Annotated in this window: 57 protein-coding genes (2 of these 57 cut by a window edge); 26 read left to right on the top strand and 31 right to left on the bottom strand. The window is 65.3% G+C overall.

Annotation, left to right across the window (positions count from 1 at the left end):
• The 8 genes from LB551_RS03045 to LB551_RS03010 form a co-directional block, all read right to left on the bottom strand.
• A protein-coding gene (locus tag LB551_RS03045; protein WP_224658156.1) for a GNAT family N-acetyltransferase crosses the window boundary here: on the bottom strand, positions 1 to 1,101 show its 5' portion. The gene continues 51 nt to the left of window position 1, outside the view; the window shows 1,101 of its 1,152 coding nt (coding positions 1–1,101); it begins with the start codon at positions 1,099 to 1,101; its stop codon lies off the left edge, out of view.
• Positions 1,098 to 2,090, bottom strand: coding sequence for a sterol desaturase family protein (locus tag LB551_RS03040; RefSeq protein WP_224658155.1), 993 nt, complete (start codon positions 2,088 to 2,090; stop codon positions 1,098 to 1,100). Before LB551_RS03040 ends, LB551_RS03045 begins: the two co-directional genes overlap by 4 nt.
• 326 nt (positions 2,091 to 2,416) lie before the next feature.
• Positions 2,417 to 3,181, bottom strand: a complete 765-nt coding sequence (locus LB551_RS03035; RefSeq protein WP_224658154.1) for a slipin family protein — start codon at positions 3,179 to 3,181, stop codon at positions 2,417 to 2,419.
• Positions 3,178 to 4,551 carry an NfeD family protein gene (locus LB551_RS03030; RefSeq protein ID WP_224658153.1) on the bottom strand — a complete coding sequence of 458 codons (1,374 nt, stop codon included), beginning with the start codon at positions 4,549 to 4,551 and terminating at the stop codon, positions 3,178 to 3,180. Before LB551_RS03030 ends, LB551_RS03035 begins: the two co-directional genes overlap by 4 nt.
• Before the next feature lie 178 nt (positions 4,552 to 4,729).
• Entirely contained in the window at positions 4,730 to 5,089 is a 360-nt protein-coding gene (locus LB551_RS03025; RefSeq protein ID WP_140552204.1) for an SPW repeat protein, read from the bottom strand.
• A gap of 206 nt (positions 5,090 to 5,295) precedes the next feature.
• Entirely contained in the window at positions 5,296 to 5,718 is a 423-nt protein-coding gene (locus tag LB551_RS03020; RefSeq protein ID WP_224658152.1) for a VOC family protein, read from the bottom strand.
• Between the two features lie 73 nt (positions 5,719 to 5,791).
• Positions 5,792 to 6,877, bottom strand: coding sequence for a D-alanine--D-alanine ligase family protein (locus tag LB551_RS03015; RefSeq protein ID WP_224658151.1), 1,086 nt, complete (start codon positions 6,875 to 6,877; stop codon positions 5,792 to 5,794).
• A gap of 35 nt (positions 6,878 to 6,912) precedes the next feature.
• Entirely contained in the window at positions 6,913 to 7,530 is a 618-nt protein-coding gene (locus tag LB551_RS03010; protein WP_224658150.1) for a C39 family peptidase, read from the bottom strand.
• A gap of 242 nt (positions 7,531 to 7,772) precedes the next feature.
• On the opposite strand from LB551_RS03010, the gene LB551_RS03005 reads away from it, so the two are divergent.
• A complete protein-coding gene (locus tag LB551_RS03005; protein ID WP_224658149.1) occupies positions 7,773 to 8,243 on the top strand; it encodes a nucleoside deaminase in 471 nt (156 codons plus the stop codon).
• Positions 8,244 to 8,376: 133 nt separating this feature from the next.
• Here the strand turns inward: LB551_RS03005 and LB551_RS03000 are convergent, their stop codons facing one another.
• From LB551_RS03000 to LB551_RS02985, 4 genes are all read right to left on the bottom strand, one after another.
• Complete coding sequence (locus tag LB551_RS03000) at positions 8,377 to 8,925, bottom strand: YbhB/YbcL family Raf kinase inhibitor-like protein (RefSeq protein ID WP_140642872.1); 549 nt, start codon at positions 8,923 to 8,925, stop codon at positions 8,377 to 8,379.
• Positions 8,926 to 9,083: 158 nt separating this feature from the next.
• Positions 9,084 to 9,464, bottom strand: a complete 381-nt coding sequence (locus LB551_RS02995) for an ester cyclase (RefSeq protein WP_224658148.1) — start codon at positions 9,462 to 9,464, stop codon at positions 9,084 to 9,086.
• Between the two features lie 110 nt (positions 9,465 to 9,574).
• The gene (locus LB551_RS02990) at positions 9,575 to 10,774 is read right to left on the bottom strand and encodes a PLP-dependent aminotransferase family protein (RefSeq protein ID WP_224658195.1); all 1,200 of its coding nucleotides are present in this window, start codon (positions 10,772 to 10,774) and stop codon (positions 9,575 to 9,577) included.
• Between the two features lie 148 nt (positions 10,775 to 10,922).
• Positions 10,923 to 11,375 carry a GNAT family N-acetyltransferase gene (locus LB551_RS02985; protein WP_224658147.1) on the bottom strand — a complete coding sequence of 151 codons (453 nt, stop codon included), beginning with the start codon at positions 11,373 to 11,375 and terminating at the stop codon, positions 10,923 to 10,925.
• 290 nt (positions 11,376 to 11,665) lie between these two features.
• Between LB551_RS02985 and LB551_RS02980 the strand changes: the two genes are divergently transcribed.
• The gene (locus tag LB551_RS02980) at positions 11,666 to 12,268 is read left to right on the top strand and encodes a DUF922 domain-containing Zn-dependent protease (protein WP_224658146.1); all 603 of its coding nucleotides are present in this window, start codon (positions 11,666 to 11,668) and stop codon (positions 12,266 to 12,268) included.
• Between the two features lie 15 nt (positions 12,269 to 12,283).
• On the opposite strand, the gene LB551_RS02975 is transcribed toward LB551_RS02980, so the two are convergent.
• From LB551_RS02975 to LB551_RS02965, 3 genes are all read right to left on the bottom strand, one after another.
• Entirely contained in the window at positions 12,284 to 13,342 is a 1,059-nt protein-coding gene (locus LB551_RS02975; protein WP_224658145.1) for a Gfo/Idh/MocA family protein, read from the bottom strand.
• 94 nt (positions 13,343 to 13,436) lie between these two features.
• Positions 13,437 to 14,141 (bottom strand): SDR family oxidoreductase, encoded by a 705-nt coding sequence (locus tag LB551_RS02970; protein WP_140516008.1) that lies wholly within the window; start codon positions 14,139 to 14,141, stop codon positions 13,437 to 13,439.
• Positions 14,142 to 14,264: 123 nt separating this feature from the next.
• A complete protein-coding gene (locus LB551_RS02965; protein ID WP_140516010.1) occupies positions 14,265 to 14,732 on the bottom strand; it encodes an Lrp/AsnC ligand binding domain-containing protein in 468 nt (155 codons plus the stop codon).
• 131 nt (positions 14,733 to 14,863) lie between these two features.
• Here LB551_RS02965 and LB551_RS02960 point away from each other — a divergent pair, with 131 nt between their 5' ends.
• Positions 14,864 to 15,859 (top strand): ornithine cyclodeaminase family protein, encoded by a 996-nt coding sequence (locus LB551_RS02960; RefSeq protein WP_224658144.1) that lies wholly within the window; start codon positions 14,864 to 14,866, stop codon positions 15,857 to 15,859.
• 56 nt (positions 15,860 to 15,915) lie between these two features.
• On the opposite strand, the gene LB551_RS02955 is transcribed toward LB551_RS02960, so the two are convergent.
• Positions 15,916 to 16,533 (bottom strand): helix-turn-helix domain-containing protein, encoded by a 618-nt coding sequence (locus tag LB551_RS02955; RefSeq protein WP_224658143.1) that lies wholly within the window; start codon positions 16,531 to 16,533, stop codon positions 15,916 to 15,918.
• Positions 16,534 to 16,665: 132 nt separating this feature from the next.
• On the opposite strand from LB551_RS02955, the gene LB551_RS02950 reads away from it, so the two are divergent.
• The 4 genes from LB551_RS02950 (at position 16,666) to LB551_RS02935 (ending at position 21,101) form a co-directional block, all read left to right on the top strand.
• Entirely contained in the window at positions 16,666 to 17,799 is a 1,134-nt protein-coding gene (locus tag LB551_RS02950; protein ID WP_224658142.1) for an NAD(P)/FAD-dependent oxidoreductase, read from the top strand.
• Between the two features lie 50 nt (positions 17,800 to 17,849).
• Complete coding sequence (locus LB551_RS02945) at positions 17,850 to 19,454, top strand: ABC transporter substrate-binding protein (RefSeq protein WP_224658141.1); 1,605 nt, start codon at positions 17,850 to 17,852, stop codon at positions 19,452 to 19,454.
• Positions 19,455 to 19,632: 178 nt separating this feature from the next.
• Complete coding sequence (locus LB551_RS02940) at positions 19,633 to 20,730, top strand: serine hydrolase domain-containing protein (RefSeq protein ID WP_224658140.1); 1,098 nt, start codon at positions 19,633 to 19,635, stop codon at positions 20,728 to 20,730.
• 173 nt (positions 20,731 to 20,903) lie between these two features.
• Positions 20,904 to 21,101 (top strand): hypothetical protein, encoded by a 198-nt coding sequence (locus LB551_RS02935; RefSeq protein ID WP_224658139.1) that lies wholly within the window; start codon positions 20,904 to 20,906, stop codon positions 21,099 to 21,101.
• Positions 21,102 to 21,222: 121 nt separating this feature from the next.
• Here the strand turns inward: LB551_RS02935 and LB551_RS02930 are convergent, their stop codons facing one another.
• Positions 21,223 to 23,319: an EAL domain-containing protein gene (locus LB551_RS02930; protein WP_224658138.1), complete on the bottom strand. Its 2,097-nt coding sequence runs from the start codon at positions 23,317 to 23,319 to the stop codon at positions 21,223 to 21,225.
• A gap of 208 nt (positions 23,320 to 23,527) precedes the next feature.
• On the opposite strand from LB551_RS02930, the gene LB551_RS02925 reads away from it, so the two are divergent.
• Positions 23,528 to 23,977 carry an ester cyclase gene (locus LB551_RS02925; RefSeq protein ID WP_224624378.1) on the top strand — a complete coding sequence of 150 codons (450 nt, stop codon included), beginning with the start codon at positions 23,528 to 23,530 and terminating at the stop codon, positions 23,975 to 23,977.
• A gap of 157 nt (positions 23,978 to 24,134) precedes the next feature.
• On the opposite strand, the gene LB551_RS02920 is transcribed toward LB551_RS02925, so the two are convergent.
• Entirely contained in the window at positions 24,135 to 24,461 is a 327-nt protein-coding gene (locus LB551_RS02920) for a DUF1330 domain-containing protein (protein WP_224658137.1), read from the bottom strand.
• A gap of 177 nt (positions 24,462 to 24,638) precedes the next feature.
• Here LB551_RS02920 and LB551_RS02915 point away from each other — a divergent pair, with 177 nt between their 5' ends.
• Complete coding sequence (locus LB551_RS02915) at positions 24,639 to 25,331, top strand: winged helix-turn-helix transcriptional regulator (protein ID WP_224658136.1); 693 nt, start codon at positions 24,639 to 24,641, stop codon at positions 25,329 to 25,331.
• Between the two features lie 14 nt (positions 25,332 to 25,345).
• Here the strand turns inward: LB551_RS02915 and LB551_RS02910 are convergent, their stop codons facing one another.
• A complete protein-coding gene (locus LB551_RS02910) occupies positions 25,346 to 25,744 on the bottom strand; it encodes a type II toxin-antitoxin system HigA family antitoxin (RefSeq protein WP_140642841.1) in 399 nt (132 codons plus the stop codon).
• Complete coding sequence (locus LB551_RS02905) at positions 25,744 to 26,040, bottom strand: type II toxin-antitoxin system HigB family toxin (RefSeq protein ID WP_224658194.1); 297 nt, start codon at positions 26,038 to 26,040, stop codon at positions 25,744 to 25,746. Before LB551_RS02905 ends, LB551_RS02910 begins: the two co-directional genes overlap by 1 nt.
• A gap of 123 nt (positions 26,041 to 26,163) precedes the next feature.
• On the opposite strand from LB551_RS02905, the gene ada reads away from it, so the two are divergent.
• The 4 genes from ada to LB551_RS02885 all read left to right on the top strand — a co-directional run bounded on the left by ada (position 26,164) and on the right by LB551_RS02885 (position 29,107).
• Entirely contained in the window at positions 26,164 to 27,243 is a 1,080-nt protein-coding gene (ada, locus tag LB551_RS02900; protein WP_224658193.1) for a bifunctional DNA-binding transcriptional regulator/O6-methylguanine-DNA methyltransferase Ada, read from the top strand.
• Positions 27,244 to 27,255: 12 nt separating this feature from the next.
• The gene (locus tag LB551_RS02895; RefSeq protein ID WP_224658135.1) at positions 27,256 to 27,486 is read left to right on the top strand and encodes a hypothetical protein; all 231 of its coding nucleotides are present in this window, start codon (positions 27,256 to 27,258) and stop codon (positions 27,484 to 27,486) included.
• 326 nt (positions 27,487 to 27,812) lie between these two features.
• The gene (locus LB551_RS02890; protein ID WP_224658134.1) at positions 27,813 to 28,367 is read left to right on the top strand and encodes a methylated-DNA--[protein]-cysteine S-methyltransferase; all 555 of its coding nucleotides are present in this window, start codon (positions 27,813 to 27,815) and stop codon (positions 28,365 to 28,367) included.
• Complete coding sequence (locus LB551_RS02885; RefSeq protein ID WP_140552228.1) at positions 28,364 to 29,107, top strand: 2OG-Fe(II) oxygenase; 744 nt, start codon at positions 28,364 to 28,366, stop codon at positions 29,105 to 29,107. The genes LB551_RS02890 and LB551_RS02885 overlap by 4 nt, the downstream gene beginning before the upstream one ends.
• An 8-nt stretch (positions 29,108 to 29,115) precedes the next feature.
• Here the strand turns inward: LB551_RS02885 and LB551_RS02880 are convergent, their stop codons facing one another.
• The gene (locus tag LB551_RS02880; protein ID WP_224658133.1) at positions 29,116 to 30,018 is read right to left on the bottom strand and encodes a LysR family transcriptional regulator; all 903 of its coding nucleotides are present in this window, start codon (positions 30,016 to 30,018) and stop codon (positions 29,116 to 29,118) included.
• A gap of 117 nt (positions 30,019 to 30,135) precedes the next feature.
• On the opposite strand from LB551_RS02880, the gene LB551_RS02875 reads away from it, so the two are divergent.
• A complete protein-coding gene (locus LB551_RS02875; protein ID WP_224658132.1) occupies positions 30,136 to 31,050 on the top strand; it encodes an alpha/beta fold hydrolase in 915 nt (304 codons plus the stop codon).
• Positions 31,051 to 31,159: 109 nt separating this feature from the next.
• On the top strand, positions 31,160 to 31,918 hold the full coding sequence (locus tag LB551_RS02870; protein ID WP_224658131.1) for an alpha/beta fold hydrolase: 759 nt from the start codon (positions 31,160 to 31,162) through the stop codon (positions 31,916 to 31,918).
• Positions 31,919 to 32,037: 119 nt separating this feature from the next.
• Here LB551_RS02870 and LB551_RS02865 read toward each other — a convergent pair whose 3' ends face one another.
• Positions 32,038 to 32,625, bottom strand: coding sequence for a dihydrofolate reductase family protein (locus tag LB551_RS02865; protein WP_224658130.1), 588 nt, complete (start codon positions 32,623 to 32,625; stop codon positions 32,038 to 32,040).
• 142 nt (positions 32,626 to 32,767) lie between these two features.
• Between LB551_RS02865 and LB551_RS02860 the strand changes: the two genes are divergently transcribed.
• Positions 32,768 to 33,184, top strand: coding sequence for a winged helix-turn-helix transcriptional regulator (locus tag LB551_RS02860; RefSeq protein ID WP_140552233.1), 417 nt, complete (start codon positions 32,768 to 32,770; stop codon positions 33,182 to 33,184).
• A 114-nt stretch (positions 33,185 to 33,298) separates the two neighbouring features.
• Here the strand turns inward: LB551_RS02860 and LB551_RS02855 are convergent, their stop codons facing one another.
• The gene (locus LB551_RS02855) at positions 33,299 to 33,535 is read right to left on the bottom strand and encodes a hypothetical protein (RefSeq protein WP_140552234.1); all 237 of its coding nucleotides are present in this window, start codon (positions 33,533 to 33,535) and stop codon (positions 33,299 to 33,301) included.
• Positions 33,536 to 33,677: 142 nt separating this feature from the next.
• On the opposite strand from LB551_RS02855, the gene dinB reads away from it, so the two are divergent.
• Positions 33,678 to 34,919, top strand: coding sequence for a DNA polymerase IV (gene dinB / locus LB551_RS02850; protein ID WP_224658129.1), 1,242 nt, complete (start codon positions 33,678 to 33,680; stop codon positions 34,917 to 34,919).
• A 59-nt stretch (positions 34,920 to 34,978) separates the two neighbouring features.
• Here dinB and LB551_RS02845 read toward each other — a convergent pair whose 3' ends face one another.
• Positions 34,979 to 35,512 (bottom strand): sterol desaturase family protein, encoded by a 534-nt coding sequence (locus LB551_RS02845; protein WP_224658128.1) that lies wholly within the window; start codon positions 35,510 to 35,512, stop codon positions 34,979 to 34,981.
• Positions 35,513 to 35,798: 286 nt separating this feature from the next.
• Positions 35,799 to 36,983: a Gfo/Idh/MocA family protein gene (locus LB551_RS02840; RefSeq protein WP_224658127.1), complete on the bottom strand. Its 1,185-nt coding sequence runs from the start codon at positions 36,981 to 36,983 to the stop codon at positions 35,799 to 35,801.
• A 328-nt stretch (positions 36,984 to 37,311) separates the two neighbouring features.
• On the opposite strand from LB551_RS02840, the gene LB551_RS02835 reads away from it, so the two are divergent.
• From LB551_RS02835 to LB551_RS02800, 8 genes are all read left to right on the top strand, one after another.
• Complete coding sequence (locus tag LB551_RS02835; RefSeq protein WP_224658126.1) at positions 37,312 to 38,199, top strand: MurR/RpiR family transcriptional regulator; 888 nt, start codon at positions 37,312 to 37,314, stop codon at positions 38,197 to 38,199.
• Positions 38,200 to 38,269: 70 nt separating this feature from the next.
• Complete coding sequence (locus LB551_RS02830) at positions 38,270 to 39,052, top strand: SDR family oxidoreductase (protein ID WP_224658125.1); 783 nt, start codon at positions 38,270 to 38,272, stop codon at positions 39,050 to 39,052.
• The gene (locus LB551_RS02825; protein ID WP_224658124.1) at positions 39,049 to 40,584 is read left to right on the top strand and encodes a mannitol dehydrogenase family protein; all 1,536 of its coding nucleotides are present in this window, start codon (positions 39,049 to 39,051) and stop codon (positions 40,582 to 40,584) included. Before LB551_RS02830 ends, LB551_RS02825 begins: the two co-directional genes overlap by 4 nt.
• Before the next feature lie 38 nt (positions 40,585 to 40,622).
• Positions 40,623 to 41,537, top strand: a complete 915-nt coding sequence (locus LB551_RS02820; RefSeq protein WP_224658123.1) for a sugar phosphate isomerase/epimerase family protein — start codon at positions 40,623 to 40,625, stop codon at positions 41,535 to 41,537.
• Positions 41,538 to 41,647: 110 nt separating this feature from the next.
• Entirely contained in the window at positions 41,648 to 42,697 is a 1,050-nt protein-coding gene (locus LB551_RS02815; protein ID WP_140552242.1) for an ABC transporter substrate-binding protein, read from the top strand.
• 225 nt (positions 42,698 to 42,922) lie between these two features.
• On the top strand, positions 42,923 to 44,473 hold the full coding sequence (locus LB551_RS02810; protein WP_224658122.1) for a sugar ABC transporter ATP-binding protein: 1,551 nt from the start codon (positions 42,923 to 42,925) through the stop codon (positions 44,471 to 44,473).
• Positions 44,470 to 45,441 (top strand): ABC transporter permease, encoded by a 972-nt coding sequence (locus LB551_RS02805; RefSeq protein WP_224658121.1) that lies wholly within the window; start codon positions 44,470 to 44,472, stop codon positions 45,439 to 45,441. The genes LB551_RS02810 and LB551_RS02805 overlap by 4 nt, the downstream gene beginning before the upstream one ends.
• 247 nt (positions 45,442 to 45,688) lie before the next feature.
• Entirely contained in the window at positions 45,689 to 46,669 is a 981-nt protein-coding gene (locus LB551_RS02800) for an ABC transporter permease (protein ID WP_224658120.1), read from the top strand.
• A gap of 48 nt (positions 46,670 to 46,717) precedes the next feature.
• Here the strand turns inward: LB551_RS02800 and LB551_RS02795 are convergent, their stop codons facing one another.
• Positions 46,718 to 47,158, bottom strand: a complete 441-nt coding sequence (locus tag LB551_RS02795; protein WP_224658119.1) for a hypothetical protein — start codon at positions 47,156 to 47,158, stop codon at positions 46,718 to 46,720.
• Between the two features lie 294 nt (positions 47,159 to 47,452).
• On the opposite strand from LB551_RS02795, the gene LB551_RS02790 reads away from it, so the two are divergent.
• A complete protein-coding gene (locus LB551_RS02790) occupies positions 47,453 to 49,438 on the top strand; it encodes an ABC transporter ATP-binding protein/permease (protein WP_224658118.1) in 1,986 nt (661 codons plus the stop codon).
• A gap of 18 nt (positions 49,439 to 49,456) precedes the next feature.
• Here LB551_RS02790 and LB551_RS02785 read toward each other — a convergent pair whose 3' ends face one another.
• The 5 genes from LB551_RS02785 to LB551_RS02765 form a co-directional block, all read right to left on the bottom strand.
• Positions 49,457 to 49,999, bottom strand: coding sequence for an invasion associated locus B family protein (locus LB551_RS02785; protein WP_411970925.1), 543 nt, complete (start codon positions 49,997 to 49,999; stop codon positions 49,457 to 49,459).
• A gap of 151 nt (positions 50,000 to 50,150) precedes the next feature.
• Positions 50,151 to 50,618, bottom strand: a complete 468-nt coding sequence (locus LB551_RS02780; protein WP_224624358.1) for a DUF4189 domain-containing protein — start codon at positions 50,616 to 50,618, stop codon at positions 50,151 to 50,153.
• A 49-nt stretch (positions 50,619 to 50,667) separates the two neighbouring features.
• Positions 50,668 to 51,354 carry a hypothetical protein gene (locus tag LB551_RS02775; RefSeq protein WP_224658117.1) on the bottom strand — a complete coding sequence of 229 codons (687 nt, stop codon included), beginning with the start codon at positions 51,352 to 51,354 and terminating at the stop codon, positions 50,668 to 50,670.
• Between the two features lie 13 nt (positions 51,355 to 51,367).
• Positions 51,368 to 51,955 (bottom strand): invasion associated locus B family protein, encoded by a 588-nt coding sequence (locus LB551_RS02770; protein WP_224658116.1) that lies wholly within the window; start codon positions 51,953 to 51,955, stop codon positions 51,368 to 51,370.
• Positions 51,956 to 51,962: 7 nt separating this feature from the next.
• A protein-coding gene (locus tag LB551_RS02765; RefSeq protein WP_224658115.1) for a YadA-like family protein crosses the window boundary here: on the bottom strand, positions 51,963 to 54,581 show its 3' portion. It continues 2,061 nt past the right edge of the window; the window shows 2,619 of its 4,680 coding nt (coding positions 2,062–4,680); the start codon falls outside the window, past its right edge; it ends in the stop codon at positions 51,963 to 51,965.

The following is a 54,581-nucleotide window of genomic DNA, read 5'->3' as shown; positions in this document are numbered from 1 at the left end:
CAGTTCCCTGCCGGCGTGCAGGGTCCGGTCCGCCAGGGCGGCGAGTGTCCCGCGCAAGGTCCTTGTTCCCAGCACCGAATCCAGCGTCACGGACTGGGTCGCGAAGCGCCGCTTGAAGTCCTCGCCGCCGCACAGGAAGTCGACCATCGTCAGCCCCCTGTCGATCGACCACTGGATGTAGTCCATCATCAGCACCATGCCGGGGGACGCCCGTTCGACATCCGGATCGTAGGTCGTGACGAAGGCCATCATCGTGTTGCGCTGGACGAAATTGATCGAGACCGCCACCACCATCCCGGCGCACTCCAGCACGAAGACGTGCAGGAGCCCTTCCCTGGCCAGCACGGCGACCAGCGCGGCCAGGGCCGGCGATCCCTCATCGAACAGGTTGGATTCGTGCCCGCGCGCGGCGAGCCATTTGCGCTTGAACTCGGCGAGCCTGTCGAGGACGGGCTGCATCGGCTCGTCCGGCGACATGAGGCGGAACCGCACTTCGCCGCCCTCCTCGAGGAATTTGCGGCCGCGGCGATAATTCTGGCGCATCTTCTTCGTTTGTTCCCCGAACCAGTCCGCGCCCGTTCGCCATGGCCCGGCGACCCTGAAGCTGGTTTCGCTGCGGCGGTTCGGACGAAGCGCCACCTTGGATGCCGAAGCGGGAGCGAGCAGCGTGCGCATCGCGGCGTCTGGCAGCAGGCGGTTCAGATAGACCAGGTCGAAGCCGCCCGCGGCCGATATTTCCTGCCATAGCGCCATGACCGCCGCCGGATCGCAATCCGGCGCGACCAGCACGTCGCCATAGTCGCTATGGTCCTTGGCTGCCCATTCCAGGACGTTGACGCCCTTGCGCCGCAGCGTCGCCAGCGGGATGACCGCGTCGAGCCGGTCACCGTTCCAGAGGAGGCCGATCCTGAGACCGCGCAGCTCCCGGTCCGGGGCCGTCTGCCACCACGCCGTGACCCAGGCGTGGCTTTGAAAGATCAGCCCCTCCGCCCGGCGCCACAGCTCCGTCCAGGCCGGCCCGACCGACGCAAGGCGCTCCTCGGAGGTGACGATCTCCAGCGCGCCCGCCTTCGAGCCCGCGATCGTGGCGTGAGCGTTCATGGCTGCGGGCTCCGACTCGCCTCGGACGAAGCGCGGCGGCGGAACCGCCGCGCGATGTGCCCCCACATCTTCTTGAGCGGCAGCACGTAAAGCCCGGACAGGGATTGATAGTCGCGCGCACCGCGCTCCATCAATCCGAACCTGAAATCCTCATCGGGCTTCGGCACGCACAATGTTCCGAACAGCCGGTCCCAGAACGAGAACAGCAGGCCGAAATTCTTGTCGTAATGCCTGGGATCGACGCTGTGGTGCAATTGGTGCCAATGCGGGCACAGCACGATGTTGTTGAGCGGCCCGAACGAAATCTTGAAGTGGGTATGCCTGACGAAATCCATCATCAGGATATTGCGCATGACGTAGACGTTGACGCCGAAGATCGTCACTTCGACGAGGTTGAGCGACAAAAGGGTCCAGATGCCGAAGCAGATCCCGGGTATGACGCCGTCCCAGGCGCGGTTCATGAGCTCGTCGAGGGGATGAACCCTGTCCTTGGTGATCCCGACCATCACCTCCGCCGAGTGATGCACCTTGTGCAGCTCCCACAGGAACGGGAAGCGGTGCTGGGCCACATGGTAGAGGTAATAGGATATGTCGTAGGCGATCAGCATCGTCACCGTGAAGATGACGATCGTCACCGCTCCCGGCGGTCCCGGCAACAGCGGCGGCTCGATTTGGAGGAGTGCCGCCAGTGTCCGATTCGTCGCGTAGCCGACGCCGACGACGAAGGTCACACCCGCGGGCAGCATAAGGAAGGGCATAATCGCCTTGCGGGTGATCCAGAAAAGCAGGTCCGCCCGCGCGGAGGGATGCGTGACGATCTCGTTGGGGAAGACGAAATCGAAGAATTCCCTGAAGCTCTTGCGCTCCGCCGTCCGCCAATAGGCGATCAGGGCGCTGCCCAGCGCGGTCAGCAGCAAAAGGCCGGCCGCAAGCAGGCTGGAGCCGGACAACTTGTCCAGGATCCTTTCGATGATGCCGGCAATCGACATGGGCCCACTCATTTATGCAACCGAAGCTTGACTTGTAGGAAGCGAGTTACCTGACTGGCCGGGCAAGCCGGCACGCCGTCAGGCTCTCGATCATTTCGCCTTCACCCTAGTCGAGAATTCATAGCGAAAGCTTAAGCTGATTAAAAACAATGAATCCGCTAAAAAGCCCGCTATATATTGCCGAATTCTGAATAAAACTCCTAAAATTGACAGCAAACGACCGGCAGCGCCCCTGGCGTGGAGATCGCAACTTCGGGGAATCGCGGGTGATCGTGCCGGTCCCGAGCTCGCGGGCCCGCGGCCAGGCTGCCAAGCCCCTCCCAGGCTTATTTCCCGGCGCCCGGCTGCCTGTTGAAGATCGTGAGCAGGTCCATCGGCAGCGGAAACACCACCGTCGACGAGCGCTCGCCGGCGATGTCGTGCAGCGCCTCGAAATAGCGCAGTTGCATGGCCTGCGGCTCCTGCGCCAGCATCTTGCCGGCCTCGACCAGCTTTGCCGCCGCCTGCTGCTCGCCATCGGCATTGATCACCTTCGCGCGCCGCAGCCTTTCAGCCTCGGCCTGCTTGGCGATGGCGCGGACCATATTCTCGTTGAGGTCGACATGCTTGATCTCGACATTGGACACCTTGATGCCCCATGCGTCGGTTCGCTGGTCCAGGATCTCCTGGATGTCGCTGTTCAACTTGTCGCGCTCGGCCAGCATCTCGTCGAGTTCGTGCTTGCCGAGAACCGAACGCAACGTTGTCTGCGCCAGCTGGTTTGTCGCGGCCATGAAGTCCTCGACCTGGATGACGGCCCGCTCGGCGTCGACGATGCGGAAATACAGCACCGCGTTCACCTTCACCGAGACGTTGTCGCGCGAGATCACGTCCTGCGGCGGCACGTCCTGGACCACCACGCGCAGGTCGACCCGCACCATCTGCTGGACGAAGGGGACGAGGAGGATGAGGCCGGGGCCCTTCACCCCGGTGAAGCGGCCGAGCGTGAAGACCACGCCGCGCTCATATTCCCGCAGGATGCGAACGGCGGAGGACAGGAAGATCAGCACGATGAGGGCGAGCACCAGATAGGCGACGTAACCGATGATCATTGCCTTGCTCCATTGTTCCTGCGCCGGACCGTCAGCACGAGATCCCGGACATCGGCCACCTCGACGCTGTCGCCGGGGGCGAGCGGTTCATCGGCCTTCGCCCGCCAGCGCTCACCCTGCGCGAGCACATGGCCCTCGCTGCCCGACCAGTCGAGAATCCTGGCCGGTTGTCCGTGCATGGCCTGCGCGCCGACACGCGGCAGGCTCCTGCGCGCCCTCCACAGATAGCTGCCGGCCAGCAGCGCCAGGCCAAGCGTCAGCGCCGCGGCGGCGCCGATGAGCGCCCACGACATCTCGAAGCCGGGACCCTCGACCTTGAGCAGCATGGCGGCCCCGAGCAGGAAGGCGGCCACGCCACCAAGCCCGAGCACCACGGTCGGGTTGAAGGCCTCGATGACGAGGAAGGCGATGCCGAGCAGCATCAGGGCGAGGCCGGCATAGCTGATCGGCAGCAAATTGAGGGCATAGAGCCCCAGCAGCAGGCAGATGGTGCCGATCACGCCGGGCGCCACCGCGCCTGGGCTGGTGAACTCGAAGACGAGGCCGTAGACGCCGGCCAGCATCAGGACGACGGCGATATTGGGGTCGGTGATGACGGCGAGGAGCTGGATCAGCCAGCCGGGATCGAGCGTCTCGACCGCCAGGCCCCTGGTCGCCAGCACCTGTTGCTTGCCGGCCACCTCGACCGTGCGGCCGTCGGCAAGCTGGAGCAGTTCGGCCGGGTCGCGGGCGACGAGGTCGACTACATGTGCCTGAAGTGCCGCGTTGGCGGAAAGGCTGGCCGCCTCGCGCACGGCCTTTTCGCCCCAGTCCGCATTGCGGCCGCGCAGTTCGGCGAGCGAACGGATCAAGGCGACCGCGTCGTTCGTCACCTTGGTCATCATCGCGTCGCCGGCCGGAGGCCCGGTGGCATTCTTCTGGTCGCCCTTCTCCTTCTCATCGCCACCGGGAAGGGACGGCAGCCCGCCAAGCTCGACCGGCGTGGCGGCGCCCAGATTGGTGCCGGGCGCCATCGCCGCGACATGGGTGGCATAAAGGATATAGGTTCCGGCGCTTGCCGCATGCGCGCCGGCGGGCGCGACATAGCCGATGACGGGGACCGGCGAGGCAAGGATATCGGCGATCATCTCGCGCATCGAGGTGACCAGCCCGCCCGGTGTATCGATCTCGAGGATGACGGCTTCGGCGTGCCGCTCGGCGGCTTTCGCCAGCGCTTCGTTGAGCTGCCTGGCGCTCGCCGGGCCGATGGCGCCGTCGATCACGATGCGCAACGCAACCTTCTCCCTCGCCTCCGCAGTCACGGAAGACTGACTGGCGGCCGCGGCGACCATGAAGGCCGCTGCCAGAACCACCATCCGCGCGAGGGTCACGCTCAAAACTCCCTAGACTATGCAGGATATGGCGTTCGATTGGTCGAAATCCATGGCCTGGCCTCAGGATTGCAAGCCAGCGGTCCGGCTCTTCGCAGCCGGACGGCAAACGCAATGGGGCCGACGTTCAAAGCCGGAGGGGCCTCGCTTGCGCGCCGGCCCCATCCTTGGTCAGCGGTCACGCATGTGCGTGCGGGTGACGGACGTCCCAGACGGCCCAACCCGATACGGCAACCACCAGCACGCCGAGAATGACATGGGTGGCCATCGCATGCGTGTTCGCCATGAAGCCGAGCAGCCAGGGCGACACGATCAGCCAGAGCCCGAGAACGACACCTACCCATTCCTCCCACTCGGCGAAAGCGGCAAGCGCCGCCACGGCCACCGCGCCCAGCACGACGCCGATAATCCAGGCGTTCCATGCGGGAGCGGTTTCAGCAGCGAAGCCGATTATCCAGGGTGAGATGAACAGGCAGACGGCAAGGACCAGATTGAGCCAGTCCTGGCCTTTCTTTCCTTCCATGAGTGTATTTGCCATGACAACCTCCATAGATGAAGCTTGGCCAAAGCGTTGTATTCGCGTGCAACGCACGCTTGATGGTTGATGTAACTATGCCTCACATGGCCTTCAAGGCCCGCCCCGCGGCGGGCCGCCTTGGCGTGGATCGAGCTCCCTCCGCCCGATCAGGATCAAGCCGGGACCGGCCGCATCAAGCAAAACCGCCCGCCTCTTGCCGGCGCATTCTAGAACGTGATCTTCACCGAGGCGGCACTGCGGTTGGCCGCCCCGTGATGAACCGCTTCGATGTTGTTGCCGTCGGGGTCGAGAAGGAAAGCGGCGTAGTAGCCGGGGTGGTACGGGCGTTCGCCCGGCCCGCCATTGTCCCTGCCGCCGCCTTCCAGCCCGGCCTTATAGAACGCATCGACCATGGCGCGGTCCTTCGCCTGGAATGCCAGATGATGGCGACCGGTCAACTCTCCCCGAGCCGCGCGACTGTCGGCGGTGGAAATGAAAAGCTCGTCGGCCCAGAAATAATCGGCAGCGCTGCCGCCGATCGGAATGTCGAGCACCCGAAACACTGCTTCGTAGAAGCGGCGGCTGGCGGCGATGTCCCTGACCACCAGCTGGATATGATCGATCAGCCGGCCGCGATGCAGTTCTTCCATGCAAGCTCTCCTCTCGCCAAGGGCTCGAATCTAACTAGCTTCGCGTGATCCGCCGTCAATGCCGCGCCGAACGTCAGGAGTTTCGCGCGGCATGCCGCGCCAGTGCGTGCTCGATCAGCACGTCGATGACCCGGCTGTAGCCGACGCCGATCGCCGCCAGCGCCTTGGCATACATCGAGATGTCGGTGAAGCCGGGCAGCGTGTTGACCTCGTTGACCAGCAGCGAGCCGTCAGCGCGCAGGAAGAAGTCGACGCGCGCCATCGCCTCGCAGCCGAGCGCCTGGAAAGCTTGGCGCGCCATCTCCCTTGCCTGGTCGGCGACCGCGGCCGGGACATCGGCGGGCACGTTCACCACGGCGCCGTCGGCATCGAGATATTTGGCCTCATAGGTGTAGAAGCCGTGCTTGCCGGCCGGGATGATCTCGCCGGGCAGCGATACGGTCAGCGTTCCGTCGGCCCCCTCCAGCACCGAGCATTCGATCTCGCGGCCGTCGACGAACTCTTCGATCAGGACCTTGCCGTCATAGCGGAAAGCCGTCTCGACGGCCCGTTCGAAGCCGTCCCGGTCGTTCACCTTGCTGACGCCGAAGGACGAGCCCTGGCGCGCCGGCTTGGCGAAGAAAGGCAGGCCGAGCGCGCCGGCAATCTCCTGGAACGGCCCGACATCGTTTCGATGCACGGTGACGGAACGAGCAACAGGCAGCCCGGCCTCGCGCAGCAGCCGCTTGGCGACATCCTTGTCCATGGCGGCGGCCGAGGCGAGAATGCCGCAGCCGACATAGGCGACGTCGGCGACCTCGGCATAGCCTTGCACCGAGCCGTCCTCGCCGAAGGGGCCGTGCAGCACGGGAAAGACGACGTCGACCGGCGCCAGGTCGCACTCTGCTCCGCCGCCCGGTGCGGCCACCAGCCGGCCTCCGCCGCCAGGCAGCAGCGCGACCTCCACCCCGTCCTCCGACGCCGGCGCCCCTGCCCCGTCGCCACCGGCTTCGGATGAAGATTGCAGCAGCCATCGACCGTCCCTGGAAATGGCGATCGGCACGACCTCGTAACGCGCCCGGTCGATGGCCTTCAGCACGTTGGCGGCCGAAAGGCGCGACACGTCGTGCTCGGCCGAACGCCCGCCATAGAGGACGGCGACCCTAATCTTGTTGTTCATCGAGAAGCCTTGTCGTTCATCGAAGTTCCCCGGGATCAAATGGCGACGGCAATGCCGCGATTGGCAAAGAAGCAGTCGAAATCGGCCGGGACCAAAACTGCGTTTGCCTGTGTGGCGCGGGTATGGCCGGACGGGTTGTGAAAGCGAAAACCTTCATCCGATGCCGACATGACCAGCACCAGATGGCCGCCCTTGGATGGCGGCTCGCGCTCGGGCCAGCGGATCGAGCTGCTGACCGAAGCGATGAAGAAGCGCGACTGCCTGAGGATCGCCGCAATGTCCGATGTCGCGACATTGGTCATCACCTGCGCTTCCAGGCCGAATTCCGCCTTCACGAAGCTGACGAAGGGGGCATAGATCAGGCCCTTGATCGATCCCCCGGTGACGACATAGCCGCCATATCCGGTGCAGCGCCTGGCCAGTTCGATCGTCGGCACGATCTGGCCGCGCATTGCCAGGATCATCTTGAGGCATGCCATGCCGCATATGTTGGCGGCCCAGAGCGCGTATTCGTCGAGCGTGCGCGCGCCCGATCCCTGCCACAGCGGATCGCGCCGCAAAGCGGCGTCGGCGCCATCGGCGAGTACGGCCGAAGTCATGTCGGGTGTTTCCCACTGGCTGAAAAACGGCACGGTCTCCGGCAGTGGCTTCATCGATTCCCTCGAACAGGCTTTCAATCTCGTATACAGGATACGAGAGCGAAGAACAGCAATTCAAACGCACTCGCCCGATCAGGCGATGGTCCGCTCCTTTTCGCCCGCCGCGCGAACCTTGCCTACGCCTCCCGATTAGAGCACTCTCAACCAGATTAAGCCGGTTGTCGCCTTGACGAGTGCCGATAGCGGGGCGTGTCCGCCCGCAATCTCCCCTAGCCCATCGTGTTTAGGACCATGCAATGACCCGCGACCAGATGCTCGCTCACCTCCGCGCCGCCGACGCTGTCGCTCGCGAGGCGGCCGCGCACGGCCATCATCCGTTCGGCTGCGTGCTGGTCGGGCCGGACGATCGCGTGCTGATGCGCCAGGGAAATCTCGACACGGTGCACCATGCCGAGACCGAGCTCGCCCGGCGCGCAGCGGCTGCCTACGAGCCGGATTTCCTCTGGTCCTGCACGCTGGTCTCGACCGGCGAACCCTGTGCGATGTGCGCCGGAACGCTCTACTGGGCCAATATCGGCCGCCTGGTCTACGGCTTCGAGGAGACGAAGCTCCTGGCACTCACCGGCGATCACGCCGAGAATCCGACGATGAGCCTGCCCTCGCGCACAGTCCTCGCCTCGGGCCAGAAGAAGATCGAGGTCTTTGGCCCCTTCCCCGAGATCGAGGACGAGCTGATCGCGCCGCACCGTAATTTCTGGACGCGCTGACTCGCCGGTCGAAGTCGCGCGCGAAGCGCCAGATGGCCACCGGAACGGAATTCAAACGATCTCTTGGAACGTGTTTGCCAACAGCGTCGTCGATACGCTGGTGGGTCACGGCGATTGCCTGAACCGGTCTTGCCTACCGCCCATAGGTGTACGTCACGCTGGCCTCGCCGAGCGCCTGGCTCTTCGCGGCCACTGCCACCATTTCCGGAGAGGGATTTTCCGGCGCGCGCAGCTTCGGCGCGCCGAGCGCATAGAGCGTGAAGACATAGTGATGCGTTCCGCTGCCGGGCGGCGGGCATGGACCGAAATAGCCTGCGCGGCCGATGCCGCCTTTGCCGAGCACAGTACCCTTGGGCAAGCCTTTGCCGCGCTTCGAGCCCGCCCCTTCGGCCAAGCCCTTCGCGCTTGCCGGGATGTTCCAGGCCAGCCAGTGCCAGAAACCCTTGCCGCCGCCGGCGTCGGGGTCGAACATGGTGAGCGCGTAGCTCTTGGTGCCGACCGGCGGGTCCTTCCATCTCAAGGCGATCGATACGCTTTGCCCGCTGCAGCCGCCGGCCTTGTCGCCGAGATATTTTTCGGCCCACTTGCCGTTGGAAACCGACGGGCTTGAAATCTCGAAAGCCGCCGCCTGGTTGGCGAGGCCGAACAGCACCAGCACGGCGAAACCGAGGCGCAAGCTCATGGCTTCCTCCACTTCCAGCCAAGATGCCGACGAGTTTAGCCGAAAAGCGGCCCGAAATTGGGCAATGGTGCGAACTGTTGGTGGATTCGCTGGAATGCGCTGCCGGGCACGAAGGGGAGGGAGGCTTCCTTTACCGAGCGCGCCAGGAGATTCGTGTTTCAAAGCTGGGCTTCGATGGCGGCCTTGTCGATGATGGACCACACGAGCCGGATCTTCGCGCCGCGAAATTCATAGAAGACGTTCTCGGCGAAGGACACTTTCCTGCCGCCTACGGCAAGCCCGAGGAAATTTCCCCTGGGCGTGCAATCGAACATCAGCCGGCTCGCGAGATGAGGCGGATCGCAGACCAGCAGCCGGATATCGAAACGAAGATCCGGAATGTCGTCGAAATCCTTCTCCAGCATCGCGCGGTAGCCGGAGAGACCGATCCGCCTGCCATTGTGGGACACGTCGTCGTCGACGAACTGCCCGAGGTTCGGCCAGTCCTGCCGGTTGAGGCAGGCAATGTAGTCGCGGTAGATACCGGAAAGGTCGGTCATGGCGCATGAACCCGCGTTCGTGGACACAAGGCCATTTTGCACCCGCGACACGTCAGGACAATCCGGGTTTGATCGCCGCTAGGGCGATGCACCGTCGTCTGGCCGGCGCCTTAAGCCTTGAGCAGCGCCGCCAGCCGGGGAATCCCCTCGCTCACCGCGCGCCGGTCGGCGAGCGTGAAGGACAGCCGCAGCGTGTTGCGCCCGGTGCCATCGGCGAAGAAGGCGCTGCCGGGCACGAAGGCGACACGCGCTTCCTTCACCGAGCGCGCCAGGAGCGCGGTGGCGTCAGTGCCTTCGGGCAGCGTCACCCAGACGAACATGCCGCCTTCCGGGCGGCTCCAGGTCACGCCTTCCGGCATGTTGGCCTCCAGTGCGCCAAGCAGGCCGTCGCGGCGCTCGCGATAGGCTCCGATCAGTTTTTCGACCTGGGCCTCGAACACCGCTTCGGCCGCCCGGTGCATCACGATCTGGTTGATCGACGGGCTGTGCAGGTCGGAAGCCTGCTTTATCAACACCAGCTTTTCCACGACATGACGCGGCGCGCAGACCCAGCCGACGCGCATGCCCGGCGACAGTATCTTCGAGAACGAGCCGCAATAGAGCGTGCGCGCCTTGTCGATGCCGCCGGAGCGCGCGCAGTCGAGCGCCAGGATCGGCGGCACGCCTTCGCCATCATAGCGCAGCGCCCGGTAGGCGGCGTCCTCGACGATTGCGATGTCGAGCTCGCCGGCAAGATCGAGCACCGCCTCGCGCTGCTGCCTGTCCAGCGTATTTCCGGTCGGGTTGGCGAAATCCGGCACCAGATAGGCGAACTTGACCCGGCCGCCATTCGCCGCTGCCGCCGCGCGATAGGCATCCGGCGTCATGTTGCCGCCTTCCGGCCGCAGCCGGTCGTAGCGCGGTTCATAGGCGTTGAAGGCCTGCAGCGCGCCGAGATAGGTCGGCCACGTCACCAGTGCGGTGTCGCCGGGCGACAGCAGAAGCTTGCCGACATAATCGAGCGCCTGCTGCGAGCCCGAAGTGATGAAGATGTTGGCTTCCTCGCAGGCGACGCCGAGCTTGCCCATCTGCCCGGCAATCCACCGCCGCAGCGGCAGATAGCCCTCGCTCACCTGGTACTGAAGCGCGGCCCCCGCCTCGCCGCCGCAGAGCACGTCGGCATAGGCATCGCGGATCGCCTCGGCCGGAAACAGCGCCGGATCGGGAATGCCGCCGGCGAAGGAGATGATGTCCGGCTGGTCGAGCAGCTTCAGGAGCTCGCGGATTTCCGAGGCCTTCATGCGCGACGAGCGCGACGCCAACAGGTTCATAAGGGTCAAGCACGCCTCCCCGGACGCATCGAATATAGGTCAACTTAGCTGACCTATATCTGGTCTCGCCGCAAATTGAATAGGGCCTGCAGGCCTTCCCGCATGCGCCAGCCGCCCGCCTTAGCGGAAAGCGACGGCCCCGCCTGCGCTACAAGGTCTTCTTGTAGCCGAGATGGGTGCCGTTGAAGCCGAGGCTTTCATAGAAGCGGTGCGCGTCCGCTCTGGTCCTGTCGGTGGTGAGTTGGACAAGGCCGCAACCGCGCGCCCGGCATTGATCGATCGCCCATTCGATCATCAGCCTGCCTATGCCTTCGGAACGGCGTTGCCCAGCGACCCGCACCGCCTCGATCTGACCGCGCCAGGCGCCCTTGCGCGACAGCCCGGCAAGGAAGCTGACCTGCAAGGTGCCGACCACGTCGGCGCCATCGACCGCCACCGCCAGCAACTGGTTGGGATCGGCGTCGATGGCGTTGAAGGCATCGACATAGCCCTGCGCCAGCGGCAGCGAGGCATCCTCTCTGGCCGCGCCAAGCGGATCGTCCGCCAGCATGGCGACGAGGGCAGGCAGGTCGGAGGCCAGGGCCTTGCGGAAGGTGATCATGAGCACGACTTACGGCGACACGCCGGCGCCGGCAAGGCCGTTGGTTTGGAAGCCTCACCCTCTCTTCGTCATCCAAGGGCGAAGCAGGAGCGCAGCTCCGTCGCGCAGACCCTGGGATGACGAACCGAGGGAACTTCTTCAACCCCATCCCCATCCTGGCCTTGCGGCACTGCGCCAGAACCCGGCGATTGGCCCTCCAAAGGTATTTGCAGCACCCGCCGGCAGCCTATAGGAAAAGCCACAAGATGGCATTGGCGTCGGCGCCGGTCCTGGTTTCGCGGAGAGCGGTGTTGAGAGCGTGTGTTCGTCTGTGCCTGTCGCTGGTCGCGGTGCTCGCCTTGCCGCTTGCCGCCCATGCCCAATGGAAGCCGGTCGAGACGATCGAGCCCTACGCTATCTCGGGCCGGACCGGACAGGAGCTCTACCGGTCGATCGGCGAGAACGGACCGCTGATCCGCGGCGCCAAAACGCGCACCATCGCCTACACCAATTTCAAGCTGACCTGGACCAGGGACTACCGGAACAAAGGCGGCGATTGCGTGCTGGCATCGGCCAGGCCGAAGCTGATCATCACCTATGCCTTGCCGAAGCCGTCAGGCTCCCTGCCGCCGGCCGTGCAGAAGAGCTGGGACAGCTTCATCGCCGGCGTCACCGCCCATGAGAAGGTGCATGGCGCCGATATCATTGCCATGGTGCGCAAGATCGAGGCGGCGACCGTCGGCCTCAGCGTTGCCGACGATCCCAAATGCGCCAAGATCCGGACCGAGATGACCAGGCGCCTCTCCGAACTGTCGCAGGCGCAGCGACAGGCAAGCCGCGATTTCGACCGCGTCGAATTCGGCAATGGCGGCAATTTGCAAAAACTGGTTTTTGACCTCGTGACCGGTCCCTGAGGGAAGGCGCGACCCTCACCGCGTCTGCGCGCTCGCCGCGAGCTCCGCCCGCTTCTCGTCCGATACCACGGCCAGATCCAGCACCTTCTGCAGTTCGGCGGCGTGGCGGAAGGATGGTTCGGCCTGCACGCCGGTCCGCACCGCGTCGGCGAAACGCTGGTAGTTGGTGGCCACCGTGCCGGCGTCGAGCTCTTCCCATATCCCGTCATCGACATTTTCGCCGAGGCAGGCCTTGAGCGACGAGCCGTCGAGATTGTGCACCACTTCGAGACCGCCTCTGTCGCCATAGATGCGCAGGCGCAATTCGTTGAGATGGCCGGTCGCCCAGCGGCTGGCATGCACCACGCCGAAGGCGCCGTTGGAGAAATCCACCGTCATGGCGAAGCTGTCATTGGCGTCGAGCCCATAGTCGCCGATGCGGTTGCCGGGCGCCTTGTCGAAGGAACGCAGCCGGCAGAACACATGCTCGATGCCGAGGGCCGCGCCATAGCTGGCGAAATCGAGGATGTGGATGCCGACATCGCCAAGCACGCCGTTGGAGCCGTGGCCGCGCGACAGGCGCCACAGCCATTTCGGGTCGCTGCGCCAGTCGCCCCAGAATTTTGACACCAGCCAACTCTGCAGATAGGACGCCTCGACATGCCGTACCGTGCCGATCTCGCCGGCCTGCACCATCCGGCGGGCTTTCTGCAGCGCCGCGACATTGCGGTAGGTGAGGTTCACCATGTTGACGATGCCGGCCTTCTCGGCGGCCTCGGCCATCTCGATCGCCTTGCCGAAATTCTCGGCCAGCGGCTTCTCGCACAACACCGGCTTCCCGGCGGCGATCAGCTTCATGGTGGTCGGGTGGTGGATGCGGTCCGGCGTGACATTGGCCACGGCGTCGAAAGCGCCCCATTGCAACGCCTCCTCCAGCGCGGTGAAGCGGTTTGGGATGTTTAAACCGTCGGCGAATTCGTCGACGCGCGCCGGATCGAGGTCGACGGCCCCGACAATGTCGACGCCATCCATGGCGCTGAATTGCCGTGCATGTTCCTGCGCCATCCAGCCGGTGCCAAGTATTAGAAGCCGCATTTTTCCTCCTTGGTGCGAGATGTCGTCGCGCCAGGCGGGATGCCGGATCCCCTCCGCGGCGCGTGTCGGACAGGCCTCCCCTCCGGCCCGCGCCTCAAATAGCGCGAATGATCCCGCCGTCGACGCGGATGTTCTGGCCGGTGATGTAGCCGGCGCCGTCCGAAGCCAGGAAAGCGATGGTCGCGGCGATCTCCTCCGACGTGCCGTAGCGCTGCATCGGCACCGAGTCGCGGCGTTCTTCCGTCGCCGGCAGGCTGTCGATCCAGCCGGGCAGCACGTTGTTCATGCGCACATTGTCCGCTGCATAAGTGTTGGCGAAGATCTTGGTGTAGGCGGCGAGGCCGGCGCGGAACACCGCTGAAGTCGGGAACATCGGGCTCGGCTCCACCACCCAGGCGGTCGAGATGTTGATGATGGCGCCGGCCTTCTGTTTGACCATCTGCGGCGCCACGATGCGCACCGGCCGGATGACGTTGAGCAGGTAGACGTCCATGCCGGCGTGCCACTGTTCGTCCGTGATCTCCAGGATCGGCGCGCGCGGCCCGTGGCCGCCGCTGTTGACCAGAACGTCGATGCGGCCATAGCGCTCCAGCGTCAGGTCCGCGAGGCGCCGCAGATCCTCGTTCGACTGGTTGGAGCCGGTGACGCCGATGCCGCCCAGTTCCTTGGCGAGCGCCTCGCCCTTGCCGGACGAAGACAGGATGGCGACCTTGAACCCGTCCGCCGCCAGCCGCTTCGCCGCCGCAGCCCCCATGCCGCTGCCGCCGGCCACGATGACAGCCACTTTTTCTGAACTCATTGGGTTTTCCTCTCAAGGGTTGGCGGGAGTTGCGGTTCAGCGGTCATATAGCCGGTCTCGTCGGCCGCTTCGAACCAGAAAGGCTGAACCGACCTGCAGAAAATGCGAACATGTCACTCGACTTCAAGGAGCGACGGGCAACAAAGCATCCGGCTTCACATTGGCGATCGAGGCGTAGGTGTGCGTTTCCCGAACGCCGGGCAGCGGCAGGATGACACGCTGCAGAAAATCCTGGAACATCGCCATGTCGGCGATCCGCGCCTTGACCAGATAGTCGAAGCCACCAACCACCATGTGGCACTCGATGATCTCGGGCGCCCGCAACACCGCTTCGGCGAAGCGGTCGAAGACATGCGGCGCCGTGTGGTCGAGCCGCACCTCGATGAAGACGAGCTGTGCCTGCCCGATCCTGGCCGGATCGAGAACGGCTCGCACCGCGCGGATGAACCCTTCGGCGAACAGCCGCTTGACGCGCTGCGCCGCTCCCGTCGGCGACAGGCCGACGCGGCGGGCCAGATCGAGCGTCGTGCGGCGGCCATCCTCCTGCAACAAGCGCAGCAGCGAGCGGTCGATGCGGTCGAGGTCGTCCATGTCAGATTCACACTTTTGAAGGAGAACAAACGTGATAATCACGCCGAAATAGCCAAAACAGCATATTTCATCACGCCCATGGATCGCAATACCGTTGCGGTGCACTCCCGCCACCAACGAAAGCGTATCCCATGACGACAGCCCTATCGATCTCCCGCAGCGCCCAGGCCAAGGGCGACACGCCGGTGCTCATCCTGAGCGAGGCCGAGGTGAAGACATGCCTCGATCTTCGCCAGCTTCTCGACGCGCTGGCCGGCGGCTTCAAGGCGCTGTCCGGCGGCAAAGTCGTCAATCCGGCCCGGCCGCAGCTCGACATTCCGCAGGCCGGCTATTCGCTGGCGATGCCCGCCTGGATGGCGGGCATGCATCTGACGGTGAAGATCGTCAACGTGTTCGAGGGCAATATCGCCGGCGGCATCCCAAGTCACCTCGCCACCATCCATCTGTTCGACCCTGCCACGGGCATGCCGGTCTGTGTCATGGACGGCACCTACATCACCGCCGTGCGCACTTCCGGCTCGGCCGTGCTTTCGGTGCGCGAACTCGCCCGCCCCGACGCAAGGATCGCGACAGTGGTCGGCGCCGGCGTGCAGGCCGGCCAGCACCTCAATCTCCTGCCGCTGGTGCGTGACTTCGCCGAGATCCGCGTGGCCTCGAAGGAATTCGCCGATGCGCAAGCGCTTGCCGCCCGGCATGTCGGCGTCGTCGCCGTCAGCGATCTCGAGGCCGCGATACGCTCCTCGGATGTCGTGTGCCTGGCCACACACTCCTACGAGCCGGTGATCTCGGCCGATTGGGTGCGGCCCGGCACCCATGTCTCGTCGGTCGGCGTCGCCCCGCCCGGCGGCGAGTTGCCCGTCGAACTCCTCGGAAAGGCCAGCCTCTTTGTCGAGACAAGCGAGGCCTTTGCCCCAAGCCCGGTCGGCTCCTGCGAACTCAATGGGCTGGATCCGCAAACCGGAACCGAACTCGGCGAGATGCTGCTCGGGCTCAGGCCAGGGCGGGTCGATGCCGGGCAGATCACCGTCTACAAGGCAATGGGCGTCGCCATGGAAGACATGGTGGCGGCCGACCTCGCCTATCGCGAAGCGGTGCGGCGGGGATTGGGGCGAACCGTTTTGCTATAGCGGTCCGCGGCCAAGGAGGGAGAAGGTCGTGCAGCTTCGCCCGGAGCCTGTCGCCGCTATCCCTCCACCGTCTCCAGCACGCTCAGCAGCGTGCCTTCCATGTCGGGCTCGTCGCCGGAGCAGACGCACAGCATCTCGGCGTCGCCCTCGCCCACCGAGAGATAGGCGTGGCCCATGGTGGAATCGATGTAGACGCTCTCGCCCTCCTTCAGCCGCACCGGCGCGTACTGGTCGGTGTGCAACTCGATCTCGCCCTTGAGCACGATCAGGAATTCCTCGCCGGCATGTTTCGTCAACGGGCCGAACTCCTCGGGGGTGCGGGCGCGCGCATAGGCCTGGATCGGCACCATACGCTTGCGCACAAGGTCGGTGGCCAGATAGCGGTAGTCGTAGTTGCGGGTCAGCTGGCGCAGTGTGTTGGACGGTGACGTCACCGAGCGGCGGGTGCGCGCCGCCGGCTGCTTGCGGTCGCCGCTGAGCAGCTCCGTCACATGGATGCCGAGCCCTTCGCAGATCTGCAGCAGCTTGTCGTAACTTAGCGACATCTGGTCGTTCTCGACCTTGGACAGCGTCGACACCGCGACCCCGGTGAGCCTGCTCACCTCCTGCAAGGTCCAGCCATGCGTCTTCCTCAAGCCGCGCAGGCAATCACCCAGGTTCGGTTGCTCCGACATATCAGCTCCATGCCGCGGGATCGCGCCGCTCCATCCCTAGGTAATTGAACTCCCTGTCACCATCAACAACACCAACAATTTTCTTATACGCTAAATATTGACTGGATAAGAAATTATTTTTACGACTGATCGATGCAGTCCAATTCCCTCCCAAAAATCGTCGTCATCGGCGGCGGCATTGCCGGCCTCTCGCTTGCCGCCGAGGTGGCGGACTGGGCTGATGTCACCCTGATCGAGCGCGAGAGCCAGCCCGGCTATCATGCCAGCGGCCGCTCGGCTGCCCTGTTCACCGAGACTTATGGCAACCGCGTGGTGCGAGCGCTGACGCTGGCGAGCCGCCGGGCCATCTTCGACGGCGGCTTCGTCGCGCATCGACGTGGCGCGCTGCATGTCGGCCGCGCCGATGACGGCGCGGCCGTGGACCGGCTGGCCGGCGAATTGCAGGCCATGGTGCCGAGCGTACGCCGCCTCTCCGCCGCTGAGCTGCATGCGCTGGTTCCCGTCATCGATCCGCAAACCACATGCGGCGGTGTCCATGAACCGGGCGCGGTGGATGTCGATACCGGCAAGATGCTTGCGGCCTGCGCTTCGGCACTGAAGGCCAGGGGCGGCATCATGCGCACGGGCGAAGAGGTGCGCGAGATCGCGCGCGCCGGCAACGGCCTGCGCGTCGCCACCAGCGCCGGCGCCTATCCCGCCGACATCGTCGTCAACGCCGCCGGCGCCTGGGTCGACGTCGTGGCCGGCATGGCGGGGCTCACCGGTCTCGGCATCCAGCCCAAGCGGCGCACCGCCTTCCTGTTCGATCCGCCCGCAGGCGTCGACATTGCCGGCTGGCCGCTGGTGGTCGATCTGCACGAACAATTCTACTTCAAGCCAGACGCCGGCAGGCTGATCGGCTCGCTCGCCGACGAGACAGACTCCGAACCATGCGACGCGTATCCGGAAGACATCGATGTCGCCATTGCCGTCGACCGCATCGAGCAGGCGACGTCGATGCGCATAGGCCGCCCGTCGACACCCTGGGCCGGCCTGCGCACCTTTGCGCCCGACCGCACGCCGGTCGCCGGCTTCGACCCGCGCCTGCCCGGCTTCTTCTGGCTCGGCGGCCAGGGCGGCTACGGGTTCCAGGTGTCGCTGACATTGGCGCGGCTCGGCTCGGCGCTGATGCGCGGCCAATCCTTGCCCGACGATGTCGCCGCACTTGGCGTCACCGCCGCGGCGCTGGCGCCCGACCGCTTCCTGGCCCCGGCGGCGACGCCATGAAGTTCATGCCCTTCCCTCAACCAGAAAAAGTGTCATCAGGAGCGTTTGCGATGAAATCCACCGTTCTGCGCACAGTGCTTGGCTCGACCCTTCTGGCCTCGTCCGTTCTTCTCGGCGGGCAGGCTCATGCCAAGACGCTCGTCTATTGCTCGGAGGCCAATCCCGAGACCTTCAACCCGGCGATCGGCATCGCCGACTCCACCATGGATGCCGCCGCCAAGACGATCTTCAACCGGCTGGTCGAGTTCAAGCCGGGCACCACCGAAGTCGGACCGGCGCTGGCCGAAAGCTGGGATGTCTCGCCGGACGGCAAGACCTACACATTCCACCTACGCCGCGGCGTGAAATTCCAGTCGAGCGAGCATTTCACGCCGACGCGCGATTTCAACGCGGACGACGTCCTTTACACGTTCAACCGCCAGCGCGACGCCAACAATCCCTACCACAAGCTCGGCGGCGGCTCTTACGAGTACTTCAACGCGCTGGGCATGGGCACGTTGATCGACAAGATTGACAAGGTCGACGACCACACCGTGCGCTTCACGCTGACGGCCCCCAACGTCACCTTCCTGGCCGGGCTGGCGCTCGACTACCTCTCGATCCTGTCGCTGGAGCAGACCGAAAAGATGGTGGCCGCCGGCACGCCGGAGCTGATCGACAGCCAGCCGGTCGGCACCGGCCCGTTCGTGCTCGAGGCCTATGTGCCCGACAGCCAGGTGCGCTACGCCGCCAACAAGGATTACTGGCGCGGCGCGCCGAAAATCGACACGCTGGTCTTCGCCGTCACGCCCGAGCCGACCACCCGAGTCGAGCGCCTCAAGGCCAATGAATGCCAGGTGGCGGCCCCGCCCCCGCCCAGTGCCGTCGCCGAACTGCGCGCCGATCCAGACATTACGGTCCTCGACCTCAAGGGCCAGAATATCGGCATCCTCGGCTTCAACGTCGAACATCAGCCGCTGGGCGATGTCCGCGTGCGCACCGCGCTCGCCAAGGCCGTCGACCGGAAGGCAATCGTCGATGCCGTCTATGCCGGCGCCGGCACCGTTGCCGGCAGCGTCGTGCCGCCGGCGCAGCTCGGCGCCGTCACCGATGCCGGCATCGACTATGATCCCGATGGCGCGAAGAAACTGTTGAAGGAAGCAGGCCACGAAAGCGGCCTCAAGATCAGCCTGTGGGCGATGCCGGTGTCGCGCCCCTACAACCCCAACGCCAAGCGCATGGCCGAGATGATCCAGGCCGACTGGGCGAAGGTCGGCGTGCAGTCCGAGATCGTCAGCTTCGAATGGGGCGAATATCTCAAGCGCACCGCCGCAGGCGAGCAGGACGCCTTCCTGCTCGGCGGCAGCAGCGACAATGGCGATCCCGACAACATGCTGAGCTATCTCTTGTCCTGCGACGGCGTGAAGGGCGGCTCCAACCGCTCACGCTGGTGCGACAAGGATTTCGAGAAGCTGCTGGATGAAGGCCGCGTCGCCGCCGACCCGAAAGAGCGCGCCGCGATCTACGGGAAGGCGCAGGCAATTCTGAAGGCCGAGGTGCCGGTGGCGCCGATCGCCCATTCGATGGTCGCGATCCCGATCCGCAAGAGCGTGCTCAACTACGTGCTCGACCCCTTCGGCCGGCAGAATTTCGCGGCCGTGGATATGGCGGAGTGAGGCAGCGCTCTCCCTTCTCCCCTTGTGGGAGAAGGTGTCGCCAAAGGCGACGGATGAGGGGTGTTCCAGGGAACGCCGACGTCTCACTCCGCTGGAACACCCCTCATCCGTCTCGGCGCTAGCGCGCCGATCCACCTTCTCCCACAAGGGGAGAAGGTAAAAAGAAAGCGAGACCATCATGCCAAAAGACCTCAACGCCCTCCTCAACAGCTACCTCGCCGACGGCGCGGTGGGTGCCTCGCTGGCCTATTCGACAGGCGGCGCGCCAATCGCCCTCACCGCTGGCCTCGCCGATCGCGCGCATGGCACATCAGTCACATCAGATCAGCTGTTCAAGATCGGCAGCTGCACCAAGACCTTCGTCGCCGCCGCCCTGGTCAAGCTCGCCGAGACGGGCAAGCTCGACCTCGGCGCGCCGATCTCCTCCTGGTTCCCGGATCTGCCGGGTGCGGGGAATATTTCGGTGCGCCAGCTGATCAACCATCGCAGCGGCCTGCCGGAATTCGAATATTACATTCCGATGGATCCGGGCCGGCAATGGACGCCGCAGCAACTGGTCGACATCGCCTTCGCCTCCGACAAGCAGAAGGCATCGGGCGGACCCGCTGTCTACAACAACACCGGCTATGTGCTGGCCGGCATGGTGATCGAGGCCGTCACCGGCCAGTCGCTCGGCGCCTATGTCCGAAGCGCGGTCCTGCAGCCGCTCGCCCTGAAAAACACCTGGTCGCCCGCGACTGAAGCCTTTCCGGAAGAATCCATGGTGCGCGGCTATTATCACCGGCCGCCGCCGGCGCCGGGCGCGCCGACAGACATCGCTTCCGGCGGCGAGATGTGGCGCATGGACGGCGTGCTGCCCTACTCCGACGAATTGCAGGATTCTTCCGATTCCTTCCCGTTCGGCGCCGCCTATGGCTGCGGCGACATGGTGTCGGCGCCATCCGACATGGTGGGCTTCATGCGCGGCCTGTTCTCCGGCAAGCTCTTGTCGCCGCCCTTCTTCGCCGAGATGTTCGAACACCGCGTGCCTGCGAGCTTCCCGGGCACGCGCATGCGCGAGACCGGCGCCGGCATGTTCCAGAGCGCCTATGCCGACCGCGCCTTCTACGGCCACCAGGGCAGCATTCCGGGCTATGTCGCGGTCATGCTGCATGACCCGGAGACCGGCCTCACCATCGCCATGACCAGCAATGTCGGCTCCGGCAACCGTCTGTCCTTCCAGGCCAGCGGCCTGCATCCGGTGGTGGATCAGGCGATCCGGATCATTCTGGGGTGAAGGTCTAGGCCGTTCTGCCCGAGCCCTCCCATGCCGCTCTATAGGTGCGCGGCATCACTCCTGACGGCATCGCCGGAATCCCCGGGCATTTGAATAAAATCCGCCTGTGGATATTTACCCTGCGTTCCGCCAGACCGGCCAAGATATATTAGGGCGAGGTAATGGAGGGATCATTGACCAGCGATTTTTCAGCCGCCCGGGTGCATCTCGAGCGCGCCTACCACTATTTGCGCGGCGATGACGAGACAAGCCGCTCGGCATGCGAAGCCCTCGACCTGCTGATCGAAGCGGTCGCGGAGGCGCAGCACAGGCGATCGGAGGCAGAGGTGTTGGAGTTTCCGCGACCGGCGCGGTTCGCCGACCGCCAGTGATCGTTCCGCCGCGCCCGGCCGACCGCCCGGAGCCGTTCCAGGGCCGTGCTTAACAGCCCTTCGGGATTGCCTAATGGAGTGTTGGAGTGGCTCGGCTATTCTGGCGGGCGGCTTGCCCGCTTCAGGCGCGCCGCCTGTCGGGCGTTCCGGCCGTCGCGCGCGAAACGATCGCCTCCAGCGGCTCGGGACGATGCAGAAAGAAGCCCTGACCGTAGGCGACGCCCATATCCCTAAGCATGGCCAGCGTATCGTGCCGTTCGATCTTCTCGCCCACGACGGCGAAGTCGAGGCTCCTGGCAATGCTGGTCATCGCCAGCACGATCTCGCGGTCGAAGCGGCTGTCGGTGATATGTTCGATGAATGAGCCGTCGATCTTGATCGCATCGACGGGAAAGCGCCTGAGATACTCGAACGAGCTCATGCCGGCGCCGAAATCGTCGAGGCTGACCCGGCAGCGCCGCTCGCGCGCCTTGCGCACGAAGTCCTCGGCGGCGTCGAAATTGGTGACGGCCGCGGTTTCGGTGATCTCGAAGCCGATGCCGGAATGCGGCGCACCGGTTTCCTCGATGGTCTTGTCGACGAAATCCCACAGCCCCGGATCGCTCAATGTCTGAGCCGACAGGTTGAAGCCGAGCGTCAGCGCCCCGGCACGCAGCGCCGGCCCGTGCCGCACCAGCGCCGTGCGGATGATCCAGCGGTCGAGTTTCGAGGCGATGCCGAAACGCTCGGCCACCGGGATGAATTCGCCCGGCGGCACCAGCCGCCCGTTGCGCGCGGCGAGCCTTGCCAGCACTTCGACGTGCCGGCACTCTTGCCACGGCTTTCCCAGGAGATGGATTTCCTGGCCGAACAGTTTCAGCCGCCCGTCGTCCATGGCATCGACGGTGTCGGCTGCGATGCGCGCCGCATTGAGGCCGGCCGCCCCCGATCGCGCCGCCGCCGAAAACACCGCGAAGCGGTTGCGCCCCGCCGCCTTGGCCGCGTAGCAGGCGTCGTCGGCGCAAGCCAGCGCATCGGCCACGGTGGTCGTGGCGTCATCGATGAAGGCGATGCCGATCGAGGCCGCCAGTCGGCGCGATGACGCGGCCGGACCGAGATCGGCCTCGCGCACCGCCCCAAGCACGGCGCCGGCGATCCGCTCGGCCTGCATCGCGTCGCAATGCGGCACCAGCAGCGCGAACTCGTCACCGCCCAGGCGCGCCGCATGCGCCGACGACGGCAGGCAGCCGCGTATGCCCCCCGCGACGCTCTTCAGCGCCAGATCGCCGGCGGCATGCCCGGCGAAGTCATTGAGCGCCTTGAAGTAATCGAGATCGACATAGAACACCGCCAGCGGCGCCCCCGTCGCAATATGCTCGCCAAGCAGCCTGTCGAAGGCGGCGCGGTTCCACAGGCCGGTCAGCGCGTCGTGGCGGGCGGCATAGGCCAGTTCCTGTTCGCGCAGCTTGTCCTCGGTGATGTCGCGCACCGTGCCGAGGATCTGGCCGGCGGCACCGGCGGCGGCCACGAAACGCACCAGCGATTCGACATGACGGATATCGCCGTCGCGCCTGATGATGCGATATTGCGCGGCAATGACGCCGTCGGTTTCCAGCGGCGCCCTGTGGGCGCGTTCGGCCGCTTGCTTGTCGTCGGGATGCAGGTAACTGTGCCATAGGTCGGCGGTCACTTCGTCGGTAACGGCTACAAGGCCGAAAATTTCCCTGGTGCGGAAATCCCAATAGCTTTTGTTGCTGGCGATGTCGTAGTGCCAGATGCCGGTGCCGCTGGCCGCGAGCGCCAGGCGGAAGCGGATGTTGACCTGTTCCAGCGCGGCCTCTGCCGCCTTCTGTTTCGAAATATCGGTCTGCACGCCCATCAGCCGGATCGGTTGGCCGTCGCCGTCGCGTTCGACGATGCCGCCGCGGTCGAGCACCCAGACCCAGTGGCCTTGCTTGTGCCGGAGCCTGAGCTCGGTCTCGATGGTATCGGTCAGGCCGGCGATGTGACGATCGCCGCTGGCCAGCGCCTGCTCGCGATCGTCGGGATGGGTAAGCCGCAGCCAGAGGTCGCTGCTGTTGGCGAGCTCGTCCTCGTCATAGCCCAGCATCCGCGCCCAGGTGGCGGAATAGAAACACTCGCCTGTCCGAAGGTCCCAATCCCAGACGCCAAGTTGGGCGCGCTCCAGGGCCTTCTCCCAGAACGTTCCACTACGGCTTTTCTTGTCCTGACCCGCCATCTTCCGTTTCGTCCAACCCCGCCGGGGGCAATCTGCGGCAAAACCAGAGAAGAAAGCGTTACCGCGCCGGTGGCGCCGCCCGCTTGCGGTCCCGACTTTCGATTGGCGGGCAAGAAGCGGAGTTTGCCCGCCCGCCGATCCCCCTAGTGGTTGCGCGGGGTCGCCGCCCGCCCTGGTGATCTCGTGCGAACAAGAAGAGGACTTTCCAATGACCAAACAGGAAGACAACAAGGCCGTCGTCGTCAGATGGTTCACCGATTTCTGGGGTGAAACCTGCGATCTTTCGGTTGTCGACGCCATCGCCGCGCCCGACATGCTGCTCAAATACTCGCTGCATGAACCGCGCCGCGGCCGCGACGACATCAAGGCCTTCATGACCGATTTCCGCGCCGCCTTCCCGGACCTCAACTTCTGGGCCACCGCCGACCTCATCGCCGAGGGCGACTATGTCGTCGGCCAGTGGGAAGGCGGCGGCACGCATACCGGTCCGGCCTTCAGCGATTTCCTAGTCGGTTCGCTGCCCGCCGCCACCGGCCGTACCATGCGCTTCACCGGCACCACGGTGCTGAAGGTGATCGACGGCAGGATCGTCGAGGAGATCGGGCTCGACGACGGCGTCGCGGCGTTGACCCAGCTCGGCCTGATCAAGGCGGCATAGGGCAGCCACGCGGAACGATCGTTCGGCCAGGCGGCCCCTCGCCGCCTGGCCTCGGTGACTATTGGCTGGGCGCCACCGCGTGTTTGCACGAGACTTTCGGGTTCATGTCGGCGAAGGTGCCGGTCGGGTTGCCCTTCCAGGCCCATGGAGGGAAGGCTCATCCCTTCGGCAGGTACGGGATCGTCCCCGCCAAGTCGGTGTTGTCGATCATCTGGAACCGGCTGTCGCTGCCATCCTGACGGGCCGAGACGAAGGGCGCGTAGGCCGGATCGTTGGCGAAAGCGCGCGCCGCCGCTTCCGACGGGAATGCCATCAGCGCGATCAGCGTGGTGTCGAGCGGCTTGCCTTCAAGGGTCTTCACATTGCCGCTGCGCGACAGATACCTGCCGCCATGCTTGTGGACCAGGTCGTGCACCGATGCGGCGTAGGCCGGTATCCACTGCGGGTTCTTCACCTTGATGTCCGCGATGACATATGTGGTCATGGTCGTCTCCCTGTTACGGCGCACAGGGCAGATCCCCGCGGCCGGTCAAAGGGCTCGCATGGCAGGGCCGGCGCCGGCCAGTCCGCGATCTGTACCGGGCCGGTACAGTTTCCGTACTGGCCGCTTCTTTCATGAAGGCCTAATGTTCGGCCCGGGTTCGAGGGAGAACGTCGGATTATGGCCCAGCACGGATACAAGCAGTTCTGCCCGCTATCGATGGCCGCCGAGGTGCTGTGCACCCGCTGGACGATGGTGCTGATGCGCGAATTGGTGGCGGGTTCGACCCGCTTCAACGACCTGCGCCGCGGCGTCCCCAAAATGTCGCCCAGCCTTCTGTCGCAACGGCTGAAGGAGCTTGAGCTCGCCGGGATCGTCGAGCGCAAGGAAGTGCCGGGCGAGAAGGGCATCTCCGAATACCGGCTGACGGAGGCCGGCCGAGATTTGCGCCCCGTCGTGGAGGCGATGGGTTTTTGGGGACAAAAATGGGTCGAGTCCCGGCTGTCCCTCAAGAACCTCGATCCGTCGCTGCTGATGTGGGACATGCGGCGCAACCTGAACCCCTCGCCGCTACCCGAGGGGCGCACCGTGATACAGTTCCTGTACCAAGACCTGCCGGCGTCCAAACGCTCATGGTGGCTGATCGTCGAAAAGCATGGCGAGGTCGATCTGTGCTGGTACGATCCGGGCTTAGACGTCGACCTCTATGTCTCGACCGACCTGCACACGATGACGGCGATCTGGATGGGATTGATCACGGTCGAGAAGGCAGGTGCAAAGGTCGCCTTGACCGGAGATCAGCACATCGCAAGGAAGATGCAAACATGGCTAGGGCTGAGCCCGTTCGCGGTCGAGCCCAAGCGGGCGGCGTAGGAGTCTGGAGCCCGTTAGGCGCGCTTTCGACCCCCATCATTTGCAAGATGATAGGGTTTCACGAGGATTTCGGCGGGAATGTTCCATTCCTTGTTCAGTTTGAAGACCATGTCCAGGGTCAAGGCCCGCTTCCTGTTCAGCACCTCCGTTGCCCGCGGCGATGATCCGATCACCTCGGCCAGAGCCTTTCGCGACAAGTTGAACAACTCCATGTGGGACTGAATTGCTTCAACGGGATCGGGTGCTTCAATGGGATAGTGCTTGTCTTCATAGGCCTCGATCAGGGTCGCGAGAACATCAAATCGGTCGCCATCGGGAGAGCCGATTTCCGGCTCGTTCTCGAAATATTGGGTGATTTCGGCAATCGCCCAATCGTAATCGGCTTCGGTCTTAAGGGGTCGAATGTTTTCCATCACACCTTCTCCGGATCAATCTTGTCATATTCTTTGTGTGTCCCGACGAATTTGATCAGAACCCGGTGAAACTTGTAGGCGACATGGACAACCAGGCGGTACTTGTTGCCTCCGATGTCGAAAATGACGCGATTGTCGCCGACGAAATCGACCGTCGCTCCAAACGTATCCTTGATGTCGGCCGGGGCCTTCCAATCAGCATTGCTCACCGCCACATACCAAGCCGTCAAAGGAGTTTCGGCTTGATTGTGTTTGGCCCAAAACTCCTTCAGCGCCTTCCTGGCGATGATCTGCATGGCCAAATATAGCAATTTCCCAAAATGGGAACAAGGGGAATTTCCCAAATTGGGAAATCAAGGGACCTGTCAGTTGGCAGGAAACGGGTGGCGACGCGGGTCGTCTGCGGCTTCAATGCCGGCATGTTCATCACCCTTGCCAAGAATCTCAAACCCGCGCCGCTGCCGGTGGCCGACGATCCGCGCTGGGCGCTGATCGTGGCGCGCGACAAATCGGCCGATGGCAGCTTCTGGTATTCGGTGGCGACGACCGGCGTCTATTGCCGGCCCTCCTGCCCGTCGCGGCGCGCCAATCCGAAGAACGTGCAGCTGCACGACACGCTGGACGACGCCAGGGCGACCGGCTTCCGCGCCTGCCGGCGCTGCAATCCCGACGGACCTTCGCTCGAGGCCGGCAACGCAGCGATGGTGGCCGAGGCTTGCCGCCGGATCGAACGGAGCGAGGAAGAACCGTCGCTCGGTGAACTGGCCGCCGCCGCCGGCCGCAGCGCGGGCTATTTCCACCGCACCTTCAAGGCCGTGACCGGCCTGACGCCGAAGGATTACGCGGCCGCCCGGCGCGCCGAAAGGGTGCGCCGGGGCCTGGAAGACGGCGCCAGCGTGACAGCGGCGATCTACGATGCCGGCTTCAATTCGAGCGGGCGCTTCTATGAGAAGTCGACCGGCATGCTCGGCATGACGCCGACGCGCTATCGCGCCGGCGGCGCCAGCGAGGAGATCCGCTTCGCCGTCGGCCAATGCTCGCTCGGCGCCATCCTTGTCGCGTCGAGCAGGAAGGGCGTCGCCGCGATCCTGCTCGGCGACGAACCGGACGCGCTGGTGCGCGACCTGCAGGACCGTTTCCCCAAGGCGTGCCTGATCGGTGCCGACCGCGACTATGAGGCGCTCGTCGCCCGCGTCGTCGGCTTCGTCGAGGCTCCAAGGGTCGGTCTCGACCTGCCGCTCGACCTGCGCGGCACCGCGTTCCGGCAGCGGGTCTGGCAGGCCCTGCGCGACATCCCGGCCGGCCACACCGTCTCCTATGCCGAGATCGCAGCGCGCATCGGCGCGCCGAAGGCGACCCGCGCCGTTGCCGGCGCCTGCGCCGCCAACGCGCTCGCGGTCGCCATTCCCTGCCACCGCGTGATCCGCAAGGACGGCGCCCTGTCCGGCTACGCCTGGGGCGCCGAGCGCAAGCGCGCGCTGCTCGGCCGCGAGGCCTGAGGAGGACCGGCAATGGGCGCGATGGCAAGGTCTTCCATCACCGATGCGGACATTCGGGTCCCCCATCGCGGCGCCGTCAGACGCGCCAAAGATGCGCGGTCGCTGGTGATGGCTGCGATCGGCGAGCTTGTCGAGAGCGGCAAGGCCGAGTGGAGCCGTGGCGCCACCGGCGAGATCGAACTGCGGCTGTTATCAGGCGAGGTGTTCCTGCTGGGCGAGATGTCCGTCACGCGTGTCGCTTAAGCGTGCTGGGCTGAGTGCGAGTATCAAGATCAGCGCTCTACGGCGCCCCCCTCTGCCCTGCCGGGCATCTCCCCCATTTGGGGGGAGATTGGCAGCTTCGGCGCCTTGCTCATTCCTGCCACGTTGGAGGTTTGGCGAAGGCAGTGATGATAGCCAATCTCCCCCCAAGTGGGGGAGATGTCGGGCAGAACAGAGGGGGGCGCCGTGGAGCGCTTACCTTCCGCAGCTCGGGCCCAAATCCCAAGATTCGAATTTGAAAGCAAGCACCGGAGTGAGTGACGCAAGGCAGGGGTCTAGGGTTCAGGCACACAGAAGGAATGAAAACAATGAACCTCATGCAAACCCATATGCCGGCGACCGCCTCCAACGCTGCCGCCCTCGGCACCATCGCCTATGCCATCGGCCAATCCGCGATCGGCAACATCCTGGCGGCACGCAGCCATATTGGCGTCTGCGCCATCCTGGTCGGCTCCGACGCCGAGGCGCTGGCGCAGGACCTCGCCAGCCGCTTCCCCGGCAGGATGCTGGTCGAGGACGAGACCGCCTTGCAACACGATCTCGCGGCGATAGCACGCTTCATCGAAACGCCCGCCGCCGGTCTCGAGCTGCCGCTCGACATCAGCCACGGCACACCGTTCCAGCAGCGGGTCTGGGAGATGCTGCGCGCGATTCCGTGCGGTGCCACGATCACTTATACCGCCCTAGCCCAACGCCTCGGCCAGCTGAACGGCGCCCGCGCCGTGGCGACCGCCTGCGCCGCCAACGCGATCGCGCTCGGCATTCCCTGCCACCGCGTCGTCCGCGCCGATGGCACGCCCTCCGGCTACCGCTGGGGCACTGAGCGCAAGCGCGCCCTGCTCGACAGGGAGACCGCGATATGAACGCCCATGCCAAGGTTGCGGCATCGGTGGTGAAGGCCGCCGAGGAACGCGTTGCCGCTTACGACTGGCCAGCCCTAGCCGCCGAACTCGACGGCTTCGGCTGTGCGGTGATGGAAAAGCTGCTCACGCCGCAGGAGTGCCGGCAGATCGCCGGGCTCTATTCGGACGAACAGCATTTCCGCAGTCACGTCCACATGGCCAGGCACGGCTTCGGCAAGGGCGAATACCGTTATTTCCGCTACCCCTTGCCGGACCTGATCGGCGGCTTGCGCACCGCGCTCTATCCCAGGCTCACCGAGGTCGCCAACCGGTGGAACGAGCGCATGGGCCTGGCCGCGCGTTATCCCGGCGCCCACGCCGCCTTTCTCGAACAGTGCCACGCAGCCGGCCAGGTCAGGCCGACGCCGCTTCTGCTGCAATACGTGCCCGGCGACTTCAACTGCCTGCACCAGGACCTCTATGGCGACCTCGCCTTTCCGCTGCAGGTGGCGATTCTGCTTTCAGAACCCGGCGAGGATTTCACCGGCGGCGAGTTCGCCCTGACCGAACAGCGACCGCGCATGCAGAGCCGGGTGGAAGTGGTGCCCTTGCGCCAGGGCGATGCCGTCGCCTTCGCCGTCCACAACCGGCCGGTGCAGGGCACCAAGGGCAATTACCGCGTCAATCTGCGCCACGGCGTCAGCCGCCTGCGCTCGGGCATGCGGCACACGGTGGGCATTATTTTTCATGATGCGAAGTGAGCGGTGGCTCACGCGTCCCAATAGGGCGGGTCGCCAAAGACATCGCGCAGCCATGCGGTAAGCGCGCGCAATTTGGCAGACCCGCGCCGGTCCTCGGGACAGGCGAGGTAGATCGTGGCTCCTTCAGGCTCGGCACCGACATCGACGGCAGCCAGTCGCTTGTCGGCGAGCTCCGTCTGGATGAAGTATGCCGGGAGCAATGCCAAGCCGAGGCCGGCAAGGGCAGCATCGCGCATCAAAATCCCATTGTTGACCCGCAGTCCGGTTTCCGGTCGGACCGTCACCAGCCGCCGCTTGATTTTGAACCGCCAGTCGGCAGCGCCCCGGATAGAGTAGATGATGCCTTTGTGGCGTTTCAGGTCCTCGATGCTCCTCGGCCACCCGAACCGCTCGAGATAGTCGGGCGAGGCCACCAGGAAGCGGCGGCTGGAGGCCAGCTTCCTGACGATGACGGGCCCATCCTCGACCACGGGCCCGTGACGCAAGACGGCATCGTAGCCGTCGGCCACCAAGCTGACGAAACGATCGTCGAGGTCGAGCGTCAGCTCGATCCGTGGATGTCTGGCGAGGAAATCGAACAGTGCCGCGCCGAGGTGGAGGATGCCGAAACTCGTCGGCGCGGCGATTCTAAGCTGTCCGGTGAGATCACCTCTGCGCTCCGCGATTTCCGCACTGGCGTCGGCTACCTCTCGCATGATGCGCTTGGCGCGTTCGTAGAAACTCCGTCCTGTCTCGGTGATGGACAATTTGCGGGTTGTGCGGTCGAGCAGCTTCGTACCCAGGCTGCGTTCGAGTTCCGAAAGCCGCTCGCTGATGACAGATTTCGACAGCGACATGCGCCGGGCCGCTTCGCTGATCGAACCGGATTCCGCGACGGCGACGAAAGCGGCGGCGGATTCTAGCTTCAGCATTGTTCGGCTTTCCCGAATTCACCATTAGGCGACCGCCGCCTAACGAAATCAAACAGATAGTGCCATAACTGCATTGGCTGCGATACGCGCGGCAGAGCGAAATCTCGGGAGAATACCATGTTCCGTCCTTTGATCATCATCCTCGGCCTGCTTGCGATGAGCTTTCCAGCCATGGCGCGGGTAATGCCGTTTCCTGCCGCCTTCAAGGCGCGCACCATCGAGACCAACGGCACCAGCCTGAATGTCCGCGTCGGCGGCACAGGCCCGGCAGTGCTGCTGCTGCACGGCTTCGGCGACACCGGCGACATGTGGGCGCCGGTCGCGGCAAGATTGATGAAGGACCATACGGTGATCGTGCCGGACCTGCGCGGCATGGGACTGTCCGCACATCCAGACACCGGCTACGCCAAGAAGAACCAGGCGGTCGATATCGCCGGCGTGATGGATGCGCTGAAAATCGACCAGGTCGATCTGGTGACGCACGACATCGGCAACATGGTCGGCTACGCGTTGGCCGCGCAATATCCGAAGCGTGTCACCAGATGGGTTGTCATCGACGCGCCCCTGCCGGGAATCGGCGACTGGGACAAGATCAAGCAAACCCCGCTCTTGTGGCACTTCAACTTCCGTGGCCCCGACATGGAGCGGCTGGTGAAGGGCCGCGAGCGCATCTATCTCGATCGCTTCTACAACGAGCTTTCCGCCGATCCCCGAAAGATCGACGAGGCGACGCGCGCCCACTACGCCAAGCTTTATGCCAGGCCGCATGCCATGCATGACGCTTTCGAACAGTTCAAGGCATTCGATCAGGACGCCGCCGACAACCAGGCGATGCTTTCCGCCGGCGGCAAACTGCCCATGCCGGTTCTGGCCGTCGGCGCCGAAAAATCGGCGGGCACCACGCAGGCAGATATTCTGCGGTTCGTCGCCGCCGATGTGACCGGAGCCATCGTGCCCGCCTCGGGCCATTGGATCATGGAAGAAAACCCGGATGCCACGGTCAAGCTCATCGCCGACTTCCTCGCCAGGTAGCAGCCGCTTCCGGAGATTACCCGGGGCTTTGCCGTAATCGATCTTGTGAAACGAAGCCGTACGGCTTGCTCCTCGCAAGGGCGCTGTCGGCGCAAATGGGAGACTTTCTATGTCGGTATCGGATTTCCTGGTTCTGGGAGCCACGGCTGTAATGGCTGCGGCGGTACCTGCATTGACCGCCAATGCCCCGAAGAAAACGGCCGTGCTGGTCCATGGCGCCTTCGCCGACGGCTCGAGCTGGAGCAAGGTCATTCCATTGCTGGAAGCCAAGGGGCTCAATGTGGTGGCGGTGCAAAACCCGTTGAGCTCGCTTGCCGCCGACGTCGACGCGACCAGACGTGTTATCGATGCCCAGTCGGGACCGGTCATCCTGGTTGGCCATTCCTGGGGCGGTGTCGTCATCAGCCAGGCGGGCGTGAACGACAAGGTCAAGGCGCTGGTCTACGTCGCCGCCTTCGCGCCGCCGAAGGGCGTCTCCATCAACGATCTTGGCAAGGGCCAGCCGGCGCCATGGGCCGGTTCGCTGCAAGCCGACAGCGCCGGTTATCTCCGGCTAAGCCCCGAGGGCGTCGCCCTACACTTCGCGCAAGACCTGCCGCCGGGCGAAATCAGCGTGATCACCGCCACCCAGGGACCGGCCTTCTCGGGGATCTTCGATGAAAGGCTTGAGGCCGCCGCCTACGAAACCAAGCCGAGCTGGTACATAGTCGCCAAGAACGACGGCATGATCCCACCGGCAGCCGAGGCCGCCATGGCCAAGGCGATCGGCGCCGAGGTGACCGAGCTATCGACCAGCCACGTCCCGATGCTCTCCAGGCCGCGAGAAGTCGCCGATGTCATCCTGGCGGCGGCGGACGCGTTGAAATAGCCAAGAACCGTCCCATCGCATGCTCTTTCGTCGCACCGCGACTGTCGCACTTGAAGACGAACAGACGCGGCCATGGGATTCCGCCGAAACGGTTTTGGGGCAGGGCTTACGCCACCCTGTCACCCCGCTGGCGCGTATCGGCTCACCACCATGCCGCAGGCATAGGATTTCGAGCCGAGCAGCCGCAATGTCCGGAACCCGCCTTGGTCGAAGATGCGGCGTCCGGCGCCCAGCACCGCCGGGTTGATGAACAGCTGGAACTCGTCGACCAGCCCGGTCGCGATCAGCGCCGAGGCGAAGCCGGCGCCGCCGAATACCGCGATGTCGCCGCCCTCGCCCGCCTTGAGCGCGCCGACCTCCCGTGGCAGGTCGCCGCTGACCACTGTCGTGCGCTCCCATCGCGAGGCCTTGAGCCTGTCGCTCGGCACCACCTTCTTCGCCTCGACGATGCGCTGGGCAAAAGCATAGAATGCGTCCCTGGGAAATTTCTTGGCCGCATTGCCCCAATGAGTGAGGTAGCCTTCCTCGGCCATCTTGCGGCTAAGCAGGATGGTATCGATGCCGGCGAAGACGGCGTTGAAATCCCGTTTCAGCTCCTCGTCCCAGGCGCTGTCGTCGCCCCATTCCCAGAGCTGCCAGCGATGATCCGCGTCGGCGCCGACAAAACCGTCGACCGACATCTGCATCTGCAGGATCAGCTTTTTCATTATGGTTCTCCCTGGTCAAAGGGCCGAGCGGCTCGTTTTACCCGCTCGGCCGGCACGGCTGCCGATGGTTTACATTTGGAACTATTGACCTGAGATGAAAATGCTGTCAATAGTAAAGCGATTTAAAAATGGAACCATGCACATGTCGACGCGGGACCGGTCCGGCTGCCCCATCAACCTGTCGCTCGAATTGCTCGGCGACCGCTGGACGCTGCTCATCATCCGAGATCTGGTCTTCGCCGGAAAAAAACACTTTCGCGAATTCCTGCAATCCGACGAGGGCATATCCTCGCGCACGCTGGCCGAGCGCCTCCAGACATTGCAGGACGAAGGCATCCTCACCCGCAGCGGTGATCCCACGCATGGGTTGAAGGCGATCTATCGCCTGACCGAGGCCGGCATCGACCTTGTGCCCGTGCTGGCCACGCTCGGTGCCTGGGGCAGCAAGCACCGCAAGGCCGACGATCATCTGGCAAGGATCGCCGATAAGCTCGCTGCCGGCGGGGAGCCGGCGCTGGAGCGCCTGAAGCAGGCGCTGCGAGCGGAGCATCTCGGTTAATGGATGCCGCCCAAGGCGGCCTCGGGACAACGACACGCATCGGCAACGCGCGTTGAAAAGCGTGTGACGGCCCTGTGTTCGGAATAGCGCAAAAACAAGCACGCCGGCGACGAGCTAGGGCGTGCGCAATATGTCGGCGCCCGCCTGCTCATCGAACAGCACGGCACAGCCGCATTGCAGCGCGACTTCACTCAACGCATTCGCAACCGTTTCGTCGGCCGAGACGAAATCGCCGGTCAGCACCCGCAATTCCTCCACGGCCCTGGCCATCGACACCAGCCGCCCGGCGGCGCGGTCGGTCGAGCAGGCGTTGACGACGCAAACCAGATCGATCATTTCAAAGTTGCCCATGCCAGCCTCCGCATGCAGCTCCCTTCGGCCCGTCAACGCGATTGTGAGCGACAATGTTCCGGCAGATCGCGACCTCGCTTGACAGCGAGCAATGTTTGTTCTCTTTATGTTCCATATTCTACAACGTGGCGAGGAACCGGGGATGGAGCCCACCATCCTGCATGCCGATCTCGACGCTTTCTATGCCTCGGTCGAGCAGCTTCTCGACCCGTCGCTGCGCGGCAAGCCGATCGCGGTCGGCGGCGGCGTCGTGCTCGCCGCCTCCTACGAGGCCCGCGCTTTCGGCGTGCGCGGCGGCATGCCGGGCCGCAAGGCGCGCGAGCTCTGCCCGCAGCTGATCTTCGTCGGCGGAAATTTCCGCGACTACCAGCGGCTCGGCGACGCCGCGATGAAGGTGCTCGACGATTTCACGCCGCTGGTCGAGCGCATCTCCATCGACGAGGCCTTCGCCGATGTCGCCGGTTGCACGCATCTGTTCGGACAGCCGCGGGAGATCGCCTCGACCATTCGCCGCCGCGTGCGGAGCGAACTCGGCCTGCCGATCTCGATCGGCGTCGCACGCACCAAGCACCTGGCCAAGATCGCCTCGCAGGTGGCCAAGCCCGACGGACTGGTGGTGGTCGAGCCCGGCACCGAGATCGCCTTCCTGCACGACCTGCCGGTCTCGCTGATGTGGGGCGTCGGCCCGGCGACCAAGGCGCGGCTGGCCGAGATCGGCGTCGAGACCATCGGCGAACTGGCCAGGACGCACAGCGGCGCGCTGGCGCGGCTGCTCGGCCCCGCCGCCGGCGAAAAGCTCGCCGCCTTGTCGTGGAACCGCGACCCGCGCAGATTGGAAACACATCGCCGCGCCCATTCGGCCGGGGCCCAGTCGGCGCTTGGCCGCAAGCCGGCGCTGGAAAGCGTCTACATCCCCGTCCTGCTGCATCTGGCCGACCGCGTCGCCAGCCGGTTGCGCGCCAAGGCGCGCCCCGGCCGCACGGTGACGGTGCGCGTGCGCTTCGCCGACCTCAGCGCCGTCACCCGCTCGACCACATCAGACCAGCCGATTTCGGCGACGGTGATGCTGGCCGAGATCGCGACAGACCTGGTGCGGGGCGTGCTTGCCGATCATCCGCATGACAGGACGATTTCGCTGCTGGCGATCTCCGTCTCGCATCTGGAGGAAAGTGCCGAATTGCAGCTCGAACTGCCGCTCGGCCTCGCCGACGAAAAGCGCCGCCCCGGCACCAGGAAGGGCCTCGCACGCTTCGGCGCCGACCGCGCCATCGACAAGATCCGCGAGCGCTTCGGCAAACAGGCCGTCGGCTACGGCACCGTGGCGCTGGAGGCGGCCCGTTCCGTGCCCGACGAGTTCAGGGAATTGGCGCAGAAGGAATTGTGAACGGGAATGGCTGTCTCGTCCGTCAGACCTGCGCTGCCCGAATGGCACACCTCTTTGCTTCAGAGGCGCATCGTGCCGAAGACCCGATCCCAGAACAGCGACGTCACGCCGTAATTGACGTTTTCGTCGACATGATGATGCAGCGCGTGGCGGCGCTTCAGCGTGTAGAGATAGCTCGGATGCCTGGGATGCCAGTGATGGATCATGTGGTGGATGCTGATGTACCAAAGGTAGCCCAGCATCAGCCCGCAGCTCGCCGCGCTGGCGACCGCGAAATCCGAAGCCATCCATATGGGGAAGAACGCGACAAGCGCATGCACGCCGAGGCTGAGCCAGGTGGGCGTGCCCACCGGACTGCGCTCCTCGACGTGATGGCGGTCGTGCAGATCCCTGATCCAGGGAATGTGGTGAAGGACGAACCGGTGCATGACGTATTCGATCAGCGTCCACAAGCAGAGACAAGCGATGACCGTGGCCAGCCAGCCCGGCGCATTTTCTTCTCCGGCCTCGAGCAGTCCGGCGACGGCGAGCACGACGATCGCCAGCGGATACACCACGAAGTCGCTATAGTATCCAACGAGACCGAGTTCCATCGGGACCAAGCCTTCAACGCCGAAGAAGCGATGAGATTGCCGAACGCGCGCGCGAGAAGCAACGCGGATGTACCTGACATAGCGTCGCAATCACCTCGCGCAAGGTCCGCGGCAACGATTTGGAAGCAGTCAACCGGCTGCTGCCCTCGAAACCAGCCTCGCAACGAACTGAAAAATGGCGGAACTCAGCGTGGTCCCGAATGGACAGCCAACTCTTGATCGCCGTCAACAGCGCGGCACCGTCGACGTGGCCGCGATGGCGTGCTTCACATTCGATGGCACGCCCTCACCCGAACCTCGCCATCGTCCACGCCCCATCAGCCGCGTTCGACTCCACGGCCGCGGCGACGAACTTCACGCCGCGCGCGCCGTCGACCACATCGGGCACCTGCGCCGCCCGGGCCGCATCGACGGCAGCGCCCGAACGATGCGCGCGGATGATGTCGGCGGCGTCGCGGTAGAAATTGGCAAAGGCCTCGATATAGCCTTCGGGATGCGCCGCCGGCATGCGTGACACGCGCCGGCTTTCCTGCGTCGAGCCATGGCCGCCGCGCACGAGCGTGCGGGTTTCCTCGCCATATCTGGAGAAACGCAGTTCCTCGGGCCGCGTGCCCGACCATTCGAGCCCGGCCTTGTCGCCATAGATGCGCACGGAGAGATCATTATAGTGGCCGGGCGACGTCTGGCTGGCCAGGATCGTGCCGCGTGCGCCGCCCGCCCAGCGCACCAGCACATGCGCGTTGTCGTCGAGCCGCCGTCCCGGCACGGCGGTGAACAGGTCGGCTGACACCGTCTCGGCCTCGTGGCCGCTGATGAAACTCGCCAGATTGAAGGCATGCACGCCGATATCGGCCAGCACCGCCGATTGTCCGGCACGCGCCGGGTCGGTACGCCATTCCGCCTGCTTCTGGCCGTCGGCATCGATCGGCCTGGTCAGCCAGTCCTGGATATAGGCGCCGTGCACGGAGACGATGCGGCCGAGCTCACCCGCCGCCACCATCTCGCGCGCCTGGCGCACCATGGCGTAGCCGGTGTTGTTGAGGGTGACGACGAAGCGGCGATTTTTCTCCCGCGCCAGCGCCACCAGGGCTTGCGCCTCGCCCAGCGTCGTCGACAGCGGCTTGTCGCAGATCACATCGATGCCGGCTTCGAGAAAGGCTGTCGCGACCGGCGCGTGCAGGTGGTTGGGCGTGACGATAACGACGGCCTCGATGCCGTCCGGGCGCGCCGCCTCCGCCTTTGCCATCATGCGGTAATCGGCATAGCTGCGCTCCGGCGCGATGCCGATCTCGGCGGCCGAGGCGGCGGCGTTCCCGGGGTCGGACGATAGCGCCCCGGCCACCAACGCGATCTGGTCGTCAAGCCGCATGGCGAGGCGATGCACCGCGCCGATGAAGGCGCCCTGCCCGCCTCCCACCATGCCGACGCGCAAACGCTTGCCCGCCGATCCGTCCGATGTCGCATAGACCATGCTGATGATTCCTCCCGATAGTTTGTTTGCCCAGCACCCACTGTCGAGTTCTGTGACGCCCCCTCTGTCCTGCCGGACATCTCCCCCTCGAGGGGGAGATCGGATGTCACGCCGGCTTTCGCCAATTGCCGGCGTTGCATGAAAGGCGTCGCGGTCGACGCTTCCAATCTCCCGCCTGTGGGGGAGATGTCCGGCAGGACAGAGGGGGGCGCCGTAGAGCGCTATGGTTGAACAGATCGAACTTCTTCGCTGCAGAACGCCTATAACCTTCGAACAGGATTTCCAATTTTCATATTGTAAAACGATCGTATCGCGCTAGCCTGAAATCATGAGTGGGGCGCGCAAAACATCCGGACGGTCCAGTGCCGACGAGGCGACGACCCGCAAGCGCGGGCGCTCGCTGGCCGCGCTCGGCCATATCAAGCCGCAGACTTATGAGGAGCTGCGCGCGGTGCTGTCGTCGGGCACGGTCCATTTCCCCAAGCGGCTGCGCCAGGTCGCGATCTTCCTGTGGCAGCATCCGAGCGATGTCGCGCTCGGCACCATCGCACAGGTCGCCGCGCAGGCAGGGGTGCAGCCTTCGACGCTGGTGCGCTTCGCCCAGATCTTCGGCTATGCCGGCTTTTCCGATTTCCAGGGCCTGTTCAAGGACCATGTCAAGGCGTCCTGGCCGGAGGGACGTGGCGAACAGCGGACCGAGCCCAACGCCGACCTGCATTTCCTGCGCGGCATGGTCGGCGCCTCGCAGGCCTCGCTCAGCCGCATCGAAGCCGGCTTCGATATCGAGAGCTTCGAGAAAATGGTGGCGCTGCTTTCGGCCGCCGAACTGATCTATGTCATCGGCTCCAAGCGCGCCTTTCCCGTCACCAGCTATCTCTCGCTGACCTTGTCGCAGCAAGGCGTGCGCAATGTGCTGGTCGACAATGTCGGCTCCACCGCGCTCGACCAGGTCGGCTGCATCGGAAGACGTGATGCGGTGCTGGCGGTCTCCTTCAGCCCCTACAATTCGATCACGCCCGACCTCGTCGCGGTCGCCCATGAGCGGCGCGCGCGGATCGTCACCATTACCGACAGCACTTTTTCTCCGCTGGTCAAGTTCTCGGACACCTGGCTGGAAGTGGTGGAACAGGACTTCGCAGGCTTCCGCTCGCTGGCGGCGTCGCTCGCCGTCGGCATGGCTTTGGTCCATGGCGTCGTGGCCCAACGGGCAGAATGATCGCGCGGTTGACTAACAAGAACTGACATTCCATATTTCAAGAAATAGAAACTTTGTTCCGGGAGGAGGAATGGAGCTTCAGCTCGACGGCAAGATGGTGCTGGTCACCGGCGCGACGCAAGGCATCGGCCGGGCGGTCGCCCAATCGCTGGCGCGTGCCGGCGCCGGCGGCCTGCTGATCACCGGCCGCGACAGGACGCGCGGCGACGCCGTCGCTGCGGACCTTTCCCAAACCGGCACGCCGGCGCACTTCGTCGCCGCCGAGCTTTCCGACCCGGCAGCCCCTGCCCTTCTTGCGCAAGCCTGCATCGACCGCTTCGGCCGTATTGACGGCCTCGTCAACGCCGCCGGCCTGACCGACCGGGCCTCCTTCCTCGATGCGACCCCCGACGACTGGGCCTCGCTGTTCGCCGTCAATGCCCGCGCCCCGTTCTTCCTCATGCAGGCGGCGATTGCCGACATGCGGAAGCGGGGCCAGGCCGGCGCGATCGTCAACATCCTGTCGATCAACGCCCATTGCGGCTCGCCCGAGCTCGCCGTCTATTCCGCCACCAAGGGCGCGCTGGCGACGCTGACCAGGAACGCCGCCAACGCCCACCGCTTCGACCGCATCCGCGTCAACGGCATCAATGTCGGCTGGACCGATACGCCCGCCGAGCGCGTCATGCAGGCCGAGACGCTCGGCCACGGCGCCGGCTGGCTCGATGCCGCCAACGCCGCGCAGCCTTTCGGCCGGCTGTTCTCGGCGGAGGACGTGGGCAGGCTCGCCGTCTTCCTTCTCTCCGACGCCGCGGGACCGATGACCGGCGCGCTGATCGATCAGGAACAGTGGGTTATCGGAGCCAACCGGTGAGCACGGCCGCACCCGAGACGCTCGGTCCGGCCTTGCTCGGCCGCCTGCCGGCGACGGTGCAAAGGCCCGGCTATGACCGTGCCTTGCTCAAGGCAGGCATGGCGCACCTCGGCGTCGGTGCCTTCCACCGCTGCCACCAGGCCGAATACACCGACGACCTCCTGGCGCGGAGCTTCGGCCGCTGGGGCGTGGTCGGCATCAACATCCGTCCGCCGGCGCTCGCCGATACGCTCGGCCGTCAGGACGGGCTCTACACCAGGCTCATCCGCCAGGATTCCCATGTCGAGGCCCGCGTCATCGGCAGCATCGTGCGCGTTGTCGACAGCCAGGCGAGCGCTATGCCCGCGCTCGAAGTGCTCTCCTCCCCGGACATCGAATTCGTGACGCTGACCGTGACCGAAAAGGGCTACTGCCATGTCCCGGCCAGCGGCGCGCTCGACCTCGACCATTCCGACATCGTCCACGATCTCGCAAACCCGCTGACGCCGCGCAGCGTGCCCGGCATTCTGGCGCGGGCGCTGGAGCAACGCATGGCCACGCACGGCCGGCCGCTGACGCTGCTCTCCTGCGACAACATCCCGGCCAACGGCACCATCCTGGAAAATGTCGTGCGGACTTTTGCCGAACGGCGCGGCAACGGCCTTGCCGGCTGGATCGCGGCCAATGCCGCCTTCCCTTGCGCCATGGTCGACCGCATCGTGCCGGCGAGCACGCCGGCCGATCTCGACGGCGTCGAGCAGCTTTTCGGCTACCGCGATAGAGCCGTCGTCGCAGGCGAGCCGTTCCGGCAATGGGTGATCGAGCAGAAATTCGCCGGCCGCACGCCGCGCTGGGACCTGGTGGGGGCGACCTTCGTCGACGACGTCACGCCGTTCGAGCATCTCAAGATGCGTGTGCTGAACGGCGCCCAGACGACGCTCAGCTATCTCGGCGTGCTGGCCGGCCTCGAACACACTTCCGATGCGATGGCGGACCCGCTTCTGTCAGCCTTCGTGCGCCGCATGCTCGTCGAGGAGACTCTGCCAACGTTGAAGCCGGTGCCCGGCATGGACCCATCAGCCTATGTCGAGCAGAGCCTTGGCCGCCTGCAGAATACCGCGATCCGCCACCGCAACCACCAGATCGCCACCGACGGCTCGCAAAAGATCGTTCAGCGCCTGCTCAACCCGATCCGCGATCGGCTGGGCGAGGCAAAAAGCATCGCGCTGCTGTCGGTGTCCGTCGCCGGCTGGATGGCCTATCTGATCCAGGCCTCACCCCGGTTCGGCCGGCGCTGGCCGGTGTCGGATCCCTATGCCGGCAAGATCGCTGGCATAGCGGAGGCAAGCGGACGCGATGTCCCGGCGCTGGCCGCGGGCATCCTGGCGATCGACGCCATCTTCGATCCCGCTCTCGCCGCCAATGACATGTTCCGCAAGGCCGTCACATCGGCGCTCGACGGGCTGTTATCGGACGATCCGATGGCAACCGTCAGGCATGCATGCGCGCAACCGGCAGATGAGCGGTTGAAGCAGCCGGCACGATCTGCATAGTAGGAATCGGTCGTGAATTCACGACCAGGGGAGGCATTATGAGGCTTGGACTGCTCACCGCACCGTTCGCGGAGACGCCGCTCGACGCGGTCGCCGACTGGGCAAGCTCGGCCGGCTTCGAGGCGCTGGAAATCGCCTGCTGGCCGAAAGCCTCGGGCGCCAGCCGCCGCTATGCCGGTACAAGCCATATCGACGCCACCGCGACCTCGCCGGCCCAGGCCAGGGACATCGCGGCAAACCTTGCCGGCAAGGGACTGACCATTTCCGGTCTCGGCTACTATCCCAACCCGCTGCATCCCGATGCCGCCCACCGCAAGACGGTGATCGACCACCTGAAGCAGGTGATCGCGCTGGCCGCGAATATGGGCGTGCCCCTGGTCAACACCTTCTGCGGCGGCGATGCCTCGAAGACCGTCGACGTCAACTGGCAGCACGCGCTCGAGGTCTGGCCCGATATCGTCGCCCATGCGCGCGACCACGGCGTCAAGCTCGCCTTCGAGAACTGCCCGATGATCTTCAGCCATGACGAATGGCCGGGCGGCCACAACATCGCCTATTCGCCGCTGGTCTGGCGCCGCATCCTCGAAACCTGGGGCGGCGATGTCGGGATGAATTTCGATCCTTCGCACCTGGTCTGGCAGATGATCGACCAGGCCCGATTCATCAGGGAATTCGGCCCCTACATTCTGCATGTCCACGCCAAGGATCTGATGATTGATCATGATGGTTTGTACGAGCGCGGAATCCTTTCGTCTGGCATAGGCTGGCAGGTGCCGCGCATGCCGGGGCTGGGCGATGTCAGCTGGAACGGCTTCTTCTCCGGCCTTTATCGTGCCGGGTATGACGGTCCGATCATCATCGAGCACGAGGACCGGTGGTTCGAGGGCAGCGACGATAAGGTCAAGCGCGGTTTCCTGCTCGCGCGGGACGTGTTGCGACCCTTCGTGAAATGACGGCGGAAAACTGAAACGGAAACTTGAATTACGCCGCCTGAATCTCTTTCTGAACGGCGCGGTGTAACGACTTGGAATTGAAATTAAAATCAAAGTGGAGGAAATCTGAAATGAAGAAATACCTGACCATGGCGCCGCTGCCCATTGTTCCACTCCTTGCCGGCGCTGCCTTGCTGGCCTCGATGGGCGTCTCGTCCGCCGAGGGCAAATACACGATCGGCATCTCCAATACCGTGCAGGGCAATGGCTGGCGCGAGGAGATGGTCTGCGCCATGAAGGCGCAGGCGCTGGCCTCCGGCGAAGTGACCAAGCTCAACATCGCCCACCGCAACACCGACGCCGCCGGGCAGCTCGAGGATATCCGCAACCTGATCAGCGCCAAGGTCGACGCCATCGTCGTCAATCCGGCTGATCCCGCCGGCATCAAGGCGGGGCTGGAGGAAGCCACCAAGGCCGGCATCGTTGTCGTCGCCGTCGACCAGGCGGTCACCGAACCGTCGGCCTACATCATCTCCAACAACCAGGAACAATATGCCTATCTCGGCGCCAAATGGCTGTTCCAGCAGATGGGCGGCAAGGGTGAGGTGTTTTACATGCGCGGCGCCGCCGGCGCCTCGGCCGACAGCGACCGCGACAAGGGCTTCAAGAAGGCGCTGGCCGAATTCCCCGACGTGAAGGTCGCGCAGGAAGTGTTCACCGGCTGGCAGCAGGACCAGGCCAAGCAGCAGATGCTGTCCTTCCTCGCCACCGGCACACCCTTCAACGGCGTGTGGACCTCGGGCATCGACAACGTCATCGTCGACGCGCTGGTGGAATCGCAGGCGCCGATGGTGCCGGTCGTCGGCGCCGACAATGCCGGTTTCGTCGGCCAGCTGAATTCGGTCAAGGACCTGGTCGGGGCAGCCGTGACCAATCCCGGCTCGATCGGCGGCGCCGGCGTGACGCTCGCGCTCCAGATCCTCGACGGCAAGAAGCCGGCGCAGCAGACCGTTCTGGTCGAGCCGCAGCTCTGGGAAAACGCCACTGAGGAAGGCAAGGCCAAGCTGAAAGCCGCCGCCGATCCGTCGCTCAGCCCGGAATGGCCGGTCTCGATCTCGATCCCGGACTGGACGACGTACACCAAGGACCAGATCGTGGCTTGCAAGGGCCCGGGCGAGTAAACCAGGATTGACGAGCCGGGGCGTGCTCCTTCCTTCCCCCCTTGTGGGGGAAGGTGGATCGGCGCCCTCATCCGACTTCGCTTCGCGAGGCCACCTTCTCCCACAAGGGGAGAAGGGAAGGCCGGCATCGGAACTGCCAATCTCCCCCTTGTGGGGGAGATGCCGGCAGGACAGAGGGGGGCGCCGTAGAGCGCCAGCAATTGAGTTTCTGATACGGACAGCAATTTGACCACCAGCCCCCTCCTCGACGCCTCCGGCGTCGCCAAGAATTACGGCGCCGTTGCCGCGCTGCGCGACGCGTCGCTGTCCGTGCTGCCGGGCGAGGTGCATGCCCTGATGGGCGCCAATGGCGCCGGCAAGTCGACGCTGGTGAAGATTTTGACCGGCGCGGTTCCTGCCTCGGCCGGGCGCGTCCTGATCCGTGGCGAGGCGCGCGACATACGCTCGCCCGCGGCCGCGCGTCGCGCTGGCCTTCTGCCCGTCTACCAGGAACCGTCGTTGATCCCCGATCTCGACATACTGTCCAATCTGCGGCTGACCGGCACGCCGGTCGAGCCGTTCCGCGCCTGGGTGCGCGAACTCGGCATATCAGACCTCGACCTGCGCGACACCGCGCGCGACATTCCGCTGGCGGTACTGCGCGTGCTCGACCTGGCGCGGGCGCTCGCCGTCGAGCCCGACGTGCTGCTGCTCGACGAGATGACCGCGGCGCTCCCCGCCAACCTCGCTGAAAAGGTGCTGGAAGTGGTGCGCCGCCAGGGCGACAGCGGCCGTGCCGTGATCTTCATCTCGCACCGCTTCGTCGAGATCTCGGCGCTCTGCGACCGCGCCACCGTGCTGCGCGACGGCGCGACCGTCGGCGTTCTCGACATCGAGCCCGGCGTGGAGGAAAAGATCGTCGAGCTGATGCTCGGCGCCCGCATCGAGAAGACCAAGGTGGCCGCCCGCGCCGCCGGCCAGGCCGCCACGTCGGCCCCTGCCCGCCCGCGTCTTGCCGTGCACAACCTACGCGTCGGCACCAAGCTCAACGACGTCTCCTTCGATCTCGCAGATGGCGAGGTCGTCGGCGTCGTCGCGCTCGAAGGCCAGGGCCAGGATGAATTGTTCGCCGCCCTTGCCGGCTCGATCAAACCGTCCGGCGGCACGATCGAGGTCGACGGAAAGCCGGCGAAATTCACCCATCCGATCGACGCCATCCGCGCCGGCATCGCCTATGTGCCGGGCGACCGCTCCGAGGCCCTCGCCATGCAGCGCTCGGTGCGCGAGAACATAGCGCTGCCCTTCAGCGCCGCCTTGCGCAACTGGGGGCCGATCGCCATGCGCAAGGAGCGCGCCACGGTGGCGAGCGCCATCGCGCGCCTCCAGATCGACACCCGAGCGCAAGGCGAGGTGCAGCGCCTGTCCGGCGGCAACCAGCAGAAGGTGACCATCGCCCGCTGGATCGCGGCGGACGCCCGCACCGTCCTGTGCTTCGACCCGACGCGCGGCATCGATGTCGGCACCAAGCAGGAGATCTATAAATTGCTGCGCGAGCTCGCCGGCCACGGCAAGTCGGTGCTGTTCTACACCTCGGAACTCGAAGAGGTGCAGCGCGTCTGCGATCGCGTCATCGTCATCTTCGGCGGCCGCGTCGTCGATATCTTCCCGGTCGAGGAGGCGGACGAGCCGGCACTGATGCGCGCCGCCTACGGCCTACCGCGCGGCGTCAAGGCCGATGTCGGCATCTTGGCGGACCCGACAGCAAATGCCCCGGATGCACCGGAGGCGACGCCATGAGTCATCTCCTGCGCCGCCAGGGCTGGGTCGCCGGCCTGTTCGCCCTCCTCATCGTGCTGTTCGTCGTCACCAAGCTGATCCAGCCCGGCTATGGCAGCGGCGATTTCGGCTCGCTGGCGCGCGCCGTCTTGCCCTACGCCTTTGCCGTGGCCGCGCAGACCGTCGTCGTCATCGCCGGCGGCATCGACCTGTCGGTCGCCGCCATGATGGCGCTGACCAGCGTCACCGCCGCCTCGATGATGGCCGGCGCCTCGGAAGAATACGCGCTGTTCGTGGTGCCTTTCGTGCTGGCTATGGGTTTTGTGCTTGGCGCGCTCAACGGCCTGCTCATTGTGGTCACCCGCGTGCCCGACATCGTGGTGACGCTCGCCATGCTGTTCGTCCTGCAAGGGGCGGCCCTTCTGGTGCTCGGCGCGCCGGGCGGGGCCGCCGCCGAATGGCTGAAGGCAATGATTTCAGGCACCGTGCCGATACCGGGCCTGCCGCAGAACATCGACGCCTGGCTGCCGAAGGCGCTGCTGGTGCTGATCATCTGTCTCTGCATCGTCTGGATACCGCTGAGGCGCTCGCGCATCGGCCTGTCCATCTACGCCATCGGCTCGAGCGAGCTGGCAGCGTTCCGCAGCGGCGTGCCGGTCAAGCGCACCCGCATCATCGCCTATGCGCTGTCGGGCCTGTTCGCGGCCATGGGCGGCCTGGCGCTGACCATGAGCACCGGCATCGGCGCCCCCATTCCCGGCCCCTATCTGCTCGCCAGCGTCGCGGCCGTGGTGCTGGGCGGCGTGGCGCTGGGCGGCGGCAAGGGCGGCCTGCTCGGCCCCATCGTCGCCGTCTTCGTGCTGCGCTTGGTGCGCACCGACCTCACCCTGCTTGCCATCGACCCCAACGTCACCGCCATCATCGAGGGCCTGATCATGGTCGCCGTGGTGATGTTCGGGGCGTTCATTACGATGCGAGGGCGGCAATGATGGGGGGCCATGAAATGGGACGTAGCGCCCTACGGCGCCCCCCTCTGTCCTGCCGGACATCTCCCCCTCAAGGGGGGAGATTGGCAGCTTCGGCGCCTCGCTCATTCTTGCAACCCCGACAATTTGCGAAAGCCGTCGCGCCATCCGATCTCCCCCCTGGAGGGGGAGATGGCCGGCAGGCCAGAGGGGGGCGTCGTAGGGCGCCAGCCTCGCAGAATCCCACCCCATCGCAATCACGAGCCACCCCATGAGCACCACCGCGATCACACCCGTCCCCTTCGGCCGCCGCGTCAAACGCTTCATGGCCGACCGGCCGCTGATCCCGTTGATCATCCTGCTGGTCATCCTGGTTGTGATCTTGCAGATCCTGCGCCCCGGCATCGTCAACGAGCGCTGGATCGCCAACACCATCAAATTCGCCATTCCCTTGGCGATCCTTGCCGGCTGCCAGACCATGACCATGCTGACCGGCGGCATTGATCTCTCGGTCGGCACGGTGGCGACGATGAGCGCCTTCATCATGGCTACGCAAGCCGTCAACCAGGACCCGGCCGTGGCCTTCCTCCTGGCGATGATGCCGGCGGTGCTGATCGGCCTCGTCAACGGCATCGGCGTCGGCGTCTTCCGCGTCCATCCGCTGATCATGACGCTGGGCACCAGCCTGATCGGCACCGGCTTCCTGCAGGTCTATCAACGCACGGTGATCGCCTCGGGCGCCAAGATCCCTGATTTCCTCGCCTGGCTCGGCACCGGCGTGACCGCGGGGTTTCCCAACGCGCTGCTTCTGTTCATCCCGGTCGCGGTGCTGATCGTCTTCGGCTTGAACCGCACGGGTTTCGGCCGCCTGCTCTATGCCGTCGGCGACAATGAGCGCGCGACCCGCCTTTCCGGCGTGCGCTATTGGCAGGTCATCACGGCGCTCTACGTCCTCTCCAGCCTGCTCGCCGGCATCACCGGCCTGCTCTATATCGGCTTGATCAAGGCCCCTTCCCTGTCCCTTGCCGAACCGCTGGTGCTGCCCTCGGTCGCCGCCGCCGTCATCGGCGGCACGTCCATTTTCGGCGGCCGCGGCGGCTATACCGGCACTATCATCGGTGCCTTGATCCTGACCGTGCTGACGACGCTGCTGACGATTTTGCAGATGCCGGAGGGGGCAAGAAGGATCCTGTTCGGCCTGATCGTCCTGTTCGTGACCGCGGCCTATCTGCGGATCGTGGAGGAGCGGTAGGAAGGGGCCGCCGGCCCATCCCTCGAAACACCAACGCAGTGACCGCCCTCACTTCACCGTGATGCTCATGCCGCTGAGATCGGCGTTGACTTGCAGCCCTACCTGCCTGCCCGTGAGCTCGAGCTGGGCGCCCTTGTCGTTCGTCATGACGATCACCTGGGCGCCCTTGCCGAGCGCGCCGCCGCCGCCCGCTGCGCCGTACACCCCGGTCACGTCCCGCGCGCGCTTGATATGACGCACGGTGCCCCGGAAATAGGTCTTGGAGGCACCGAAGGCGAGGCCGCCCGAGATACCGCCGACCGAGATCGGATATCGGCGACCATGGAAGGTCAGCGTGCCCTCGCCTCCGGAGCCGCCGATGAAGAAGGCCGCCTTGTAGACGGAGAAGCGGATCGTTCCGCTGTCGGCGTGCGCGGCACTGGCAAAGCCAACGCCCGCGGCGGTGATGACGGCAATGGCGACTGAACGAAATCCGGACGAAATATTCATGACGAAGCGCTCCTCAAGATTGCCGCCTACCGGCCGGGCCGGGACGTCGGCATCGCATCGAAGTTCATGGCTAAACAGTCTCGCCCATCATTGGTTCCAAGCACATGGCCTCGCTCCGGCCGTGAGGAGACAGTCACGAAACGGGGCGGCCAGTGGGCAAATTGTCGAGCGGCCGCGGGCGGTGTCGCGGATCGAGCAGGGGAGCACGGGAGAGCCTTGGCGCCATCTGGAGCGGGCCTCGTGAAACCTTTTGATTTTTAGGCCGTTGTCGCCGTTACATCCGAGGCTGAACTCATGCCGAAATCGGTCGACGGCGCCAGGCGGCGCAAGGCAGAGAAGTCGCACCAGGAGAAGGCCTCGACTGTCGAAGTTGCGTCCGAGGTCGTGGGCGAACCTGCGCCGCCGCCTGGGGCCATCGAACCCGGTCCGGAGCTGACGCCTCAGGAGGCCGAGGAGGCGCGCAAGCGATACCTGCTGAGGCGCTTCTGGATCAGCGCGCGCGGCTACTGGAGCACGCGCGGCGACAAGCTGGCCTGGCCGTTCACAATCGGGCTGTTGCTGCTGATATGCATCAATGTCGGCTTCCAGTACGGGATCAACATCTGGAACCGCTCGATCTTCGACGCCATCGAGCAGCGCGACGCCCACACCGTCTATGTGCTCAGCGCCGTATTCCCGCCGCTCGTGGTTGGAAGCGCAAGCCTTGTCGTCGCGCAAGTCTACCTTCGCATGACGATCCAGCGCCGCTGGCGTTCCTGGTCGACCACCGCGATCATCGCGCGCTGGCTGGCAAGCGGCCGCTATTATCAGCTGAACCTCGTGAGCGGCGACCACACGAACCCTGAAGCCCGCATAGCGGAGGATTTGCGGATTGCGACGGAGTCGCCCGTCGATTTCATTTCCGGTGTCCTCAACGCATTTCTGTCGGCCTCCACCTTCATCGTGGTGCTGTGGACGATCGGTGGGGCGCTGACTTTGCCGGTCGGAAGTTGGAGCATCACCATCCCCGGCTTCCTTGTGGTGACCGCGGTGATCTACGCCGCCATCACCTCCACCTCGATGGTGGTCATCGGCCGCCATTTCGTGCGGCTCTCCGAGCAGAAGAACCAGGCGGAAGCCGATTTCCGCTACACGCTGACGCGCGTGCGCGAAAACGGCGAGAGCATCGCCTTGCTCGGCGGCGAGGAGGAGGAGCGCAGCGGCATCGACAAGACGTTCGGCACGGTGCTTCGGCAATGGGCGCTGCTGACAGGCCAGCACATGCGCACAGCCCTGGTGTCGCAGGGGTCGAGCCTGTTTGCGCCGGTCGTGCCGGTCTTGCTTTGCGCGCCAAAATTTCTCGAAGGCAGCATGAGCCTCGGGCAGGTCATGCAGGCCGCCTCCGCCTTCGCTATCGTGCAGGGCGCGTTCGGATGGCTGGTCGACAACTATCCCCGTCTCGCCGACTGGAACGCCTCGGCACGGCGTATCGCCTCGCTGATGATGTCGCTCGACGGGCTGGAGCGCGCCGAACGCAGCGATGCGCTCGGACGCATCAGGCACGGCGAAACCGAAGACGGCGCGATGCTCAGCCTGGACAATCTCTCGGTGTCGCTCGACGACGGCACCGGCGTGGTCAAGGAAACCGAGGTCGAGATCGAGCCTGGCGAGCGGGTGCTGGTGGCCGGCGAATCCGGTTCCGGCAAGAGCACACTGGTGCGGGCCGTCGCGGGTCTGTGGCCGTGGGGTGGCGGCAGCGTCGACTTCCACCCCGGCAGGCGGCTGTTCATGTTGCCGCAACGTCCCTACATTCCCTCCGGGACGCTGCGCCGCGCGGTCGCCTATCCGGCCGCCGCCGACAATTGGACGCTGGAGAAGATCAACGCCGCCCTGGAAAAGGTAGGGCTCGATTACCTCACCGGCCGGATCGAGGAGGACGCGCCCTGGGACCAGACCCTGTCCGGTGGCGAAAAGCAGCGGCTCGCCTTCGCGCGCCTGCTCTTACACCATCCCGATATCGTCGTGCTGGACGAAGCGACGTCGGCCCTCGATGAGAAGAGCCAGGACAAGATGATGGAGACCGTCATCCATGAATTGCCGAAGGTGACGATCATAAGCGTCGCGCATCGCGCCGAGCTGGAGGCCTTCCACAGCCGCAAGATCACACTGGAGCGGCGCGAGGGCGGCGCAAAGCTTGTCAGCGACATCGATCTTGTGCCGCGCAAGGGCAGACGAAACTTGCTCGGGCGCGCCTTGTGGGGCTCCGGCGCTCCGGCCCAGAGGCCGCGCGAGCTGGAGTGAAGCCGACTTCGTCCCTCCTCAGCGCCCGCTCAGCGCCGCGACGCGGTCGAGGGCGGCGCCGAGGCCTTTCAGGGAGACGGGGAAGTTGAGCTTGGTCTCGGCGTCTGTGATGACGTTGAGCGTCAATACGCCGCCCGCTTTCAGCTTCTGCGCCAGCGCCCGGTCGATCGGAAACTGCGCCACGCATCCGTTCGGCAGGCAGGTGCGGAACCGCAATTGGCCGAGGGGCGGCTGGTCGTCGATCTGGATCGTCACGCCTGGATCGAACAGGATGCCGAAAGGCAGAAGCAGGGTTCCGCTCAATCCACCCTTCGGCCCCGTGCGCAACTCCACCGCCAGCAGTCTCTGGCCGTTCTTCTGCGTCTGGTCCTGCGAAACCGAGCAGGACCGTGCATTGTCCTGGATGGTGCAGGCCAGGCTCCAGTCCTGATAGGTCTCCTGGAGCGACGACGCACCGTTTGGAAGCGTGGCCGCCTGCTGCTGTTGCGCACAGGCACTCGATGCGGCCAAAGCCGCCGCGCAGAGTGCGGCCGCCTTCAGAAGAACAAATCTGTCAAACAACGATTGCGACTTTCTCTTTCGGGGTTTTTACGCGCATGGCCCCGAAAACCGGTGCGATCTTCGGGACCCGCGAGCCACCGTCATCTGCCTCACGCAGGGTGCAAAAGCAATTCCAAAGCGCCTCGCCCGAATCCGTTTCGGCCGACGCGCTTCAGGTACAGACCCACTCGCGGATCTTGCATTCGGTTCCCGCCGCCTCGCAGGCATGCAAAGCGAGGTCTTCCGCGTCCTTGCGGGTCTCGGCCGAGTTCGCGCCCCACGGCGTCAGCCGGTCGCTCTGCTTCTCCTTAGCCACGGCCAGGGCGCCGCAGTGCTTGTAGGGAAAGCCCGTCTCGTCGTCGTCTGTCCAATGGCGGTGGTTGCGGAATACCGTGACGACAGTGCAGCCCTTGCCGCCGGCGTTCTCGCAATATTTCATCGCGGCGTCCTTCGCCTCCTGGCGCTTGTCGGCGCCCCAGAAGAAGCCGTGCTTGGTATCGACGCTGGAATAGGCGATCGCTCCCCAGATGCCCTTTTCCTCCTTCGGCTCCGGCTCCGGCGGCGCCACAAGGTCGGCCGACACAACCTGCCCGCTCCACAGCAGGGCCATGCACAAAACTGCCAGACGTCGCGATTTCATGGTCTGCAATCCTTTCCAGGAGCCCTCGCCCATTCGCCTATCCCGTAGCTCACTTCGAAGCCGACGCGATGGAGATCACCACGCAGCTGTTGCCGGTCGGCAGCAGAAGCGCTTCGCCCGAATTGCCACCGAGCTCGTACACTTCCACCTGGCCGAGATGGTCGGTGATCTTGCTGCCTTGCGGAAGGATGGAGGGAATGTCGGAGCAAGCGCTGGCGAACGGCGCCACCCGCACCATCGCGCCTTCGCAACCCGAGGCGGTGGGCGATGCGAAAACCACGCCGGCGGCCGGTCCGCTGTATTTTTCCGTCGCATAGTCCATGCCGACGAGGGCCTGCACGGCGTGCTTGTCGGCGGCCTGGTCGTTCCACAAGGATTTGACGCTGTATTTCGCGCCCGTCGTCAGGACCTGTCCAAGCACCGGAAAGATCGTCGAGCAGGCCTGCACGCCGGCCTGTTTGACATGTTCGAGGAAAGGCGAGTCCGGCAATGCGGGCGGCGCCGTGCCGGCCTGCGCGGCCGTCGGGGTGCCGACGAGACCGGCGATCGCGGCATAGTTCGCGGCGGCGAAGCCGATGCCGATCATGGCCAGCCCCAGCAGCGAGAAGCCGAGAACGCGCGGCCACCGTCGCTGCGGCTCGGCGACCCTCTTGCGATCGGGCTCGACGATCCTCTTGCGGTCCGGCTCCACGCTCGGGCCGCGCGCTGGGGAGATGAACGGGTCTTGCTGGCTCACGGTGCTGCCTCGGTTATTTGATTGGCGCAAGGGCCTCGGACAGCCCCTTGAGCGTTGCGGTCACGGTAATCGTCTGGCCGTCGACGGTCGGGTAGGAGATCGCCGGCGTCGCTTTCTGCACGATCTGCTGGCGCATGATAGGTCCTACCGCCAGCATGCCGACGCAGACCATTTCGTTGCAGCCGTTCAAGCGAACGCCGATCGGGTCGCGCCCGTCGAACTTCACCGACACCAGGCCGTCGCTCTTCGCGTTCGGCGCGGTGCGCAGGATCATGTAGGGCTTGCCGTCCTGCGTGGCGGCGAGCGACCAGCTGAAGGCCATCTTGCCGGTCCCGTCCTCGATTACCTGCGAAACGTTGCAGACCTTCTTGCGCGCCTTGAGGTTCTCGTCGCAGATCAGAGTCCAGTTCTCGAAGGGGCGGATGGTGCGCTGGTAGTCGCCCAGCTTCACCTCCGGCGGCACCGCCACGTCGGACGGCTTGATCCTGTAGGGCGCGGTCGCTTGCGCGGCGGCCGGCCCGGCGGCCAGGGAGAGGCCGCCGGCAGCCGCCAGGCAGGTCAGGAGAAAGAGCCGGGCATGATGGCTGGTTGCCCCGTTCATTCCCGCCTCAGTTCAACGTGAGGCTCAGGCCGGCGCCGACACCGACATTTCCGCCCGCCGCCGTGCCCGAGACATTGCCGCGGATACGGCCGTCCTCGCTGGTGTAGCCGGCGCCGAAGGCGAAGGCGCCCGCATCCCGCCAGAAGCCGCCGCCGACCGCCACGCTCAGCTTGCCGGGCCGGTCGTCATAGCGCAGCGAGGCAGCCGCAAGGCCGATTGCCGCCGCTTGCCGGGCTTCGTCGCGGATGCCGCTGATGTCCGAATTCAGCTGGCCGAGTTTCTGGTCGGTATAGTCGTTGGCCTGTTGCAGGGTCGTGGCCGCCACCTTGTCGGTATAGGTGTTGGATGTGCTGATGGCGGTGTCCAGGCCCTTGGTCAGCTGGTTGACATTGACCGCATCGGTGCCGGCGACACCGGGGCCGACATTGGAGATGACGACCGGCGCGTTGACGTCTCCACCTTGCAGCGTGATGCTGTTCTTCTTGCTGCCGTCCGGATTGGTGTCGTAGGTCACCGCGGTCTGGTTGAGATTTCCGACGCCGGTTTGCAGGTCCTCGATCGCCTGGTTGGAGGCGAAGAGCTGCGAACCGTTGATCGCGTCGGTGCTGTCCGCGGCGACCCGTCCGGCAGCGACATTGGTGATCGTCCTCTCCGCGCCGGCATCGCCGACGCTGACCGTTCCGGTCGGCGTGGTGCCGGCAAAGGCGTAGGTCTTGCCGTTGATGACGGTGCTGGAGGTACCGACGGCGGTCTGCGTCACCGAGCCGGAGCCGAGCGCTACATCGCCGGCGTTGTTGGCCTGCGCGCCCTGGCCGAGCGCGACCGCGCCCTGCCCGGTGGCCGTAGAGCCATGGCCGGCGGCCAGGCTGTCGGTGCCGCTCGCCACGCTTTCAGGTCCAATCGCCACGGCGTCGGTGCCGCCGGCGATGCTGTCGGCCAGTGTCGAATTGGCGTGGAAGTACTTGATGCCACCACCATTGTTGATGGTGGTCAGCGCGTTGTCGACGGCCGTGAGGCCGTCATAGACGGTCGAATAGTTGTTGCCCTGGATGGTATAGGTCGGGCCGGTGACCGAGCCGTCGGGATTGAGGACGGTGGTGCCGCCGAACAGGTTGCTGACATTCTGCTCCAGGCCGCGCAACTGCGAGACGTTGACGCCGTCGGTGTCGGCCGAGCCGGCCGCGACATTGGTGAGCTTGCGCTCGGCCCCCGCGCCGCCGATCGACACCTCGCCCACCGAGGTCTGCGGGGCGGTCAGCGCAAAAGCCGTGTAGCCGGCCTGCGCACCGACCGAGGTGATGGACTGCGCGCCCAGCGCCACGCTGTTGATGAAGGTGCTTTGGGCGCCGGCGCCGAGCGCCACCGACTGGATGCCGGAGGCGAGCGAATTGGTGCCGAACGCCAGGCCGTCGGCCAGCATCACATGCGCGTTCTGGCCGATGGCCGTTCCGCCGGGCGCTGTCTGGTCGACGACGGCGCCGTTGCCGATGCCGATGCCGTTATCGCCGTTGACGACCGTGGTCGGGCCGACCGCGACCGATTCCGCGCCGACCGCCAGCGAGTCGGCAGCCACCGAATTGGCATGGAAATACTTGGTCGAGGTCGCCGATACGGCGGCGATGGCGCCGGCGAGCTGGCGCACCGTCACCGCGTCGTGATCCTGCGTGCCGTCGGCCACGTTGGTGATCTGCCGGTAGGATGTAGCGTTGCCGACCGACACGGCGCCGAGCAGCGTCTTGTCGGTGGTGTTGTACTCGATGAAGTTGGATGGGCCGGCGGGCAGTTGCCCGGTAACCGGAGCGATCGGGCGATCGGAAACCGAACCCGAACCGAGCGCCACGCTGCCGTCGGTGCTGGCCAGGGTGCCGCGGCCAAGCGACAGCGCGCTGTCCCCGGTTGCGGTCGCCTGGTAGCCGACAGCCGTGGAGCCGACGCCCTGTGCGAAGGAATCGGTCTGCGCCAGGCCGGCTTCGTTGGTGCGGGCGTAGCGGATGCCGATGCCGTTGGCGTCGGTATAGGCGGTCGAGGTGTCGCCGGCGATGTTGTTGATCGTGTTGCCGAGATCGGTCACGCCAGTGCCGATATTGGCGATGTCGGTCGTGTTCTGCGTCACCTGCTGGTTGGTGGCGAAGAGCTGCGAGCCGTTGACGGCATCGGTCGAACCGCCGTTCAACTGTCCGGCCGCGACGTTCTGAACCTGGCGCTCGGCGCCGGCCGAGCCGACCGAGAAGGCGCCGGCCGGCGTGCCGCCGGCGAAGGTATAATTGACGCCGCCGATCGTCGTGCCGCCGACATTGGTCGTCGCGCCAGACGTCGAATTCAGGCCGATCGCCACGTCGCCGGCATTGTTGGCCACCGCATTGGGGCCGACGGCGACGGAATCGGGGCCCAGTGCCTGCGAATCCGCCAAGGTAGAGTTGGCGTGGAAATATTTGATGCCGCCGCCGACATTGATGTTGGTGATGGCCGCACCGATGGCGTCGACCGCCTGGTTGGTGGCGAAGAGCTGCGAACCATTGATCGCATCCGTCGAGAGCGCGCTGACGCGCCCCGCCGCCAGGTTGGTGAGCGTGCGTTCGGCGCCGGGCGCGCCGATGCTGACGGTCGAGAGCGGGTTGGTGCCCTG

Origin of the sequence: Mesorhizobium sp. BR1-1-2 (assembly GCF_020165435.1) — a bacterium.
Lineage (GTDB): Bacteria > Pseudomonadota > Alphaproteobacteria > Rhizobiales > Rhizobiaceae > Mesorhizobium.
Note: the sequence above shows the minus strand (reverse complement) of the source record. Positions and strands in the feature narration are given on the sequence as shown.

Excerpts from the sequence above, each read along its gene's own strand:
- LB551_RS02915 (WP_224658136.1), top strand. The coding sequence starts at position 24,639 with ATGGCCCAGCACGGATACAAGCAGTTCTGCCCGCTATCGATGGCCGCC.
- LB551_RS02910 (WP_140642841.1), bottom strand. The coding sequence starts at position 25,744 with ATGGAAAACATTCGACCCCTTAAGACCGAAGCCGATTACGATTGGGCG.
- LB551_RS02880 (WP_224658133.1), bottom strand. The coding sequence starts at position 30,018 with ATGCTGAAGCTAGAATCCGCCGCCGCTTTCGTCGCCGTCGCGGAATCC.
- LB551_RS02780 (WP_224624358.1), bottom strand. The coding sequence starts at position 50,618 with ATGAAATCGCGACGTCTGGCAGTTTTGTGCATGGCCCTGCTGTGGAGC.
- LB551_RS02840 (WP_224658127.1), bottom strand. The coding sequence starts at position 36,983 with ATGGTCTATGCGACATCGGACGGATCGGCGGGCAAGCGTTTGCGCGTC.
- LB551_RS03025 (WP_140552204.1), bottom strand. The coding sequence starts at position 5,089 with ATGGCAAATACACTCATGGAAGGAAAGAAAGGCCAGGACTGGCTCAAT.
- LB551_RS03005 (WP_224658149.1), top strand. The coding sequence starts at position 7,773 with ATGACCCGCGACCAGATGCTCGCTCACCTCCGCGCCGCCGACGCTGTC.
- LB551_RS02920 (WP_224658137.1), bottom strand. The coding sequence starts at position 24,461 with ATGACCACATATGTCATCGCGGACATCAAGGTGAAGAACCCGCAGTGG.
- LB551_RS02925 (WP_224624378.1), top strand. The coding sequence starts at position 23,528 with ATGACCAAACAGGAAGACAACAAGGCCGTCGTCGTCAGATGGTTCACC.
- LB551_RS02895 (WP_224658135.1), top strand. The coding sequence starts at position 27,256 with ATGGGCGCGATGGCAAGGTCTTCCATCACCGATGCGGACATTCGGGTC.
- LB551_RS02965 (WP_140516010.1), bottom strand. The coding sequence starts at position 14,732 with ATGGACGACCTCGACCGCATCGACCGCTCGCTGCTGCGCTTGTTGCAG.
- LB551_RS02830 (WP_224658125.1), top strand. The coding sequence starts at position 38,270 with ATGGAGCTTCAGCTCGACGGCAAGATGGTGCTGGTCACCGGCGCGACG.
- LB551_RS02995 (WP_224658148.1), bottom strand. The coding sequence starts at position 9,464 with ATGACCGACCTTTCCGGTATCTACCGCGACTACATTGCCTGCCTCAAC.
- LB551_RS02875 (WP_224658132.1), top strand. The coding sequence starts at position 30,136 with ATGTTCCGTCCTTTGATCATCATCCTCGGCCTGCTTGCGATGAGCTTT.
- LB551_RS02945 (WP_224658141.1), top strand. The coding sequence starts at position 17,850 with ATGAAATCCACCGTTCTGCGCACAGTGCTTGGCTCGACCCTTCTGGCC.
- LB551_RS02860 (WP_140552233.1), top strand. The coding sequence starts at position 32,768 with ATGTCGACGCGGGACCGGTCCGGCTGCCCCATCAACCTGTCGCTCGAA.
- LB551_RS02975 (WP_224658145.1), bottom strand. The coding sequence starts at position 13,342 with ATGCGGCTTCTAATACTTGGCACCGGCTGGATGGCGCAGGAACATGCA.
- LB551_RS02770 (WP_224658116.1), bottom strand. The coding sequence starts at position 51,955 with ATGAACGGGGCAACCAGCCATCATGCCCGGCTCTTTCTCCTGACCTGC.
- LB551_RS02940 (WP_224658140.1), top strand. The coding sequence starts at position 19,633 with ATGCCAAAAGACCTCAACGCCCTCCTCAACAGCTACCTCGCCGACGGC.
- LB551_RS02930 (WP_224658138.1), bottom strand. The coding sequence starts at position 23,319 with ATGGCGGGTCAGGACAAGAAAAGCCGTAGTGGAACGTTCTGGGAGAAG.
- LB551_RS02835 (WP_224658126.1), top strand. The coding sequence starts at position 37,312 with ATGAGTGGGGCGCGCAAAACATCCGGACGGTCCAGTGCCGACGAGGCG.
- LB551_RS03000 (WP_140642872.1), bottom strand. The coding sequence starts at position 8,925 with ATGAGCTTGCGCCTCGGTTTCGCCGTGCTGGTGCTGTTCGGCCTCGCC.
- LB551_RS02845 (WP_224658128.1), bottom strand. The coding sequence starts at position 35,512 with ATGGAACTCGGTCTCGTTGGATACTATAGCGACTTCGTGGTGTATCCG.
- LB551_RS02790 (WP_224658118.1), top strand. The coding sequence starts at position 47,453 with ATGCCGAAATCGGTCGACGGCGCCAGGCGGCGCAAGGCAGAGAAGTCG.
- LB551_RS02815 (WP_140552242.1), top strand. The coding sequence starts at position 41,648 with ATGAAGAAATACCTGACCATGGCGCCGCTGCCCATTGTTCCACTCCTT.
- LB551_RS02985 (WP_224658147.1), bottom strand. The coding sequence starts at position 11,375 with ATGATCACCTTCCGCAAGGCCCTGGCCTCCGACCTGCCTGCCCTCGTC.
- LB551_RS02820 (WP_224658123.1), top strand. The coding sequence starts at position 40,623 with ATGAGGCTTGGACTGCTCACCGCACCGTTCGCGGAGACGCCGCTCGAC.
- LB551_RS03020 (WP_224658152.1), bottom strand. The coding sequence starts at position 5,718 with ATGGAAGAACTGCATCGCGGCCGGCTGATCGATCATATCCAGCTGGTG.
- LB551_RS02870 (WP_224658131.1), top strand. The coding sequence starts at position 31,160 with ATGTCGGTATCGGATTTCCTGGTTCTGGGAGCCACGGCTGTAATGGCT.
- LB551_RS02950 (WP_224658142.1), top strand. The coding sequence starts at position 16,666 with ATGCAGTCCAATTCCCTCCCAAAAATCGTCGTCATCGGCGGCGGCATT.
- LB551_RS02955 (WP_224658143.1), bottom strand. The coding sequence starts at position 16,533 with ATGTCGGAGCAACCGAACCTGGGTGATTGCCTGCGCGGCTTGAGGAAG.
- LB551_RS03035 (WP_224658154.1), bottom strand. The coding sequence starts at position 3,181 with ATGATCATCGGTTACGTCGCCTATCTGGTGCTCGCCCTCATCGTGCTG.
- LB551_RS02805 (WP_224658121.1), top strand. The coding sequence starts at position 44,470 with ATGAGTCATCTCCTGCGCCGCCAGGGCTGGGTCGCCGGCCTGTTCGCC.
- LB551_RS02865 (WP_224658130.1), bottom strand. The coding sequence starts at position 32,625 with ATGAAAAAGCTGATCCTGCAGATGCAGATGTCGGTCGACGGTTTTGTC.
- LB551_RS02990 (WP_224658195.1), bottom strand. The coding sequence starts at position 10,774 with ATGAACCTGTTGGCGTCGCGCTCGTCGCGCATGAAGGCCTCGGAAATC.
- LB551_RS02855 (WP_140552234.1), bottom strand. The coding sequence starts at position 33,535 with ATGGGCAACTTTGAAATGATCGATCTGGTTTGCGTCGTCAACGCCTGC.
- ada (WP_224658193.1), top strand. The coding sequence starts at position 26,164 with ATGTTCATCACCCTTGCCAAGAATCTCAAACCCGCGCCGCTGCCGGTG.
- LB551_RS02885 (WP_140552228.1), top strand. The coding sequence starts at position 28,364 with ATGAACGCCCATGCCAAGGTTGCGGCATCGGTGGTGAAGGCCGCCGAG.
- LB551_RS03015 (WP_224658151.1), bottom strand. The coding sequence starts at position 6,877 with ATGAACAACAAGATTAGGGTCGCCGTCCTCTATGGCGGGCGTTCGGCC.
- LB551_RS02800 (WP_224658120.1), top strand. The coding sequence starts at position 45,689 with ATGAGCACCACCGCGATCACACCCGTCCCCTTCGGCCGCCGCGTCAAA.
- LB551_RS03010 (WP_224658150.1), bottom strand. The coding sequence starts at position 7,530 with ATGAAGCCACTGCCGGAGACCGTGCCGTTTTTCAGCCAGTGGGAAACA.
- LB551_RS02960 (WP_224658144.1), top strand. The coding sequence starts at position 14,864 with ATGACGACAGCCCTATCGATCTCCCGCAGCGCCCAGGCCAAGGGCGAC.
- LB551_RS02905 (WP_224658194.1), bottom strand. The coding sequence starts at position 26,040 with ATGCAGATCATCGCCAGGAAGGCGCTGAAGGAGTTTTGGGCCAAACAC.
- LB551_RS03040 (WP_224658155.1), bottom strand. The coding sequence starts at position 2,090 with ATGTCGATTGCCGGCATCATCGAAAGGATCCTGGACAAGTTGTCCGGC.
- LB551_RS02795 (WP_224658119.1), bottom strand. The coding sequence starts at position 47,158 with ATGAATATTTCGTCCGGATTTCGTTCAGTCGCCATTGCCGTCATCACC.
- LB551_RS02970 (WP_140516008.1), bottom strand. The coding sequence starts at position 14,141 with ATGAGTTCAGAAAAAGTGGCTGTCATCGTGGCCGGCGGCAGCGGCATG.
- dinB (WP_224658129.1), top strand. The coding sequence starts at position 33,678 with ATGGAGCCCACCATCCTGCATGCCGATCTCGACGCTTTCTATGCCTCG.
- LB551_RS02890 (WP_224658134.1), top strand. The coding sequence starts at position 27,813 with ATGAACCTCATGCAAACCCATATGCCGGCGACCGCCTCCAACGCTGCC.